At 54.6% G+C, this 56329-nt stretch carries 60 protein-coding genes and 2 tRNA genes (2 of these 62 only partly in view); 37 read left to right on the top strand and 25 right to left on the bottom strand.

Going from position 1 to position 56329, the window contains the following annotated elements; all coding sequences use genetic code 11:
• The 4 genes from msrA to VGK23_06915 form a co-directional block, all read left to right on the top strand.
• Positions 1–278, top strand: the 3' portion of a protein-coding gene (msrA, locus tag VGK23_06930) for a peptide-methionine (S)-S-oxide reductase MsrA (GenBank protein HEY3420270.1). Its footprint begins 199 nt before the window's first position; only the last 278 of its 477 coding nucleotides appear in the window; the start codon falls outside the window, past its left edge; it ends in the stop codon at positions 276–278.
• 150 nt (positions 279–428) lie between these two features.
• Positions 429–1715: an FAD-binding oxidoreductase gene (locus tag VGK23_06925; GenBank protein HEY3420269.1), complete on the top strand. Its 1287-nt coding sequence runs from the start codon at positions 429–431 to the stop codon at positions 1713–1715.
• Positions 1716–1819: 104 nt separating this feature from the next.
• On the top strand, positions 1820–3244 hold the full coding sequence (locus VGK23_06920) for a PQQ-dependent sugar dehydrogenase (protein HEY3420268.1): 1425 nt from the start codon (positions 1820–1822) through the stop codon (positions 3242–3244).
• 65 nt (positions 3245–3309) lie between these two features.
• Positions 3310–4236 carry a winged helix-turn-helix transcriptional regulator gene (locus tag VGK23_06915; GenBank protein ID HEY3420267.1) on the top strand — a complete coding sequence of 309 codons (927 nt, stop codon included), beginning with the start codon at positions 3310–3312 and terminating at the stop codon, positions 4234–4236.
• Here VGK23_06915 and VGK23_06910 read toward each other — a convergent pair.
• From VGK23_06910 to acsA, 3 genes are all read right to left on the bottom strand, one after another.
• Complete coding sequence (locus tag VGK23_06910) at positions 4223–4726, bottom strand: flavodoxin domain-containing protein (protein HEY3420266.1); 504 nt, start codon at positions 4724–4726, stop codon at positions 4223–4225. The genes VGK23_06915 and VGK23_06910 overlap by 14 nt on opposite strands.
• Positions 4723–5250, bottom strand: coding sequence for a hypothetical protein (locus tag VGK23_06905; protein ID HEY3420265.1), 528 nt, complete (start codon positions 5248–5250; stop codon positions 4723–4725). The genes VGK23_06910 and VGK23_06905 overlap by 4 nt, the downstream gene beginning before the upstream one ends.
• A 215-nt stretch (positions 5251–5465) precedes the next feature.
• The gene (gene acsA / locus VGK23_06900; GenBank protein ID HEY3420264.1) at positions 5466–7184 is read right to left on the bottom strand and encodes an acetate--CoA ligase; all 1719 of its coding nucleotides are present in this window, start codon (positions 7182–7184) and stop codon (positions 5466–5468) included.
• A 491-nt stretch (positions 7185–7675) separates the two neighbouring features.
• Between acsA and VGK23_06895 the strand changes: the two genes are divergently transcribed.
• The 7 genes from VGK23_06895 (at position 7676) to VGK23_06865 (ending at position 16138) form a co-directional block, all read left to right on the top strand.
• Entirely contained in the window at positions 7676–8365 is a 690-nt protein-coding gene (locus VGK23_06895; protein HEY3420263.1) for a hypothetical protein, read from the top strand.
• Positions 8366–8632: 267 nt separating this feature from the next.
• Entirely contained in the window at positions 8633–11566 is a 2934-nt protein-coding gene (locus tag VGK23_06890; GenBank protein HEY3420262.1) for an ATP-binding protein, read from the top strand.
• Complete coding sequence (locus VGK23_06885; protein ID HEY3420261.1) at positions 11563–12123, top strand: response regulator; 561 nt, start codon at positions 11563–11565, stop codon at positions 12121–12123. The genes VGK23_06890 and VGK23_06885 overlap by 4 nt, the downstream gene beginning before the upstream one ends.
• A 345-nt stretch (positions 12124–12468) precedes the next feature.
• Entirely contained in the window at positions 12469–12975 is a 507-nt protein-coding gene (locus VGK23_06880) for a DUF134 domain-containing protein (protein HEY3420260.1), read from the top strand.
• 150 nt (positions 12976–13125) lie between these two features.
• Positions 13126–13494, top strand: a complete 369-nt coding sequence (locus VGK23_06875; GenBank protein ID HEY3420259.1) for a NifB/NifX family molybdenum-iron cluster-binding protein — start codon at positions 13126–13128, stop codon at positions 13492–13494.
• A gap of 526 nt (positions 13495–14020) precedes the next feature.
• Positions 14021–15391, top strand: a complete 1371-nt coding sequence (locus VGK23_06870; GenBank protein HEY3420258.1) for an MFS transporter — start codon at positions 14021–14023, stop codon at positions 15389–15391.
• Positions 15392–15619: 228 nt separating this feature from the next.
• Positions 15620–16138, top strand: a complete 519-nt coding sequence (locus VGK23_06865) for an acyltransferase (GenBank protein ID HEY3420257.1) — start codon at positions 15620–15622, stop codon at positions 16136–16138.
• A 55-nt stretch (positions 16139–16193) separates the two neighbouring features.
• On the opposite strand, the gene VGK23_06860 is transcribed toward VGK23_06865, so the two are convergent.
• From VGK23_06860 to VGK23_06845, 4 genes are all read right to left on the bottom strand, one after another.
• The gene (locus tag VGK23_06860) at positions 16194–16823 is read right to left on the bottom strand and encodes a TetR/AcrR family transcriptional regulator (protein ID HEY3420256.1); all 630 of its coding nucleotides are present in this window, start codon (positions 16821–16823) and stop codon (positions 16194–16196) included.
• Between the two features lie 16 nt (positions 16824–16839).
• Positions 16840–17370 carry a flavodoxin family protein gene (locus VGK23_06855; protein HEY3420255.1) on the bottom strand — a complete coding sequence of 177 codons (531 nt, stop codon included), beginning with the start codon at positions 17368–17370 and terminating at the stop codon, positions 16840–16842.
• A gap of 16 nt (positions 17371–17386) precedes the next feature.
• On the bottom strand, positions 17387–17881 hold the full coding sequence (locus tag VGK23_06850; GenBank protein ID HEY3420254.1) for a flavodoxin family protein: 495 nt from the start codon (positions 17879–17881) through the stop codon (positions 17387–17389).
• A gap of 983 nt (positions 17882–18864) precedes the next feature.
• A tRNA-Ile gene (locus tag VGK23_06845) sits at positions 18865–18965 on the bottom strand.
• A 137-nt stretch (positions 18966–19102) separates the two neighbouring features.
• On the opposite strand from VGK23_06845, the gene VGK23_06840 reads away from it, so the two are divergent.
• A complete protein-coding gene (locus VGK23_06840) occupies positions 19103–19723 on the top strand; it encodes a DUF2284 domain-containing protein (protein ID HEY3420253.1) in 621 nt (206 codons plus the stop codon).
• Between the two features lie 301 nt (positions 19724–20024).
• Here VGK23_06840 and VGK23_06835 read toward each other — a convergent pair whose 3' ends face one another.
• Positions 20025–20543 carry a hypothetical protein gene (locus tag VGK23_06835; GenBank protein HEY3420252.1) on the bottom strand — a complete coding sequence of 173 codons (519 nt, stop codon included), beginning with the start codon at positions 20541–20543 and terminating at the stop codon, positions 20025–20027.
• A gap of 173 nt (positions 20544–20716) precedes the next feature.
• On the opposite strand from VGK23_06835, the gene VGK23_06830 reads away from it, so the two are divergent.
• Both VGK23_06830 and VGK23_06825 read left to right on the top strand, forming a co-directional pair.
• Positions 20717–21091 (top strand): TfoX/Sxy family protein, encoded by a 375-nt coding sequence (locus VGK23_06830; GenBank protein HEY3420251.1) that lies wholly within the window; start codon positions 20717–20719, stop codon positions 21089–21091.
• A gap of 43 nt (positions 21092–21134) precedes the next feature.
• On the top strand, positions 21135–21491 hold the full coding sequence (locus VGK23_06825; GenBank protein ID HEY3420250.1) for a cupin domain-containing protein: 357 nt from the start codon (positions 21135–21137) through the stop codon (positions 21489–21491).
• Between the two features lie 171 nt (positions 21492–21662).
• Here the strand turns inward: VGK23_06825 and VGK23_06820 are convergent, their stop codons facing one another.
• From VGK23_06820 to VGK23_06810, 3 genes are all read right to left on the bottom strand, one after another.
• On the bottom strand, positions 21663–21947 hold the full coding sequence (locus VGK23_06820; protein HEY3420249.1) for a demethoxyubiquinone hydroxylase family protein: 285 nt from the start codon (positions 21945–21947) through the stop codon (positions 21663–21665).
• Positions 21948–22295: 348 nt separating this feature from the next.
• Positions 22296–22371, bottom strand: a tRNA-Asn gene (locus tag VGK23_06815).
• Between the two features lie 25 nt (positions 22372–22396).
• Complete coding sequence (locus VGK23_06810) at positions 22397–22738, bottom strand: hypothetical protein (protein ID HEY3420248.1); 342 nt, start codon at positions 22736–22738, stop codon at positions 22397–22399.
• A gap of 407 nt (positions 22739–23145) precedes the next feature.
• Between VGK23_06810 and VGK23_06805 the strand changes: the two genes are divergently transcribed.
• The 3 genes from VGK23_06805 to VGK23_06795 all read left to right on the top strand — a co-directional run bounded on the left by VGK23_06805 (position 23146) and on the right by VGK23_06795 (position 25985).
• Complete coding sequence (locus tag VGK23_06805) at positions 23146–23874, top strand: ABC transporter ATP-binding protein (protein ID HEY3420247.1); 729 nt, start codon at positions 23146–23148, stop codon at positions 23872–23874.
• Positions 23858–25318, top strand: a complete 1461-nt coding sequence (locus tag VGK23_06800) for a hypothetical protein (GenBank protein ID HEY3420246.1) — start codon at positions 23858–23860, stop codon at positions 25316–25318. Before VGK23_06805 ends, VGK23_06800 begins: the two co-directional genes overlap by 17 nt.
• A gap of 94 nt (positions 25319–25412) precedes the next feature.
• On the top strand, positions 25413–25985 hold the full coding sequence (locus VGK23_06795) for a hypothetical protein (GenBank protein ID HEY3420245.1): 573 nt from the start codon (positions 25413–25415) through the stop codon (positions 25983–25985).
• A gap of 53 nt (positions 25986–26038) precedes the next feature.
• On the opposite strand, the gene VGK23_06790 is transcribed toward VGK23_06795, so the two are convergent.
• A complete protein-coding gene (locus VGK23_06790) occupies positions 26039–26185 on the bottom strand; it encodes a hypothetical protein (GenBank protein ID HEY3420244.1) in 147 nt (48 codons plus the stop codon).
• Positions 26186–26589: 404 nt separating this feature from the next.
• Between VGK23_06790 and VGK23_06785 the strand changes: the two genes are divergently transcribed.
• The 3 genes from VGK23_06785 to VGK23_06775 are packed head-to-tail and all read left to right on the top strand — an operon-like array spanning position 26590 to position 28193.
• Complete coding sequence (locus VGK23_06785; GenBank protein ID HEY3420243.1) at positions 26590–27090, top strand: ArsR family transcriptional regulator; 501 nt, start codon at positions 26590–26592, stop codon at positions 27088–27090.
• A 10-nt stretch (positions 27091–27100) separates the two neighbouring features.
• A complete protein-coding gene (locus VGK23_06780; protein ID HEY3420242.1) occupies positions 27101–27631 on the top strand; it encodes a tRNA (cytidine(56)-2'-O)-methyltransferase in 531 nt (176 codons plus the stop codon).
• The gene (locus VGK23_06775; protein ID HEY3420241.1) at positions 27612–28193 is read left to right on the top strand and encodes an HDIG domain-containing protein; all 582 of its coding nucleotides are present in this window, start codon (positions 27612–27614) and stop codon (positions 28191–28193) included. The genes VGK23_06780 and VGK23_06775 overlap by 20 nt, the downstream gene beginning before the upstream one ends.
• Here the strand turns inward: VGK23_06775 and VGK23_06770 are convergent.
• On the bottom strand, positions 28159–28659 hold the full coding sequence (locus VGK23_06770) for a gamma carbonic anhydrase family protein (GenBank protein HEY3420240.1): 501 nt from the start codon (positions 28657–28659) through the stop codon (positions 28159–28161). The two genes, VGK23_06775 and VGK23_06770, sit on opposite strands and share 35 nt — an antisense overlap.
• A 41-nt stretch (positions 28660–28700) precedes the next feature.
• The gene (locus tag VGK23_06765) at positions 28701–28988 is read right to left on the bottom strand and encodes a PRC-barrel domain-containing protein (GenBank protein ID HEY3420239.1); all 288 of its coding nucleotides are present in this window, start codon (positions 28986–28988) and stop codon (positions 28701–28703) included.
• Positions 28989–29324: 336 nt separating this feature from the next.
• Here VGK23_06765 and trxA point away from each other — a divergent pair, with 336 nt between their 5' ends.
• From trxA to VGK23_06745, 4 genes are all read left to right on the top strand, one after another.
• Positions 29325–29645, top strand: a complete 321-nt coding sequence (gene trxA / locus VGK23_06760) for a thioredoxin (GenBank protein ID HEY3420238.1) — start codon at positions 29325–29327, stop codon at positions 29643–29645.
• 98 nt (positions 29646–29743) lie between these two features.
• On the top strand, positions 29744–30064 hold the full coding sequence (locus VGK23_06755) for an Lrp/AsnC family transcriptional regulator (protein HEY3420237.1): 321 nt from the start codon (positions 29744–29746) through the stop codon (positions 30062–30064).
• Between the two features lie 80 nt (positions 30065–30144).
• Positions 30145–31035, top strand: coding sequence for an NAD(P)/FAD-dependent oxidoreductase (locus VGK23_06750; protein HEY3420236.1), 891 nt, complete (start codon positions 30145–30147; stop codon positions 31033–31035).
• Positions 31036–31557, top strand: coding sequence for a transcriptional regulator (locus VGK23_06745; protein ID HEY3420235.1), 522 nt, complete (start codon positions 31036–31038; stop codon positions 31555–31557). It abuts the gene before it with no gap.
• Between the two features lies 1 nt (position 31558).
• On the opposite strand, the gene VGK23_06740 is transcribed toward VGK23_06745, so the two are convergent.
• From VGK23_06740 to VGK23_06730, 3 genes are read right to left on the bottom strand one after another with little or no spacing between them, the layout of a single operon-like run.
• A complete protein-coding gene (locus VGK23_06740; protein HEY3420234.1) occupies positions 31559–32329 on the bottom strand; it encodes an ABC transporter ATP-binding protein in 771 nt (256 codons plus the stop codon).
• A complete protein-coding gene (locus tag VGK23_06735; GenBank protein HEY3420233.1) occupies positions 32326–33153 on the bottom strand; it encodes an ABC transporter permease in 828 nt (275 codons plus the stop codon). The genes VGK23_06740 and VGK23_06735 overlap by 4 nt, the downstream gene beginning before the upstream one ends.
• Positions 33154–33210: 57 nt before the next feature.
• Positions 33211–34314, bottom strand: a complete 1104-nt coding sequence (locus VGK23_06730) for an ABC transporter substrate-binding protein (GenBank protein HEY3420232.1) — start codon at positions 34312–34314, stop codon at positions 33211–33213.
• A gap of 248 nt (positions 34315–34562) precedes the next feature.
• Between VGK23_06730 and VGK23_06725 the strand changes: the two genes are divergently transcribed.
• The 5 genes from VGK23_06725 (at position 34563) to VGK23_06705 (ending at position 41016) form a co-directional block, all read left to right on the top strand.
• Complete coding sequence (locus tag VGK23_06725) at positions 34563–35012, top strand: helix-turn-helix domain-containing protein (GenBank protein HEY3420231.1); 450 nt, start codon at positions 34563–34565, stop codon at positions 35010–35012.
• Positions 35013–35017: 5 nt separating this feature from the next.
• Positions 35018–35302 carry a hypothetical protein gene (locus VGK23_06720; GenBank protein ID HEY3420230.1) on the top strand — a complete coding sequence of 95 codons (285 nt, stop codon included), beginning with the start codon at positions 35018–35020 and terminating at the stop codon, positions 35300–35302.
• Between the two features lie 17 nt (positions 35303–35319).
• Complete coding sequence (locus VGK23_06715) at positions 35320–36861, top strand: tRNA uridine(34) 5-carboxymethylaminomethyl modification radical SAM/GNAT enzyme Elp3 (GenBank protein HEY3420229.1); 1542 nt, start codon at positions 35320–35322, stop codon at positions 36859–36861.
• Positions 36862–37009: 148 nt separating this feature from the next.
• The gene (locus VGK23_06710) at positions 37010–37813 is read left to right on the top strand and encodes a tetratricopeptide repeat protein (GenBank protein HEY3420228.1); all 804 of its coding nucleotides are present in this window, start codon (positions 37010–37012) and stop codon (positions 37811–37813) included.
• A complete protein-coding gene (locus tag VGK23_06705; GenBank protein ID HEY3420227.1) occupies positions 37810–41016 on the top strand; it encodes a tetratricopeptide repeat protein in 3207 nt (1068 codons plus the stop codon). Before VGK23_06710 ends, VGK23_06705 begins: the two co-directional genes overlap by 4 nt.
• Before the next feature lie 96 nt (positions 41017–41112).
• On the opposite strand, the gene VGK23_06700 is transcribed toward VGK23_06705, so the two are convergent.
• The 3 genes from VGK23_06700 to VGK23_06690 all read right to left on the bottom strand — a co-directional run bounded on the left by VGK23_06700 (position 41113) and on the right by VGK23_06690 (position 44147).
• Complete coding sequence (locus VGK23_06700; GenBank protein HEY3420226.1) at positions 41113–41358, bottom strand: PRC-barrel domain-containing protein; 246 nt, start codon at positions 41356–41358, stop codon at positions 41113–41115.
• An 84-nt stretch (positions 41359–41442) separates the two neighbouring features.
• Positions 41443–41949: a hypothetical protein gene (locus VGK23_06695; GenBank protein ID HEY3420225.1), complete on the bottom strand. Its 507-nt coding sequence runs from the start codon at positions 41947–41949 to the stop codon at positions 41443–41445.
• A gap of 5 nt (positions 41950–41954) precedes the next feature.
• On the bottom strand, positions 41955–44147 hold the full coding sequence (locus VGK23_06690; GenBank protein ID HEY3420224.1) for a CDC48 family AAA ATPase: 2193 nt from the start codon (positions 44145–44147) through the stop codon (positions 41955–41957).
• A 281-nt stretch (positions 44148–44428) separates the two neighbouring features.
• Here VGK23_06690 and VGK23_06685 point away from each other — a divergent pair, with 281 nt between their 5' ends.
• The 3 genes from VGK23_06685 to VGK23_06675 are packed head-to-tail and all read left to right on the top strand — an operon-like array spanning position 44429 to position 47371.
• Positions 44429–45301, top strand: a complete 873-nt coding sequence (locus tag VGK23_06685; protein ID HEY3420223.1) for an ARMT1-like domain-containing protein — start codon at positions 44429–44431, stop codon at positions 45299–45301.
• Between the two features lie 24 nt (positions 45302–45325).
• On the top strand, positions 45326–46423 hold the full coding sequence (locus VGK23_06680; protein ID HEY3420222.1) for an NDP-sugar synthase: 1098 nt from the start codon (positions 45326–45328) through the stop codon (positions 46421–46423).
• Between the two features lie 42 nt (positions 46424–46465).
• A complete protein-coding gene (locus VGK23_06675) occupies positions 46466–47371 on the top strand; it encodes a DMT family transporter (protein ID HEY3420221.1) in 906 nt (301 codons plus the stop codon).
• Here the strand turns inward: VGK23_06675 and VGK23_06670 are convergent.
• Positions 47362–47751, bottom strand: coding sequence for a hypothetical protein (locus tag VGK23_06670; protein ID HEY3420220.1), 390 nt, complete (start codon positions 47749–47751; stop codon positions 47362–47364). The two genes, VGK23_06675 and VGK23_06670, sit on opposite strands and share 10 nt — an antisense overlap.
• A gap of 61 nt (positions 47752–47812) precedes the next feature.
• Between VGK23_06670 and VGK23_06665 the strand changes: the two genes are divergently transcribed.
• Positions 47813–48757 (top strand): glycosyltransferase family 2 protein, encoded by a 945-nt coding sequence (locus VGK23_06665; GenBank protein ID HEY3420219.1) that lies wholly within the window; start codon positions 47813–47815, stop codon positions 48755–48757.
• Positions 48758–48760: 3 nt separating this feature from the next.
• On the opposite strand, the gene VGK23_06660 is transcribed toward VGK23_06665, so the two are convergent.
• Positions 48761–49867, bottom strand: a complete 1107-nt coding sequence (locus VGK23_06660; GenBank protein HEY3420218.1) for a glycosyltransferase — start codon at positions 49865–49867, stop codon at positions 48761–48763.
• A 193-nt stretch (positions 49868–50060) separates the two neighbouring features.
• Between VGK23_06660 and VGK23_06655 the strand changes: the two genes are divergently transcribed.
• Positions 50061–50942 (top strand): glycosyltransferase, encoded by an 882-nt coding sequence (locus VGK23_06655; GenBank protein ID HEY3420217.1) that lies wholly within the window; start codon positions 50061–50063, stop codon positions 50940–50942.
• A gap of 3 nt (positions 50943–50945) precedes the next feature.
• On the opposite strand, the gene VGK23_06650 is transcribed toward VGK23_06655, so the two are convergent.
• Positions 50946–51983: an HAD-IIIA family hydrolase gene (locus VGK23_06650; GenBank protein ID HEY3420216.1), complete on the bottom strand. Its 1038-nt coding sequence runs from the start codon at positions 51981–51983 to the stop codon at positions 50946–50948.
• Entirely contained in the window at positions 51980–53005 is a 1026-nt protein-coding gene (locus VGK23_06645) for a kinase (GenBank protein ID HEY3420215.1), read from the bottom strand. The genes VGK23_06650 and VGK23_06645 overlap by 4 nt, the downstream gene beginning before the upstream one ends.
• Before the next feature lie 106 nt (positions 53006–53111).
• On the opposite strand from VGK23_06645, the gene VGK23_06640 reads away from it, so the two are divergent.
• Genes VGK23_06640 through VGK23_06630 form a run of 3 tightly spaced genes read left to right on the top strand, consistent with a single transcriptional unit; the run spans position 53112 to position 55697 of the window.
• On the top strand, positions 53112–54101 hold the full coding sequence (locus VGK23_06640; GenBank protein HEY3420214.1) for an ABC transporter substrate-binding protein: 990 nt from the start codon (positions 53112–53114) through the stop codon (positions 54099–54101).
• Between the two features lie 45 nt (positions 54102–54146).
• Positions 54147–54902, top strand: a complete 756-nt coding sequence (locus VGK23_06635; GenBank protein HEY3420213.1) for an amino acid ABC transporter permease — start codon at positions 54147–54149, stop codon at positions 54900–54902.
• The gene (locus tag VGK23_06630) at positions 54903–55697 is read left to right on the top strand and encodes an amino acid ABC transporter ATP-binding protein (protein HEY3420212.1); all 795 of its coding nucleotides are present in this window, start codon (positions 54903–54905) and stop codon (positions 55695–55697) included.
• 159 nt (positions 55698–55856) lie between these two features.
• Here VGK23_06630 and VGK23_06625 read toward each other — a convergent pair whose 3' ends face one another.
• Positions 55857–56329: the 3' portion of a hypothetical protein gene (locus VGK23_06625; protein ID HEY3420211.1), read on the bottom strand. It continues 298 nt past the right edge of the window; the window shows 473 of its 771 coding nt (coding positions 299–771); its start codon lies off the right edge, out of view; the stop codon is at positions 55857–55859.

The following is a 56329-nucleotide window of genomic DNA, read 5'->3' as shown; positions in this document are numbered from 1 at the left end:
GGTTGACCTACCAGGTACTCCTAGAGATCTTCTGGAGCTCTCACAATCCTGTCGCGGAAAGGGATGGGAACGGTGATTCTGGTAGCCAATACCGATCGATGATCTTTTTCCATACAGACGAGCAAAAGGCACTGGCGGAGGACTCCAGAAGACGGATCCTGAGCTCTGGAAGATTTCGAGGACGCATATCGACTCTTATCCTGCCTGCCTCCAGGTTCTGGCTGGCCGAAGAGCATCATCAATGTTATATTCGAAAGTTGGAAAGTACAGAGCGCTGATGATCTTTGTTGAACATGGGCATTTCAAACTGCATTAGCGGTTCCGTCGGTGGATCCTTTCCACGATCAGGTCCTTGAACGAGCTTCAAATATCCGAGGCTCAAATCAGAAAGCATGCGCGAACATAGGTCCCCCTGGTTGGAGGGTCTGATGTCAGATCGCATTGTCGATCCGTTGAAAGGCCACGAGCGCGTGGACGTCGTCGTCATCGGGGGAGGGATCGCCGGTGTGTCCACCGCCTTCGATCTTCTGGAGCAGAGCAACATGACGGTCATGTTGATCGAGGCGGACCGCATAGCGCACGGCGCGTCGGGCAATGGTTCAGGGCAGGTCAGCCCATCGTTCGAGGGCGGTTTCCCCGCCCTAGCTGAGCGATTCGGACCGGAACTGGCCAACGCTGCGTTCCGTCAGGTCGCCTTCTCAAAACGTCGCTTCGGAGAGTTGATCAGGGATGCCGGGACTCCAGACCAGGTGCATAGGGTCAGGATCCATATCGGATTTTCCTCGATCGAAATGGCCGAAGCATTGGCCAAGACATCGTCGGGAAATTTGTCGGACGTTCTGCCATCAATGAAACTGTATGCGGCCGCCGGTTCAGGATGGAACTGCGAACTGAGGGACAGGGGCGTAACGCCCAACCGTGTTCCACCGGAGGCCATATTCGAGATGCTGGGAACGACGGATGAAAGTTATCGGGCCGCTGCCATTGCCAGGACCCGCATTGCCAATGTTGCCGCCATATCCGAAGGATTGGTACGGAGCATGCTCATCAGGTTCCCAAAGAGGTTCTGCCTTCATGAGGGATCAAAGGTCCTTAGCGTGCATGCCCTCCATCCGCTGTTGATAAAATGCGAGAAGGGGCAGGTGGAATGCAAACGGGTGGTGGTATGTACGAACGGATACGCTCTTCCCGATCTGTCCAACATTCCCAATTCGATACCGGACAACTATCTCAGGTGCGTGACCGGATACATGAACGGATACAGACCGCCCCGTGAGGGTGAGGGTGTCGGGTTGTTCTTCCACGAAGTGCAGCCCTCAACCGACGAACCTTACATTTTTACCACCACATGGGGAAAGGATCCGGAAACAGCTGTCCTCATGGTCGGCGGACCGCAGTTCACATGTGAGGCCGGCAAACATCGGGATGATATGGACGAGACCGCACATTCCCGCATCGACCATTTGGCTGAAGGGATCCTCGGGGTCAAGACAAAGGCAACGACCTGTTGGGATGGGTCCATGGGATACACCAGTTCCGGCGTCAGACTGGCAGGTCCCGATCCAAAGAACCAGGACCTGTTCTACAACCTGGGATGCAACGGGATCGGCATCCTGCATAGCATCTACGGAGCCCGCAGGATAGCGAAAGCGATGATGGGGGAGAGGCAAAACGACTCGCTGTTCGATCCCAAGCACCAGTTCAACCAGCGTTGAAGCTGTCCTTCATTGAGGGTGAAGAGTAATAACATCACCCTCGCCCGTTAATGAGCAGCCTCCGATTATGGTTAAATATGACGTGTTCCAGTCTTTTATGGAGCATGGACCAAAAACAGAGGCGAAGGACCACGGTCGCCGTCCTCATCGTTGCGGCAGTAGTGATCGCCTCAACGATGATCTACGTCCTTGTCATCCTTAACCCGGGACACGATTCCGCTTTGCCTAATCAGACCAGTGCGAACCGCAACACGACCCTGCGCCTGGTCGCCGATGGGTTTACCCATCCGGTCAGGGCGGTCTCGCCGCCTGACGGCTCGGAAAGGTTGTTCGTCGTCGACCAGATAGGAAAGGTCTGGATCGTTCTTCCGAACGGCACGACCAACGACCGACCGTTCATCGACATATCCAGCAAGCTAGTGCCCCTGTCCGCGTCCTATGACGAGAGAGGGCTCCTTGGACTGGCATTCCATCCGAATTACGCAATCAACGGTAAGTTCTATCTCTGGTACAGTGCGCCCCTCGATGCCCGCGCTCCTTCCCAGTGGGACCACACCAACATACTCAGCGAGTTCAAGACCTCGGCCGACCCTAATGTGGCCGACGTTTCCACAGAGCGTTTCATCCTGAGATCGAACCATCCTTCCCCGAACCACAACGGGGGCGACATCAATTTCGGTCCTGACGGGTTCCTCTACATACCAATAGGGGATGGGGGCGGCGGGAACGACGTGGGGATAGGCCATTCTGTCATCGGCAATGGCCAGGACCTCAGCACCGTTCTGGGGAAGATACTGCGCATCGACATCGACCGGAACATTTCCGTAAGCGTTGCTGACACGATCGATTCTCCGAACGGGGGCGAGGCCTACGGCATCCCCCCCGATAATCCGTTCGTATCCAGCCCCGGCCGCGCCGAGATATTCGCCTACGGTTTCCGGAACCCTGCCTTCGCCTCATTCGATCCCGGCGGTAACCACAGCTATTTCGTGGGCAACGCCGGCCAGGAGCTCTATGAGGGTGTGTTCCTGGTGGAAAAAGGCAAGAACTATGGATGGCCGATAAAGGAGAACGGGCATTGCTTCGACCGGTCCAACTCTGCCAATCAAGGTGTGGTATGCGTTCGTGAGACCGGCTACTTCGGCGAACCGCTGGTCGATCCGATCATCTCCCTGCCGCATAGTTCGTTTGCCTCCACCGGCCTCTCCGTTGTCGGCGGTTACGTCTACCGTGGCTCGTCGATGGCCGGTCTTCAGGGAGGGTACACGTTCGGCCTCTGGAGAGCGAATTCGGTGATTTGGGTAACCTCTCCTGACAGTTCGAACTGGTCGTTTTCCATGATCGCCTATTCCTCGTTCGAGGACAAGCTCGGGAATCAGATCCCCGGGGCTGCGGTCAATTCGACCGTTCTGCCTGGGTTTCTCTTAGGATTTGGCCTGGGAGCGGACAGGGAACTGTACGCCCTTACCACCGATAGCCAGGGGCCGAGCGGTTCCACCGGAAAGGTCTGGAAGATAATGCCAGGATAATCATGATCGGGTTCACGGGGTCCATTCCGATGTTTCAAAAGCCCGGTATGCGATTACCATAGCGAATGGACGAGTTCGACCTACATCTCTATCATCTGCTGCTGCGAGACCCCCGGATGCCGCTGAGGGAGCTCGCGGAACGTCTCGGAATATCGCTTCAGGCAGTTCACAAGCGTATGCGGTCACTCCAGGAGGCCGGAATATTCGTCGGTACCGGGGCCGTCATCCCGGGCAATTACGTCAACGCGACCAACGTGTTCATCTTCGGAAGGATGGAAGGAAGCAGACAGCTGAACGATATCGTTGCCGATCTGGGCAGGAATGATTCAGTCGGATACGTGATGCTGTGCTCTGGGAATGTCATGTACGTTTCCGGCACTCTCCGCAGAACGGTGGACATGGGGCCTTTCCAGGAGTTCGTCCATCGGACCTGCACCATGAAGAGTTCGACCATGGCGATCGAATCCCTCGGCAGGGTCGGTGAGGTGAGGCCCGCAGAACCGCTCGCACCGGAGATCAAACTATCTCCGCTGGACCTGAGGATCATCGCATCGCTGAAGGACGATGCCCGCAAGCCATATGCCCTGGTCGGTGAAGAGGCCGGCGCCACCGCAAGGACTGTACGTCAGCGCCTTGACAGGATGATAGACGAAGGGAGTGCGGAGCTCCTCCTGAAGGTGGACCCAACACATGCCCGTACCATATCCTCCGTCATCCATGTCTACACGAAGGAAGGCGTCGACCGTAACATGCTCGGCATCAAGCTCATGCAGAAGTATCCGGCGACCGTCCTGTTCTTCCGCACCTACTGCAACATTCCCGACATGATATCAGTGGCCACCAACCATCCTATGATGTCATCCCTCTTCGAGGCGATGGGGTCTCTATACGCCGATCAGAGGGTAAGGGCGGCGGTGCCCAACGTGGTTATCACCGCCTGGGGGTTCGACACCTGGAAGGAGAAGATGCTCCCTCAGCTCAAGAAACAGTGAAGGTGTTTTGGGGGTCAAGGGAAGCGAGCCTTTCCCTCACCTTTTCCTCCCATCCAGGGACCAGCGGGTCCTTCAGGCCCGAGACCTCGAAATGCCATACTCCGGAGCACACGATCCCTTTCTTATCCAGCTTCCTGCTCATCTTCGGGGCTGCTCCTTCATATGCCCACTTGCGTGCCTTTGCCATCTGTTTCTCGGTCTTGTTCGGGTCGTCCAGCACCTGCAGGACGGTATCGAATACCACGACCTTCTTTCCCTTCCATTCATCCCCGTCCAGGTGCCTGATGAAGCGTTTGGCCATCGAGCTGATGCGCTTCATCCGGTTCGGCGAGCCTATGAGAAGGAAATCACCCTTGACCTCGCCCGCCTCTTCCGTTGCCAGGTTGATCAGCCGCACGGTGTGGCCGTTAGCCCTCATCTCGATCGCCATCTGCTCCGCCACCTTCCTGGTGTTTCCCAGGATGCTGTCATAGGCGACGATCCCGTTCATGCCTGCGCCCCCAACCTCTTGGCCAGCATCTTGGGGAGCACCTTGCCGAATGCTTTCGATATACGTACATAGTGCATCGCTCCGAGGATCATTACCAGGCTTGTGATCATCCCGTAGACGTGAGCGTCGGCGTTCGGGACCAGGCCAGGCAGCATCACCGCGAATCCAGTCAACGATGCCACGTTGCCGACGATCACCAGCGGCACGACGCTGTCCTTCAGTAACGGGATCCTCAGCAGTCCCAATGCCCCCAGACAGTTGCCCGCGATCGTGATGGCCACCAGGACCGGCACGAGCACCGCCGCGGCGTCGTCCGGGATCCATGACGAACCGCTGAATCCGAGCTCGATGCCTGGACCGGTCCACGTCACATACATCAGGTGGATCAGGCCATGCATTGCCACTGCAAGCGCGAGCGGCAAAGCGAATATCCAACCGAGGCGTTTCCTTTCTGTTCCTATCTTCTTAGACTCAAAGAGCTTCATGTTCTGGTTCTCCTGTTCTGGGCTTCTTTCTGCGCCCATGTCACCGGTCACCCCGCTCGGGTGATTTATCCCCGCGTCCATGTCTAGATTGAATCGAAGGCGTCCGTCGGTCTGGAAAAGGATGATAATTCAATCTGCGGGTTCAAAAAGATGCGTTCACAGGAATGGCCAGATGTCAACCGCATTGGCGATATGAACCATCTATTCCATTGCCTCGGTAAAAAATGTCTTCGGCTTGACGGGATCGTCTCCATTCACTCTTCGAGGGTAGAGAGGTCTCCAACAGGATGACCATGCTCCTTTGCTTTCAGAACACGGCGCATGATCTTGCCCGACCTGGTCTTGGGAAGTGAGGGAACGAACTCGATCTCTCTCGGATAGGCGTAATATGCCAGTCTGGTCCTGACGAACTGGGTGATCTCCTCTTTCAGTTCGTCGGTCGGTTTCCTTCCTGGCCTCAGCACTATGAATGCCTTGACGATCTCTCCCCGAAGTTCATCAGGCTTCCCGACCACGGCCGACTCTGCCACCGCTGGATGCTCGATCAAGGCCGATTCCACTTCAAATGGTCCGAGCCTTTCGCCCGACGTCTTGATGACATCGTCCGCCCTGCCCAGGAACCAGATGTAGCCATCCTCGTCCTGGTAGGCCTGATCTCCGCTGATATACCACCCTGGTATGCGGAAGTACTGCTGGTATCGCTCATCGTTGCCCCAGATGCCGACCATCATCGCCGGCCATCCCGGCTTCAACGCAAGGAAACCTTCGGTCCTGGCGGCGACGGGCTCTCCCTTCTCATCGACCACCGCGGCCACGATCCCCGGGATGGGCCTGCCCATGGACCCTGGCTTTATAGGCATGCTCTTGAAATTGGCGATGCACGGTGCTCCGGTCTCGGTCTGCCACCAGTTGTCGTGGATGCGTTTACCGGTGGTACGCATCGCCCATCTGATGACCTCAGGATTTAGCGGTTCTCCGGCTGAGCAGATGTGGCGCAGCCTTTGCAGGTCGAACGCCTTCACCAGCCCATCGCCGGCCCTGGCCAGCATCCTCAGCGCTGTGGGGGCTGTGAACCAGACCGTTACCTTCAGCTTCTCGATGATGGAGTACCAGGTCTGAGCATCGAACCTTCCCTCATAGGATATGATAGTCGTTCCGAGGTACCATGGTCCCAGTATTCCGATGGACGTCCCTGTGACCCATCCTGGGTCGGCCGTGCACCAATAGATGTCATCATCCCTAAGGTCGACCACGTAGCGGCATCCCACCAGCTGATGCACCATGGCCTTGTGGCCCAACAGGATGCCCTTTGGTTTGCCGGTGGAGCCTGACGTGTAATGTATGATGTATGGGTCATCGGGATCCATGTTTACAGCCTTGAACTCCGGATCGCCAGACGACAGCACGTCATCGAAATTGACCGTTCCTGGACCCAGGACGCTGTTGTCCCCGACTATGATGTAGGTCTCGATCTCGGTCAGCTTCTCCATGATCGGGCGGATACGATCGAACAGGTATGGAGACGTCACTATGATCTTCGCCCCGCTGTCCCTGACCCGGTCCATGGTCGCCTCCGGCCCAAGGGCGGAGAATAGCGGGCCCGCGATGCCACCCATCTTGATGATCCCGAGCAGTGCGACGAAGAGCTGCGGTGTTCTGTCCAGATAGACGAATATCCGGTCCCCTTTGACCGCTCCGAGCTTGGTCAGCCCGTCCGCGAACCTGCTGGACAGCTCGGACATCTCCCGGAAGGTGTGCGACCGGAGATCATAGTTGGCATTCACCGAATACAATGCCACCTTGTCCCTTCTCTCCCCATGGCCATGACGGTCGACGGCCTCCGCCACCAGATTGTACGGCCCTCCTCTGGACCAGTCGAACTCGCTCTCAAAGGATGCCCAGTCAAACGCCTGGTAGGTCGATCGATAGTCCTTGAGGTTACCGGAATTCTCGGCGGGAAGGGTTTCATCCATATCGGTCTCACCAGAAATAGTGGGGACGCAACGGCTGTGATATATATAAAAATCTACAGAGGAACCGACATAGCCACCGTCGCCTCTGTCCCGTTCTTGGAGATGGCCCCATCCAGGAAGGGGCATTGAGCCTTAATAGAGCATTTTGCTGTTGAAGTAAGGACCGAACTCCTTGTCAGTCCCCGGGATATGGTCTTGAGCCAATCGGCCAAGAAATGCATGACGTCGTTCGACAGGCCGATCTTGCCGGCATCACATGGCTTGTAACCTTCGACCCTCTGGACGAAGCGCTGATGTTCGAGACGGTGCTTCTGCAGGCTGGATAGGAGTACTTCTCCAGGTATCCCTCTTCTGTCTTGATCTGATAAGCGGTGTATTCTTCGAGAACCGCCCGATCGTGCCCACCGGCATCATGTGGTTGGAGACAAGATCAGGTCCGATCGAGCGATGAGAAACGCTTATTGGGGGAAATTCTGTTTAGAGGGACGGACATGCACTTCATAATCAGGCGACCGACCGATTATCTCTATCCCCATGAACGGCTAGTGGAGATACTCTATGGTCTGGTCATCGCACTGACCATCACAAGCGCTATCCGGGTCATTACCGGCGGGATCGCTCTGGACATCGAGCTGATGGTGACGACATCGCTGGGGGCGGGATTGTCATGGGGCATAATCGATGCCATGCTGTACATACTGGTCGTGGTGTTCCAGAAGCACCGATATACTCGCATAGCAGGCAAGATCAGCTCAGCAAAGGATGAAACCGAGGCTCTAGCCGCCATCCAGGAGGACCTGGAGGATTCGTTGGTAGGTACATTGGACGCTGAGGACCAGAAATCCGTGTACCGTCTCGTGCTGCATGCCCAGCGTCGTTCCAGCAAGGCCAATTACACCAACCAGCCGAAATTCATTGTCATTGCCAGGGAGGATGTGTTCGGCGCCATACAGGTGTTCCTGGCAATGCTGCTCGCCACACTGGTGGTCATTACCCCGTTGTGGTTCATAGAGCCACCTCACATGGCGGTACTGGTATCGAACATCGTAGCGTTCATCGCCCTGTTCGTGGTGGGGTATATTTGGGCCAAGCACACCAACATTCGAAAGACGTTGTTCGGCATCATTCTGGTGACCCTGGGCGTGGCGATAGTGGGCATAAGCCTGATCCTAGGTGGTTAGGAAGAAGCCGACAAGGCTCGATCTTCCCATGGTTCTGATGGATGGCCAAACGCCTACAGTATTCCGGTCCAAGGATCTGAATGACGGATCGGTCCGGCAACGTGACCCCTCCGGAGGCATTCCCTCCTTCCGATGACCAGTCCAGAGCATCAAAAAGGATAAGAACCGACCTTCCGATTATAGGAGGCCGATGGAGAACGGTCATGGAGCATCATCCCAGGATGATATCAGTTCTGTTCGGATTCGGTTCACAAGGGGAGTGGGGGCATGTTGGAGAGCAAAAATGAGGATTCAGAAGTCCAGAGGATAATAGGTAGTCTGCCTGGCGCGGTGATCTTCCTTTCCTCTGACGAGTTCTCGGTCAAGTACATCAACGATGCCTATCGTCATTTTCTTCCCGAGAGGTTTTCCGACCGGGATGTATCCGGAACCAGATTCGCGGAATTTGTGTCAGGAAGTGAGAAAAATCTTCTCCTGGATACTCTCCGCAAGGTCTCAAGGAACGGAGAGAAGGTGGAGAATAGGGAATCACACATAATAAATGAGGATGGGGTGGAATTCTGGGTGGAATGGTCAGCCCTCCCCTTCGATAACGGGACCGAGAACCAGGACGTACTGATGACGGTGCATGACATCACCGAACGTAGACAGGCAGTTCTGGAACAGGAGACGACCGCCGAGTTCCTCCGCCTGGTGAACGAAAGCACCGGGACCTGCGATCTTATCCAGAAAGCGACCACTTACTTTCAAAATAGTTCCGGAGTGGAAGCCGTTGGAATTCGGATCCGTGAGGGAAATGATTACCCTTACTACGAAGCAAGGGGATTTCCCCACCGTTTCCTTCAATTGGAGAATTCGCTCTGCGCTCGGGACGAAAACGGATGTCCGTTGTTGGACGAGCTGGGCGAACCGGTGATGGAATGCACCTGCGGAACCCTTATCAGGGGGATCTTCAACCCCTCGAAGCCTTACTACACAAAGTCAGGAAGCTTCTGGACCAATAGCACGACAGAGCTCGGTCAGACGATGACGGAAGAGGATCTACCTCCCCGGCACAGGAATCGGTGCGTGGGTGAGGGTTATGAATCAATTGCCTTGATCCCGTTGTTCTTGGGGAAGGCGAGACTGGGGCTTCTCCAGTTGAATGACCACCGGAAAGGGCTCTTCACTGTAAGCCAGATAGCTCGTTGGGAGCGTCTTGCGGGCTACTTGTCTGTTGCGGTATCCAAGTTTCGCGCAGAAGAGGAGATCAGGGATAGCGAAGCGAAATACCGCGGTCTCTTCGAGAACCTACAGGAGGGGGTGGTCATCAGGCGGTTGGTCTTCGATGACCATGATGAACTGCTGGATTGGGTCGTTGTGGACGCAAACCCAGCCGCCCTGGAGGCATTGAAGATCGAAACCATCGAACAGCTGAAAGGCAAGCAGCGCAGCGGAACACCTAGCCACAACATGGCGGGAATAAGTCTCGACAACGTCCGGAAGATGCGAGAGGCTGGGAATGCCATCACCCAAGAAACGCATTTCGATGCCAACAACCGAGACTATCTCATGAGCATCATGCCGCTGGGAAAGGATTATGTCATTACGACGAGCGTCGATATAACAGAGACCAAGCGGGCACAAAGGGCTCTGGCCGAGAACTATGAGTCAGCCCGTCAGCGCGCAGAGGAAGTAGAAAGGCTGATGGACATCATCCCGTCCGCCATCTGGGTGGCACACGATCCGGAATGCCGCATCATCACCGGGAACCGGGCCGCCGATCGGTTCTATGAGTCCAGTCCAGGAGAGAACGTCTCCGCCGGTACGATATCAGGCGGGGAACAGGACACAAAGCGTCGGTTCTATCGCGACGGTCTCGAGCTTATGCCCGAGGAGCTGCCCATGCAAGAGGCTGCAGGCAAAGGCATTGCGGTCATCAACTCGGAACTTGAGGTGGTGACCCCGAGCGGCAGAAGGCTCACCATCCTCGGAAGTGCCACTCCGCTATTGAATCCCGAGGGGAAGGTCCGCGGCGCGATCTCCGCTTTCGTCGACATCACCTTACGGAAGAAACAGGAACGGGAGCTAGAGGAGACCAAGGGGCGGTTGGAGGCGATCATAGGCCAGATGCCTGTCGGCATAATCGTCACCGAGGCCAAGACCGGAAAGGTCCTGTTCGCCAACGAAGAGGTCCAAAATATCTACAAACTGGGATTCAGTATGACCGATATCCAGGGCTTCAACGAATACAGAAGGATGGCCCGGTATCACCTGGATGGCAGACCATACGAAACGAGCGAATATCCCTTCGTCCGGTCGCTCATGGGGGATGTCATAAAGAACGATCTGGCAGAACTGAAGATGAAGAACGGGTCCGAAGTATTCATCAGCAGTTCCAGTGCACCGGTGTACGATTCAAAGGGGGCGATCGTGGCGTCTGTGGCGTTGTCGATCGACGTGACGCAACAGGTCGGGGTCCAAAGGGAAAGGGATAGGCTGCTGACAGAATTGCAGAGGCATTCGGAAAAATTGCGCAGGTCGAACACCGAGTTGCAGCAGTTCGCCTATGTAGCGTCACATGATCTTCAGGAGCCATTGCGCATGGTCACCGCCTATCTGAGCCTTCTTCAAAAGAAATTCGGGGATCGGCTCGAAGGGCAGGCCAAGGAATACATGGCCTATGCCATGGAAGGTGGAATGCGGGCCAGAGACCTGGTCCGTGACCTGCTGGAGATATCCCGTGTGGAATCCCAAGGTAAGCAGATGTCGTTCACTGACATGAACGAGGTTCTTGCCAAAGTATGCGACAGTCTTGCGATCCAGATCAAGGAAGAAAAGGCAACGATCTCCAATAGCGACCTGCCCACGGTCATGGCCGATGACGCCCAGATGACGATACTATTTCAGAATCTGATCAGTAACGCCATCAAATTCCATGGAAAGGAAGTGCCTAACGTTCAGGTGACGTACGAGAGCGACGATGATGAATGGAAATTCTCCGTCAAGGACAATGGGATCGGGATCGATCCCCTGTTCAAGGACAAAATATTTGTGATATTCCAGCGTCTACACTCCCGCGTCGAGTACGAAGGAACCGGCATAGGATTGGCCATTGCGAAGAAGATCGTGGAGAGGCATGGCGGCCGCATCTGGTTCGAATCCCAGGTTGGCCAAGGAACCACCTTCTATTTCACCATACCAAAGGAGTCAAGGGCATGAGCGACAACAGACTGGAAGTATTGATCGTCGAGGACAACCCGGGTGACGCTTACATCATCAAGGAGTTGCTCAAAGACCTGAAACTGAACCTGAACATCACCTTGGCGGAGGATGGCCAGGAGGCCGTCAACTTCCTGAAGGCAAAACGAAACGGAACGCCGGGACTGGTCATCCTGGACCTCAACCTGCCCAAGATCAATGGCTTCGAAGTGCTTTCGTTCATGAAGTCCTCGCAGCAGCTGGCGACGATCCCGGTGGTGGTCATGACCGGTTCGCTGAGAAGGGAGGACGAGCAAAAATCCCGTGAACTGGGCGCCGCTGATTACTGCATCAAGCCGGCCACGGTCGAGGAGATGGAGCGGTCGGAGATGTGCCTAAGGGCCCACCTGGAACCGCTATCACGGCAGAGGGAGAACAAAAGCGGTAACGGGCCTTCGGTCAGGGTCAGCCATCATGATTATTGCTCGCCTGGAAGGGATTGTAGGGCACCGACTCCGAAATGCGACAGGTTCGTCGTCGATGCATATGAGAATGGACCTTGGACCCCGTGGAGATAGTCCCGTCAAGGCAATGAAGTGGTGTCATCAAATTCCAAGGAACATTAGCCGCTCTAACGACTTACACTCTTTCGTCACCTTCCCGGTCTCCTAGAGGTGTTCATCAGTCGTTTTCTCATTCGGTCCCTCAGGAGCTCATTCAACCATCAGATTCCTTTTGCAGATGATCATTGTGAGTCATATGGTAAGCGACCAAGCACCAGAAATTCTTGAAACGAGGTCCTCTTCCCTTCTGAACACATCTTAGACAAATATCTGGAATTTCGACCTCAACCTCCTCAGAGTCAAAGTGAAGCACCGATTTCCCTCGATCAATAATAGAAATATTCAAATATTTTCTCCCATATGAGCGAATCAGTGAGACCCGGACGACCAAGATGCCCAAGACGGATTGAAAACGAGCCGGTGGTGTCTTACTTCAAGCCTCAGGGGGTTCCGCTTAAGGACCTGGATTTTGTCCTTCTGTCACTAGAGGAACTGGAGGTAGTTCGATTGATCGACCTTGAAAATCTGAATCAAGAGGAGGCTGCCCAAAGGATGGGCATCTCTAGACGTGCCCTATGGGTGGACCTTCAGAGCGCCCGTAAGAAGATCGTCGAAGCTCTTGTGAGCGGAAAGGCGATTGAGATCAAAGGGGGCGACTTCGTTCTGAAGAAGTCCAGGACATGTTCGTGTGGAGATTGCCTGACCGAATGGGAAATCCTTGACGCAGCTGATGAAGCACCCTGTTGCCCCAATTGCGGTAGCATCGATATTCATTACGACAGGAAGAGCCAGGAAGTTGATGGAAGAAGGAGATGCTGCAAAGGCCATTGCCGCCAGTCCAACGAGACTGACGGGAGAGATGCTTGAACGCATCGGAGGATGGCGATGCTCATGATGAGGATTCATCATGCAACCGGCGAAGGGGTGAGAGGCTGCGGGCCACTTGCCAAAGCGCTCTGCTCTGGTAAGATGACGATGGTTTCAGTAGATATGAACGTTGATAAGGGGAGGTAAGAAATGAAAATAGGAATACCAAGTAACATGCCAGGGGGACTAGAGGCGGGAGTGTCCGCTCATTTCGGACATTGCGATCTTTTCACTGCGGTGGAGATCGAGGGGAGTCAGATCAAGAACGTATGGACGATCGACAACGATGGGGAACATAATTGCATGGTCCCGGTCAGAAAGATGGCCGATTCCGGAATAGGCGCCGTTTTGATCGGTGGTATTGGCCGCCGCCCGCTGATGGAGTTCCAGAACAATGGCATCAAGGTTTTCGTGGGGGCTGAAGGATCGGTGAAGGAGGCTCTGACCAGTTACATGAACCAGGGCCTGTTGGAAGCGACCATCCAGGATGTATGTATGGGTTCAGGACATTGCCATTAAGAGGGTCCCATTTCCTTTATCGCTGTACTCCCGATGAACCTCGGCTTCGGTGATTTTGGCTTCCCACCAACCATCAATGAAAGGTCCATTCGGGGTATCGGCGCGATCATGCGATTCCTGACTAGAACGGACGAATATCATTATGTTCTGAATATCTCTTACCAACACACGAGGATCGATTCGCTTGACAATAGAAAACGAGAAGAAATCTGATGTGGTAAAGGCAGATGAAGGCAAGAAGACTTTCCAGTTCAACCCTTTTAAGAAAAAATACTGCCCTCAATGCGGAGCTCAGATCAGTAACACCTACCTGCAGTGCCCTCAATGTCGTACCAAGCTGAAAGGATAAGGCAAGGATAACCCAAAAGATCCAATCTAGTCATAGCGGCAGTTATTAATAGGGTCTTACGATTTTCACGTTGACCATCACGGAGATTGCTGGATGGTTAGTTTTCAGAATGTCAATAGTAATAATATTCTCGATCCAAAGCTTGAAGAAAGGCATGACCTGTTCTTGACCATACTAATGGCCGTCCTTGTCCTTTTGACGATATTCGTCGAGACTATGCTTGTGCCAGCACTGCCAAGCATCGCCGTAAGCATGGCCGTGCAATCATCTGACCTGGCCTGGGTCCTCACGGCATATACCCTTGCTGGAGCGGTCGCCATACCTATCGCCGGAAAGCTGGGAGAGATGTGGGGGCGAAAGCGCGTCCTCCTTATCATAATGGTCGTATACATGGCTGGCCTGGTCGGAGCTGCGTTATCGTGGGACCTTCTCTCCCTCGTTATCTTCCGCGCGGTTCAGGGCATTGGAATGGGTGCAATAACGCTCCTCATGGGGATGGCAAAGGACATCCTACCGGTGCGCATGGTCCCGGTAGGTATCGGTCTGATCAGTGCTATGATCGGTGTCGGCGCGGCACTGGGGATGGTCGTGGGGAGCCTAATGATCTCGTTCATGGGATGGAAGGAAGCATTCTGGTTCGTTCTTCCGGTCGTCATATTGGTGGTCTGCATCGTGTATCGTTCAGTCCCAGATAAGCAGGTCAGGCATCCCACAAGAATGGATGTGAAAGGTTCGGTATTGCTCGGGCTGGGCCTCTTAGCATTCTTACTTCCATTATCTCAGGGGGAGATATGGGGCTGGGGGTCAGGTCAGACGATCGGTCTTTTCGCCTGCGCGATCGTAATTTTCATAGCGTTCGTGATCCAAGAAAGACGGTTCGATGAACCCATCATCCGGCTTGGATTGCTGAAGAATCGGAACATATCGGTGGCTTACATAACCATGTTCTTCATCGGGATAATAATGTTCATGCTATTCCAGACCCTGCCATATTTCTTGGCCATACCAAAAGGGAATGGCGGATTTGGCGTAACAAGCAGCGTCATCATCGGGCTCTTCATGCTGCCGAATGCGATTGCGCAACTCATTTCTTCGCCGATCGGCGGTAGACTCGGTCTGAAGATCGGTCATGGGAAGATATTGATCATGGGGCTGGTCATAGCATTTGTAGGGCTGCTTTCCCTTGCGCTGACCCGCTCATCCGAGGCTCTTGTGCTCATCGCAATGGCCGCATTCGGATTCGGGATCGGACTGGCCCAGACCGGCAACACCAATCTGATATCGGTTGCCTGTTCCAAAGAGAACTTTGGATCGACGACAGCGGTCAACTCGATGATCCTGACGATAGGCATGTCGGTCGGGCCGGTCCTTGCCGGCCTCGTCGTCGTCGGCTTCGCGGATGCCAGCGCCGGATACGCCTATTGTTGGGTCATTGCTTCCTTGCTTGCTCTGTTGGCTGGAATATTCGTATTGCTGAACAGGGCGAAGCTAAGCGCCGAATCGATCAGCCTTTCCCAACACGATGAGCGATCTCCAGGGAGTGATTGATGGATCAACTGGGGGAACGTTTACTGACTCCGGTCGATCGTAAAGGCGGGTTCACCGTTTTCTCGTGGCCTGAAACCGTTTCCGGTTTTCCCATATCAATTCGAACTCATAATATCGAATTCGATACAATTTTCTAGTAGGTATTCTACTATTTTGTGATATTGTTCCACGATTTGTCAAATTGACTACTGAACAATAATCTCTTCAAGGTTTCAACCAGGTGTCAAAATGGTAAGTGTGATGACCGCTTGGGGTTATGCCCTTGAGAAGCTGGCATTGATCGATTATAGATTCCGCTATCATCGATACCGCGTTTATCACGATATTGATGAAAGCTTTCAGTTTCGAGGACCTGGGATAAGCGTCTCGGTCTACAATGGAGATCTGCGGTCCATAAGACTCGGTGCCGGTTCATATATTGGTAGGTTCTCGGTCATTGAGGCAAACAATGGGGCCAAGGTAATCATCGGAAAGGGTTGTGCAATAGGGCCATTTGTGAGCATGTATACATCTGGATATGTGGCCGATCAAGACTTTTCCAGATTCCCCCGAAAGGAAGAGAGCGGAGACATCGAGGTGAGAGACAATTGTTGGATTGGGGCGGGATCTTTCATAAAGGGAGGGGTGGTGATCGGTGAGAATTCCGTGATCGGAATGAATTCCGTAGTGACAAAGAGCATTCCACCATTCTCAATAGCCGCCGGATGTCCTGCAAGGGTGATCAAGGAGAAAAGTAAGCTGACTTAGCGAAATGACGAAGATGAAGGGAATATCGCTCCCCCACTGAATGAATGCTTCCGCTTCACTTGGAGACCGCTCGGAGCAGGAGCTTGAACTCAACGGCGAGGACCTTCTCTCGGTCCAGGCCCGTGGCGGAAATCGAGGGCCCCATCCTCTCCATCCGTTCCAGTACGCCGGTCACCGACGACGATATGCAGAACACCGCCATCTCTGGGGAGATGTCGCCCCGTATCGTCCCGTCCCTTATGCCGGTCCGTATCGCTTCGACCATGATCGCATTACCCTCGGCGCCGATGGCCGCGAACTCGGCACCATGGGGTCCGGAGGCGGTCGGCGCTGTCCTGATCATCGTGCTATTGAACAGCCTCATGTACTCGGGATACTCGTTCCAGAATTTCACATAGGCGTGTCCGATGGCTTCGAACTCCTTTATTCCGGTCCTGTTATTACCGGAGGCTTCTCGGAACATTTCCACCACGATCTTGAGGCCTTCCTTTGCGACCGCGAAGTAGATCTCCTCTTTATTGGCGAAGTACAGGTAGATGGTCCCCTTGGACACTTCCAATCGGTCGGCGATATCGTCGATCTTGGTCGCTTCGTATCCGCGCTCGAGGAACAGCTGTTTGGCTGTCTCGACTATGTCGTCTTCCTTCCTGGCCTTCTCCCTCTTCCTTCTCTCGACGGTTCCCATTTCCGGCCTCTCCATATTAACCGGAAGGATTTGACACTTGCTCCCGGCCGGACCACTTTGAATGGGCATCCCTGCCGAATGCTGCGGCCTTCGATAAGTCTACCTCGTCAGGATGACCGACGCCGTGCTCTTCGTCCCCCATCCTGGCCCATTTGCGCACATAGCCGTATGGATGGAGCCGGAGCAGGAAAGGCAGACCATGGGCCAGCTCGCCCTGGCACTCATAGATCCCCATCAGCTTGGTTCCGGCGGCAGACCTGACGCAGTCCTCGTACATGGGTTTGAACCATTCCAAATCGCGCGGCATCGCATGGGTTATGAACAGCACCACGCTCTTCCCCTCCGCCCGCTTCAGGAACCGTTTTACCTTGCGAGGACTGCCGGCCTTCTGGACTGGATGGCCTACAAAGATGAGGTCATAGTCCGATAGGCTCCCGACCTCGCTCATCGGCAAGAGTTCCTTGTCACCATCGATCCCTCTGTATATCGCATCCGCCACTCTCTTCGTGTTCCCCGTGCTCGAAATGTAAGTAACTAGAGTCTTCATGAACGGCTCCCTCCTCTCAAACGCATTCCATTGTCCGTTTGGCGAATGACCTGGCGGCTTCGATCTCGCCCATGTCTGGATGACCGGTTGTCACATCCCTCATTCGGCCGAACTCTTGGAGGTTCTTGTTGGGCGAGGCTAAGAGGTGATCGGCAACGTCCTTGGCAAGCTCACCTTGGCAATCGAATGTACCTACCAGAATCGTCCCTGCGGCGGCCGCTTGGCAGCGGGACAGGATGCCCTTCAGCTGGTCCATCCCGGGTGGCATCGCATGGGTTATGAACAGCGCGATCCTCTTCCCGTTCACTTTTGTCCTCAAGAATTCCTTCATGAGGTCGGGGGTGCCGAACTGCTGCACCGGAAACCCGACGAAGACCAGATCGTACTCTTCAAGCCCGGTCACATTGTCCACGGATTGAATTTCTTTCTCTCCCCTGATCTCTTCAAATATCGCCTCTGCGACCGCTTTCGTGTTTCCAGAGACTGACATGTATGCTACCAGTGTCTTCATACTATACTCTCCTTCAATTAATGACTATAAGTCAGTAAATGACTATAGGTATTAATATTTATTGAATTGAGGTAAAAGGAATGGCCTTGAGCAGGCTTTACATTTTAAGTGAGAATGAACTAGGACATTGGGTGCAGAATGGCTATATTAGGTGCAACAGATAATTGGAATCACATCGGATCATTTATGTAATCTCTAAAGCCTCCATTGACAGAGAAAGGTGATGGAAAAATGTCATGGTTCATGGAGCCTCTAAAGAAAGGAGAGTTGGAGATCACAGATGACAAGTTTTGTCCTCATGTCCACAACAAACCAAAGCGTAACGCATGCAAATTGCACAAATGGGCATACAGGAAATGGCTGGAACAGTGGAAAGATGCAATGTCCAAGTAATGTTGCATCAAAGCGCCTAACTTAAGATGCTTCCGCGCTTAAGGCACCGTTGCCCAGAGTTTGACGGAGGTGGAAAAAATCCGGCTCTATCCCGTTCTCATACATCTCGTGGATTTGACCGTGATATTATAGGCGATAATTTTCGCGAAAAGCTCGTTGATCTGCGCTGCTGATTCTTTGACTTCAGAGTCTCGCCGAACTTCCGCTTTACTGCCGCATTGGTCGCTTCGATGTTTGAGCGCTTATGATAGTGCTCCATGAACTCTTCGCTGTTCAGTTGGAGGATGTGATACATCCTCCTCCATGCCGAACCGTTTCCTTTCTCTTTCGCCTTGCTCTTGAGGGGATGAATGGGGTGCCGCCCATGCTCTTGACGGTCTCGATGTTTGTCCGGGACGAATATGCCAAATCTGCCGAGACCTCGCGGATGTACCAAATCGTTCTGCAATAAGACAGGATCATGTTGTAATTGTTCTGCAAAGGAACAATATTGGTGTTAGTTAGCTCAGGGTTGAACTATGTAAGTTTAGGTAACATGAACGCTGAGAAATCTAGAGTAGAACTAAGCATGTTGGAAAATGATTGAAGAATGGTGGGCCCGGTCGGATTCGAACCGACGACCATCGGGTTTCTTAGATGGCTAAGTGGCATCCTATGAGCCTGACGCTCCACCGGACTAAGCTACGGACCCGTTAAGGACAGGTTAAGGATAGCCCGCATATAAAACTAATGTCCATGAACCGGGACCTGCTGGGTGAGGCATTTTGCCTTGGCTCGGCAATTAATATATCCTCTACTCTCTAATCATCTTGACGAAGGGATATGAACATGCCAACAGCGATCGAAGAGCATCTAGCAGAACTCTGCAGCAAGGCCGCGGACTATGGGGCTTCGAAGGCCGTCCCGCTACCGATCAGTTATGTGGTCATGGACCCGCGCGTCAGCCTGAAATGTCAGATCCCCCGTTGTGCGCACTACGGAAGAAACCTCATGTGTCCTCCCAATTGCGTCAAGCCGGAGGAGTTCGTCAAATCCCTGGAAAGATACAAGTTCGCCATCCTGGTGCAGGCCAAGATAGTTACGGACCTGGCATCGGTGGAGCGCAGGTTGGGGGCGACCAGCCTGGTCGAGGTGATCAATGATGAGGATTACCGCCGGCAGCTGCGCGCCAGCACCCGTTCTTTCGAAGGCATACTGAACAAACTGGAGCGTGACGCCATGATGATGGGTCACCGTTTCGCGCTGGCCCTCTCAGGCGGGGCGTGCTCGCTGTGCGATGAGTGCGTTGGGATTTCTTCTGGCGAACCCTGCAGGCATCCTTTTGAGGCAAGACCATCGATGGAAGCGGTAGGCATCGACGTGATCCTTACTGCAGAGAACGCAGGGGCCGGGGTGGAGTTCCCGGTGAAGGAGGACCCGGTGTGGACCGGGATACTGCTGGTCGAGTGATCATCCTCTGTGATTATCCCTGACATCGGAATCAATTAAGCCAGGAACATCCGTCTTCACGGGGTGGGGAACCTGCAGGCCCACTCTCTCTGGACCATCATGGAGATCTCGCTCGCCCATTTCATCGCCGACATGGAAGTTCGCTCGTCAGCATGTCATTGCCGGCGATGTTTCCGGAATTCGGCATCCCCACATCGAGGCCTTGTCCATAGCTCTTCACGATAGCCGAAAAGTGCCCGCGGGGTGATCCGACGCCCTATTTTCAGCTGGACAATGAATTGTTCTTAAGAAAATAGAAAAATCAATTTATGAACTCGGTCTCTTCCACATCATCATCCGTTTCTGAACTCGCCAGAGCATCTGGCTTTTTCTTGCTCTGGATCTCCTTGCCGTGTTCGGATATCTTCTGGTCAATGACCCTGTTCTCGAACATCTTTCCGTACAGGGCTTCCAGCTGTTCCTCTTCCGTGAGCTCCACCTTCTCTTCTTGAGGCGCCGGTACGACCTCGTTCAGCTGATAACCCTTGATGTAGTCAAGTATCGGCATGCCGCCGATCGTAAAGCCGTCCAGGCCGGTCTTCTTCCCGTCGGATACCCACTTCATGTTCAATTCGGTGGTGAACAGGTTCAATATGTCATTGGCGCCTATCTCGACGATTGCCCTGTCTCCATATTTTTGAGCAAAATAATCAAGGAATTGTCTGTCCGACAACCGCTTGGTATGACTGGTGGTGGTGAACTTCTTCACCTGTTGGTCGTCTGCGATCATTTCCTTCAGGCAGACCATGATCATGTTCTTCATTTCGTCGACGGTCTTCATTCCGATACTCTCATTTTTCCCATGGTTTATAGAATTTCCGAGTCCATTATGGAGCTATACAAGTTTCGGCTCGAACTTCGTCTCCATCGACATCATAACGAGACTTATCTAATGGAGCTACAGGAGATGTTCTTCCAAATAGCATTATACGATCCCGGCACAGATCAATGAACATGGATCGGAAACCGTGGCCCAAGGCATCGAGGGAACTGGGAGAACGGCTGGTACCCCTTTTGGAGAAGTATCAGGGCGAACGCAGGAAGATGTTCGGGGCGGATGTATGGTTCATCAATGGCAACATGTTCTTGGGGGTCTTCGGAGAAGGCGCATTCCTCAGGCTATCCGACGAGGATGGGCAGGCCATCAAGAAGGAGATCCCTGGGGCGGGAGTGTTCGCGCCAACGGAAAGCACTGTCATGCGAGAGTACGTTTCAGTGCCCGCCTCAGCATTGGAGGACCTGGAAATGCTAAGGCCATGGATCGAGCGCTCATACGCCTTCGTGGTCTCGCTGCCTGTCAAGCCACCCAAAAAGAAGAAGCCTCGATGACGGAACGATTATTAGAACTAGGTTCCAATCCATAACCGATCACATGGCCAAAAAGATTGGATCCGGACCTGCAGAGATGCTGGGAAAACATCTTAAGATGAACGACCTGGTATCCTATCAGGAGGGTTCGATCGTCAGCAGGACGCTGATCGACAAGCCGGTAGGAACGGTCACCGTGTTCGCCTTTGACGAGGGCCAGGGGCTCAGCGAACATGCGGCTCCGTATGACGCCATGGTGCATGTGCTGGAAGGCGAGGTCGACCTCACTCTGTCAGGCATCGTCCATTCCATGAAGGCTGGCGACGTGATCATAATGCCGGCCAATGAGGAACACTCCCTCAAGGCTGTCAAACAGTTCAAGATGCTGCTCACCATGATAAGGCAGCCGGAAACCGTGTGATGAGGAGTGGGGCCATATCTGAACAGTCCTTCGCAATCATTATGCCTCGACCGCTCTGATAGGTCCTTTTGTTCGACCGACATCAGGCCCCGAATCTCGAAGCATCAGCGTGGTACAACACGGGATGAAAGAATAAAAGGAGCGGATCAAGGACGATCCGCTCAGGGGAGATCATTTCTCCATCATCTCATCCACTTCTTGCTTCCCCGCCTTGAGCTCCTTGACCTGTTCCGGGTCTAGGCGAAGGAGCATCGCCTGGAACTCGCCCACATGGGTCTTCTCTTCCTTGGCCACGTCCAACAGGACCTTGCGTAGGTCCTCGTTCTGCGTGAGGCCGGCCATCTGTTCGTAGAGGTTGATGGCGTCGAGTTCGCCGATGATCGCCGCCCGCAGTATCTCCATGTCAATCGACTTCGGATCGATCTTCTCTAGAATGATCGGGATCTTTGAGAGCATGTCTATCGAATGCAGAATATAGCCTTCCTTTGATAAACCCAGCGGTCGCGCTCGGTATCGGAGTTGATATCCGGATGGGCACGGTTATAAGGATAATTGGCCGGTGTTAGCCCTAAGGATCTATGACCGGACGCCGCGGTGGAAGGCTTCGATATGGGCCTGGGTTTTCGTGGCGACGGCAATACCCCCAAAATGGGACGGGCCACCCCCCGGCTCCGTCCCAAACAGTCAAAATTCCGAAATAGCCGATCCCAATTTTTTATGAACGGACCATACGATCGTGCCCGGTCTTTCATCGAACGGATGAGCAATGGCTAGTTCATGCAATTCCTAAGAAATGGAGGATCTTGGCGCCGTCGATCGGGATCGAACCGATGACCTTGGGATTAACAGTCCCACGCTCTACCGACTGAGCTACGACGGCCTGTGAACTGGCGAGACATAACTGGTCATTTATTAATCTTTTTTGCCTCGTATACCTGACCCTCTAGTGAGGTCCGAAGCGCGTTGACCGTCTCATCCATGTGCTGCAGTATATCCTTCAGGTCCTCAAAGAACGTCTGCAGTTTCTCTGTGGTGACGGCCCCCTCAGGCGAAGGGTTGATCAGCCCTTCCTGTTCCAAAATGCGGAGCGAGTACCTTACCTTGTGCTGGGGGATATCCAACAGTTCCGAGAGACGAATAATCCCGATAGGCTCGTGCGCCATGATCGCGTTCAGCATCTTGACGTGCCTTTCCAGGAGCTCAATCTCACTCTCGATCTTGTTCGTAAGGATGCTCTTGCCCTTCATTTGCCCACCTCAAGAATGGCGTGATATGTGATATCACTGAGTTGGGCATGTGATATCATTTGGTAATATATCAAACTCTCTGGAATCCTCTCAAGGATGATCAGGATCGACCAATTCAGACAAGCTACCGAACATATCGAGCGGTCTTCTTGATAACGTGCCGGCGAACAGTTGTCAGTTTTGCCATTGGGCAGGTCGTCATGGGTTTCACGTAAGACCTTGTGGCCTGTCTCCCAAGACCGAGCTGCCGTCCCCGGTCCGTAACAGTTCCAGGAACGACATCCTTATTGCCCGGTGTTCGCCTGCAGATCGACTGTCCCGCTCATTCGATTCTTGATTCCAGTAACAAAATGAGGAGTGATATTCTTGTCACTGTCGTTATATAGCATCATTCCTAATCGAGCACTATGCCCGTTGTTCAGGTGGATTCGATAACGAAGAAGTACGGGAGCTTCACTGCCCTGGACAATATCAGTTTCAAGGTCGAGCAGGGAGACTTCTTCGGATGTTTCGGACCAAACGGTGCGGGGAAATCCACCCTCCTCAAGATCATGACCGGCCAGATACAGGCCACTGGCGGCAGCTGTTCGGTGCTGGGAATGAACCCGTCTGTCAGTTCCATCGAGGTCAAGAAGGCCATCGGGATCGTGCCCGAAGTGGAATCGCCGCCAAGCTATCTTACTGCCACCGAGTTCCTTCAGTTCGTCTGCAGCATAAGGAAGGTCGAGGACGCGGACAAGCGCATCGACCGCTGGATGGATTTCTTCGACCTTACCGAGGCGAAGGGTACCTTGTGCCGGGACCTGTCCAAGGGCATGAGGCAGAAGGTGATGCTGTCAGCGGCATTCATCCATGAGCCAAAACTGCTATTCCTCGACGAACCGTTCATCAACCTGGACCCGATCTATCAGCGCAGGCTGAAGGACTATCTTTTAGCGCTTAGGGACGAAGGCAGGACGGTGTTCCTCTGTTCTCATATCCTGGAAACGGCGCAGAAGCTCTGTCACAACATAATCATACTGGACCATGGACACATGGCGCTCAACTCCTCGATCGAGGCGATCACCTCGAACGGAGAGGACCTGGAAACGGCATTCCTGAGATTGGTGGGGAGCCACTATGCCAAGCCTGCTTAGACTGATGCTGCTGGAAGAATACCGTCTCCATGTCTCCCAGACATCGCGGCGCATGTTCATGGCCATGCCCATCTACGTGTTCGTCCTCACCTTCTTCTTCGCCGGGAGCTTCCCGAACCTCCAGACCGGACTGCCGCTGGGCGATATGCTCACCCTTGCGCTGGGCGGGATATTCATCTATGGAATAAGTGTTGGCGCCTTCGGGTTCTTGGGGCACACATACATCGAGAGGCGCTACGGCAAGGTCAACTTCATCATAGCGATGCCATTCCTGCTGCCCCTGTCCTTCCGCTCTACCTTTTTCGGCATGTACGTAAGGGACATCATCTTCTACACCGTCCTAATCCTGGGCCCCGCGTTCTGCGGCCTGCTGCTGGCATCGTTCTTCGCGCATTATGCACTGATCTCATGCCTGATGCTGTTCGTGGCGATGTTCCTGTCCTTCCTGTTCGGCATTTCCCTGTCGTTCGCGATATCCGTGCTGTACACGCGCAGTACCCTTGCATTCGGTATCGCCGTCACTGCCCTGGGCGTGCTCATGGCCGGTTTCGGCATATTTCACCTCTATCCTCTGGGTTATGTGCTTCCCCCGATCGGATTGGAGCTATCATCGACTCCGTTCATGCACGATCCCGGGGTGGTCCTGCTCTATTTCGCCGTCAGCGTGATCGCAGTCGTGTCCTTCACCCTGTTCGCAGTTCTTCTGGTCAAGCAGGAGTATGAAAGCGCGAAGTCACAGTTCGTGGAGGTATTCTCCAGATACCGGACCATGACGAAGTTCGCCGGCAGGTTCGAGGCCCTTCTGGCAAAGGAGTTCGTGGACATCGTTCGCAGCGGATTGCTCAAGAAGATCGGCTTTGCCTACGTCGCGCCGCTCCTGTTCCTCTCTTTCACCACCTGGTACATCAATAACGGTCTCAAGATCCCGGTCGGTTTCAACAGCGTCTTCTACGCCGGTATGGTCGGGTTCTTCGGGGTCATGCTCTATAGCTGGCTTACCAACATCGATCTGGCCGACTATTTCGAGACACTTCCAGTGAGCGTGCCCAGCGTCATCAAGGGCAAGCTGTTGGCTTTCTTCATCCTGACCAGCGTCATCTCCACCATCTTCGTGGTCGGCATATCGCTGCTCAACAACGAGATGAGATTGTTATGGTTGGCGCTGCCGGTGCTGTACATCACCGGGGCATACATGGTCCTGGCGACGGCATATCTCACCGGTCTTAGCACCAACTCCTTCCTGTTCGACCCGAACATCATGCTAAAGTTCACCGCATTGGCGTTGATCCCCGATTTCGGCATCACGATACTGTCGCTCTCGATCGATACGACGCCTCTGGTCTCGGCGGGAGGGATCGGGATCGTGCTGGTATTCGTGGCGCTGTTCTCCTGGTACTTCTACAGAGGTATCGAGAGAAAGTGGGCCAAGCAGGCTTTCACATAAGAAAACGACTGTGGACCAGATATTCCAGTCCATTGTCCTCCCTGATCCGATCGTTGCAAAAGCATTTTTAGTCAAGTCATCTTAGGTGAGGCCAATGGACATGGGACAGGTCCTAAGACGCCTGGTGCACATCAGCGCCCCGGTGTTCTTGGTCTACTATTATCTGCCCGACCCGGTCTTACCCGGGTTATTCGGCAAACAGCCTGGGCTATTCCTGTTCCTGGCCTTGATCCTGGTCATTGAAGCCCTACGCCTGTATTTCTCACCGCACATCATTGGAATGCGGGACTATGAGAACTACCGCATCTCCGCCGCCGCTTGGACCGCCATGGCATTGACCGTCTCTTTGGCCTTCTTTCCGATGGAGATAACGCTGCCGGTGATATTCGGCATGGGCTGGATAGACCCTCTCATGGGGATAATGAGGGCCCGGAAGAGCAAGTACTATCCTGCCGTTCCCGTCATCCTGTACTTCCTCATCATGATAGTGCCGCTTACATACTTCTTCGGACTGAATCCGACCATAGTGGTCGCTTCGATCGTGGCCACATTCCTGGGGATAATGTCCGAGATGAAGAAGAACTGGTATATCGACGATGATTTCCTTATGATAGTCGTCCCTCTTTTAGGTCTGTTCGCCATCTTGGCGGCTGCCGGATTGGTCTGAAAATAGTATTGACCTAACGTGAAGGGGCAGGATAGGAAAAAGCATTGGCTCGATCAGTTGCCGATCAGGCCTCTTCTCTTGCTGAACCGAGTGATGCCCGTCTCGAACGCTTGTATAGGGCCCTCATGGCACTTCATTGCTGCCTCCTCGGTCTTGTGCTTCTTGCCACAGGCGAGGCATTGGTAGATGATCTTGCTCATTATGTCTCGAAATAAGGAACGGGAATATAATACTAATGAGCGAGGGAAGGGCCGAGCGGTAATTCTGCCGCAGCAATACCAGCAACAGCCGGCCTCTGTTTCCGGTGAGTGTCCAAGTATGGAACCCCGGTGAGCCCGGACTTCGCGATGTGCCCTGTGGCAACAAATTGAGGTAAACCCTAGAACGAGGGGTTATTCCCCTCAAACATCCATTATTTTGTAGTGATATTGTTCATTATTACACTAATGATATTAAATAATAGACAAATGACTATGAATTATGGTTAAACGATGAAATTCGAGGTTCAACTATTGCTCTCGAACGGGCCATATCCAGTGTCGTGAACCAATGATGGGCGTTCCTACCGAGTTTATATATGTTCGTTTGACAATTAAGGGAGATTATGAATAAGATTAAGGTCATCAATGAACCCTCGGAACTGGTTCCGATGTTGAGGGCCGTTGATACCCCAATTAAGAGAGACGTCCTCAAGGAGGTCACCATGGAATGGCGGACCGCCAAAGAAATAGAGGACAAGTATGGCGCCGATGGCAAAGAGGCGCTGAAGTTTTTCGAAAAGATGAAGCTCGTGGAAACGCGTTGGCAGCCCTCCGGTGGAAACCGCCCGGAAAAGGCTTATCATACCTACTACAACCAATTCCATATCAACGCCTCCTGGCCAGTCTATGAGATATCGGATGTCCTTTCGGTGGCCATGATGCCAGAGGAGGAGTTCGAGACGATCGAGGCCAAGATCCTCGCCCAGGTAGGCAAGGAAGGCAAGTTCGCAGGCGATGTGGCAGAAGCGTTGGGGATCACGTCCACAATGCTCAAGAGCCTGGTGAAGAGGTCGGTCCGTCTCGATTATCGCGGTCACCGGCTGGAACTGGTCAAGGACGCGTGAGCTGGATCACATGGGAGAGATATGGGTCCTGCGTTTGGGCCACCGTCCGGAAAGGGACAAGCGCATCACGACACACGTGGCATTGACCGCCCGCGCGTTCGGAGCCCAGGGGATAAAGGTCGGGACCAAGGACGTCTCGCTCGAGGAGAGCGTCAACGACGTGGTCAAGCGTTTCGGCGGTGATTTCTCCATCGAGAGCGGAGTCAATTGGCGCAAGTTCCTGTCATCTTTCAAATCAAGGGGCAAGATCGCCCACCTGACCATGTACGGGCTTCAGGTGGATGAGGTCGTGCCCCGGATGTTGCCTTTGGACTATGATCTGTTGGTCGTTGTCGGGGCGGAAAAGGTGCCCCCGGAGGTCTACCAGGCCGCCGACTTCAATATATCGGTCGGAAACCAGCCACATTCGGAGGTGGCCGCGCTGGCGATCCTGCTCGACCGTCTGGCACAGGGCAAGGAGTTCTCGAAGGAGTTCGAAGGGGGCAACATCAAGGTGCTTCCCTGCGAAAGGGGGAAACGGGTTGTCAACCCTTCCGAGTGAGCGGCAGTGCTTCGAGATCCTGAAGGAAGAAGGATGTTCACCCAAGGTGATCCGGCACGTTTGCACGGTCAATATCGTAGCCATGATCATCGCCTCCAGGATCAGGGCGGACAGGGATCTGGTCAACGCCGGATCCCTCCTTCATGATGTGGGGCGTTCCCGAACGCATGGGGCGAAGCACGTCTCCGAAGGGGTCGCCATCGCCCGGTCCCGGGATCTCCCCGAACCATTGGTCCGGGTGATCTCCAGACACATTGCCGCCGGCCTCACCAAGCAGGAGGCGAAGGCCTTGGGATTGCCTGACGGCGAGTACATGCCTGAGACGATAGAGGAAAAGATCGTGTGCCACGCCGACAACCTGGTCAGCGATGACAAGGTGACCACGCTCCAGGAAGCGCTGGACGATCTGAACTCCAAAGGCTACAGCAACACCGCCATGCGCATGAAGGCGATGCACGAGGAGCTCTCCGCGTTGTGCGGAGAGGACATCGACATCATGCTCGCCGACGCGAAGATCGCAGAAAAGGTCACCAAGAAGTGTGCCGTTTATAGCGTCCTATGATGTGCTCGTCCCTCAGCCTCTGGTAGTTCTCTGAGCTCTTCTGAGCCTTCTCCTTGAGCGTGAGGTCGTTGTGCCTGGTCACCTTCCCGGGCACACCCATGACCACCGACCTCGGAGGAATGAGCGTCCTGCCGGTCACGACCGCTCCGGCCCCAACGATGCACTCGTCACCGATGACCGCGCCGTCCAGGATGGTGCTGTTCATCCCGATGATGCACAGGTCTCCCACCGTTGCCCCGTTGATCACTGCGCAATGTCCGACGGTGACGTCCTTGCCAATGATGGTCGGATACGCTTCGGCGCAATGGATGACCGCATTGTCCTGAATGTTGCTGTCGGTCCCGATATCAATATGGTTGGCATCTCCCCTCAGAACAGCGTTCGGCCAAATGCTGACCCCGTCTGCCAAAGTCACATTCCCTAGAACAACGGCGGTAGAATCGACATAGATGCGTCTATCTGTCATATCCATAGACAAAGAAGATATGGGTCTAGAAAAGGTTTTGGTCACTCTTCTTGAGCTGCCGCGGCGGCTGGCTTTGCAGCCGGCTTGCGGGCCGTCACACGCTTCGGGAAGTACTTCAGAATGACAACATCCCCTACCGACTGGATCCAGCGGTACGGTACGTTGACAGCCTTCGAATCCTCGACCAACAGCGGGTTGGTCTCATTGATGAAGAGCCCGTCGACCTTCTTGTTTTCAAGGTCGATTACCAGGTTGTTGACGTTCCCCAAGAAAATGCCATTTGGTGTATACACCTGCAATCCGATGAGCTCTGTAGCTTCCTCAAGCATCGCCGATCCCAACATGCATAACGACAATCACCCTTTTAAGGCTTATTGGACCCAGTCATCGTTTATGTCCATTATTGCCAGAGGAATTTTCACCCCCGAGATTTATTAAATAGTAAACCCTACGATAGCTCTCTCAAGTGCCAGCATCAAATTGGCGTGTCGGAACCTATCAAGAAAAGGTATTTATCCCATTGACTGAGATACGGTTATGTAAAGTTCATGCACAACCGGACGGGGTCTGACGATTTGAATGAATTGGAAGAGCTTGAGGCCATCCGAAGGAAAAAGCTTGAATTGCTGAAGCACGAGTCATCTAACAAGAAAGGAGTTGAGAAGATGTCATCCGCAACTGAGGTCAAGGACAGCACGTTCGACGATTTCGTAAAGGCCAACAAGATTGTGATAATTGATTGCTGGGCTCCATGGTGCGGGCCGTGCCGCAGCCTGAGCCCGATCATCGATGAGCTTGCGAAGGAGTTCGAAGGCAAGATCGTCTTCGGAAAGCTGAACACCGATGAGAACGAGAACATACCGATGAGGTTCAACATCTCCGCCATCCCTACTCTCCTTGTCTTCAAGAACGGTGAAATGGTCGACAGGATCGTTGGGGCCGGCAATAAGGACTTCATGAGGGCCAAGTTCGCCAAACACCTATAATCCATATTTCCACGGCCGGCAATGGTTGGCCAGCCGGCCGCGCGGAGATCCTTCCTCGGGCCAATATTTCTATTAGGGCATGACGCCGTTCTAGCTTTGTGGACGAGACCGACCTAAGGATATGCGGCATGCTCATCCAGAATGCCCGGATGTCCTATCGGGACATGGCCGACGCGCTCGGGGTCAGTCTTCAGGCTGTCCATAAGCGAATGCAGGTGCTGCAGCAGGGCGGCGTGGTCGCCGGGTTCCATACTTTCCTTTCAATAAGCTATCTGGACGCGGTCGTTGTCCATATCACGGGCGCGTCTGCTTATGACTCGATGGACGATGTCGTGGAGAAGCTCCGTGAGAACGACAGCACGTTCATCGTTGTGGTCTCAGACCGCAATTTCCTGATGCTGAGCTATCGCGATGCATGAAATATATTCCTTAACGCGATAAGCGGCACCCTGGCGGAAAATGGTTATAGGGTCAAATCCATCAATTTCCCGGTCAGAAAATGGATTATGACGTTGCCATTATCGGATGCGGTCCCTCTGGACTTCAAGCAGCCATTCACGCCGCCAGGAAGAAGGTCAAGGTAGTGGTCCTGGGTAAAGGGGAGAACAGCGCCTTGAGCAAGGCCAAGGTGGAGAATTGCTTCGGTATCGCCACCGCTGAGGGCAAGGAGCTCCTTTCCATAGGGATCGACCAGGCCAGGCACTTCGGGGCGGAGGTCATGACGGAGGACGTGATGGACCTGAACCGCGAGGGTGAATGGTTCGTCATGGACACCGACAAGATGAACAAGGTGCGTTCCAAGATTATAATCCTGGCTCCCGGCATTTCACGGGTCAAGCTCAACGTTGAGGGGGAGAAGGAATACCACGGTCTGGGAGTGAGCTACTGCGCTGCCTGCGACTGTCATTTCTTCAAGAAGAAGGCCGTCGCGGTCATCGGGGACGGAAGCATGGCAGCGGCTGGGGCATTGTTGCTAAGAGAGTATGCCTCTAAGGTCTACTGGGTGGCCATGGAGAATAAGGCCTCCGACGAGCTGAACGCCAAGATAAAGGCCAGTGACATCGAGGTCCTCATCCCCTCATGGCCGGCCAAGATTCTGGGAACCGAAGTGGTCAATGCTCTGGAGCTCAAGGACGGCCGGAAACTGGACGTCAACGGCGTCTTCATCGAGCTGGGCGCGAGAGGTCCAGCTGACCTGGCGATGGATGTGGGCATCGTACCGGATGAAAAGGGCTTCATCAAGGTCGATGCGGACTGCAGGACCGAGCAAGCGAACGTCCTGGCCTGTGGCGACGTGACCGGTCTTCCCTGGCAAATGGCCAAGGCGGTCGGACAAGGATGCGTGGCTGGAACGACGGCTGCGAACATCATCAGAAAGGAGACCGAGTAAATGTCGATGGTGGACGAGCTGGTCGGCGGTATCCTCAGAAGCGAGGAGGGTTTCAGGGAAGCCCTGAGGAAGATCCTGGAACAAGATCTCAAGGTCAGCGTGCCGGAGTTCTGCGAGAAGACCGGTCTATCGCCGTCAACCGTGTACAAGATCCTGCAGGAGCAGCGCGAACCTAATTTGCGTACGGTACGAGCGGTGATCAAAGGGGTCCGGAAGATGGACACCTACCCTGGAGGAGAGTTCATCGCTGTCATCGCCACCAAGACCGTCCTGGTGAAGATCGAAGAACGCATAATCCAGGTCGGAGAAAGGAACGTCAAGGTGAAGGAGTACCCGGCCCTGACGATGGAAGATGCTATCATCGCAGCCGTCAAAGCGGAACGGGACGGGGCATTGGCCATTGTCTGCGCCCCGATCATCGCCCCGACCATCGAACAGATATTGACAATACCGGTCAGTGTGGTCATTCCGAGGGACAGCGTTAGGCGGGCGATAGAGGTCGCCGCGTCGAAGGTGCTCTAGACTAGGCCAGGATCTTCGGAGCGCAGACCACTTCCTGTTCCAATTCGGCCAGGATGCGCTTTCTGAGGCTGGCGAAGTCGATGTCGGCCCGGTCCCTCGGCTTTTCGGTCTTTATCTCGAATATCTCCTTGATCTTACTGGGACGGGTTGTTAGGACGACGATTCTGTCCGCAAGATAGACCGCTTCGTCGACCGAGTGGGTGATGAAGACGACTGTCTTCTTGGTCTCTTTCCAGATACGGAGCAGTTCCTTCTGCATGAGGTTCCTTGTCTGTGCGTCCAGCGCCCCGAACGGCTCGTCCATGAGAAGGATGGTAGGCTCGTTCGCCAGCGCCCTGGCAATTCCCACCCTCTGCTTCATACCACCCGAAAGCTGGTATGGGTGATATTTTTCGAAACCGTTCAGGCCGACCAGGTCGATGAACCGCTGGGAGATCTTCTCCCTCTCGAGCGGACTGACCTTCTTGATCTCCAGTCCAAACTCGATGTTCTTTCGGACGTTCCTCCAGGGATATAAGGCGAATTCCTGGAAGACCATACCGCGGTCTGAACCGGGTTTGGTTATCGGCTTGCCGTTCAGTAGGAGGTCCCCAGATGTCGGGGTTTCCAATCCAGCGATCATACGAAGCAGGGTGGTCTTGCCGCAACCTGAGGGTCCAAGGATGCAGATGAACTCGCCTTCTTCGACATCTAGGTTGAAGTCATCGATGGCAACCATCTCCCCTTCCTCTTTGGGGAAGACCTTATGGAGGTTCTTGATGCTTAGTATCATTTGGTCCCCATCCTTTGCGCGAGACGCTTTTCCACGTAACCGCTTAGTCCGGTGGTGGCCAAGCCAAGCAGAGCGATGACGACTATCCCGCCGTAAAGTGCCGGATAGTTGCCGACCAGCTGCTGGACCGTGAGATAGTATCCGACGCCCCCGCCCACGGCCCCAATCATCTCCGCTGCTACGATGCACATCCATCCGATTCCAAGCCCGATTCGTATGCCTGTCATGATGTGAGGCACGGTTGACGGAAGGACCACCTTGGAGAATATCGCCGCGGGACCGGCACCCTGTGTTCTGGCGGCATCGAGAAGAACTGGATCAACGCTCTTCACCCCAAAATAGACGGATGAAGTAAGGGGGAAGAAGACGCCGATAAAGATGATGAAGACAGGCCCCCAGAAAAATCCCAATGCGATTAGGAATATGGGCACCCAGGCGATCGGTGGGATGGGGCGGAACAGCTCGATGATAGGTTTCAACAAGGAGTCCAATATCCTCGACGAGCCCATGAGAAGACCCAGCGGGACTGCAAGTAGGAAAGCCAACAGGAATCCGGTTGCGAACCTTTGGAGCGAGGCAGAGATGTTCTGCCACATGTTGATCCCGAGGAACGGGTCGTCGTGGGTGAAACTGTTTATGAACGCATTGTAGACCTTGTCCGGGGTGGGGAAGTAATCAATGTGGTAGAGTGAAGCAGCAATCCACCAGATCAATACGAAACCCACCAGCGATACGGTCACGAAGAAAAGCGATTTGAGGTTCTTCTTGCCAAAGCTTTTCCCGAATTCCTTTTTGATCTTGTCAAAAGCCTTGGTCATGGGCATTCACCCTTGCAGTGGTTTAGGAAATAAAAAGGTTTGTTAAGAGGTTTAAGGTGGTCTTCAGGTACCCGCAAGCTTCACTACATATCCCTGTTGCTGAGCATAGTATATGAAGAGCAGGTGCTGGATCGAACCAGGTCCCGGAGTCCCTACTATCTTGCCCTGCAGCTGGGAGAAATTGGTGATGCTGTTGCTACCGACGATCGCCGACCCCTCGGAGTTGACCAGCCCAACGATCTTCACGTTCACGCCAGAGTTGATGACCTTCAGGAGCACCGGGGGAGCACCCAGGTATCCCACGTTGATCGATCCGGCAGCGAACGCGTCCATCTCGGCTGGTCCGGCACCATAGCCGGCCAGGTTGGGGCTCGTCACGTGTACGCCATACTTCTCGAACAGGCTCACTCCGCCGCCCACCGTGGCATTGGAAGCCACCAATCGGGCGAACTGGTGAAGGTCTCCGGTCAGATATCCCATGCTAACGTTGGCCACGATGTGGTCGACCGGCTGGACCAGAAGGGCCTGGGCATAGTACGACTGGTCGACCAGTTGGTTGACGTAGTCGGCAGGGCCCGTATATCCCTTCGAAGTGATGTTCACCGAGTACTGGTTCAGGGACTGGAAGTCCTTGGTGAAGTTAACGAACCAGCTCATGTCAGCATTGGTCACCTGAGTGTCATATTTGGTGTGCAGCAGCGAACCATTGACAACGTCCGTCGACCTTCCGCTGAACTGAGCTCCGAGTTTGACCAATAAAGTATAGTTGACCGTACCTGGATGAGCCGCGGCATCAAGAAGCCAGGCATTGGCATCCATGTCAGCTCGGAGGACTCTCGCAACCGCATCCGGGTTGTTCTGGGCGAAGGATGATGAGACTGCCAATACGCAACATGGATGGCTATCCCAGATCTGATTGGACCATATCAGCACATGTCCTGTTCCGGCGATCACCGAATCGTCTATGAACGGCTCCCAGCTCACTCCAGCAGAAATGGAACCATTGGCGATTGCGGCCTTTTGGTTCACTGGTGGCACAGGCGTCCAATAGATCACCTTGGCATTAGTAGAGTTCGAATTGCTGCTCAGGACCGCCACCGCGACCACTGCCGTTACTGCCAGTATCGCTACGATCACTGTTAATATTGCAGTTGTTTTTTTGACCATGAATATACCTTACCCCTCCAAAAACCGGCGTGGATATAAATTACTTCCTCCTATATAGGGAAAACGTATCCTTATTGTACAATTTTCACCGCTATTATCACAAGTAGGTATTATATGGATTCACTAGTCCCGAGTTATCCGGTCGTCATCAGTGATAATCATTACAAATGGAATTAGATAGTAAAAAAAATAGGCAGGGTCTTTACAATAAAATTCATAAGCTTAATAGCAATCATTGCCTGATTGACATGTTCGAGCTCAGCATCGTCAGCAACACCCCGCTGACGCCCATCAGGAACCTGGACGAGGTAGCACTGCAGTTCCTGCAGCAGATCGGCTACATACCGAAAGGTTACGATCCCAAGACGGAGGCCTCCAATGTACAGGACAGCGTTCCTTACAAGATGTTCACGGATTGCTTCTTGAGAAACATGAAAAGGGTCTGGCTGGTGGAGGAGATGGCCGTTGAGCTGAGGACCACCAAACCGACGATCTACCGTCATCTCAACAAGCTCAAGTCCATGGACATACTGGAGGAGGTGGACGCGGAAAGGGATGGGGGCAAGAAGAAAGGATATCGCGTCCGTTACGGCGATCTTTCTAAGGCCTGGTCGTTCACCGAGGCTAACGTCGAGATGGCGATGAAGAACTACCGCCAGACGGTCGATCACATGCAGGATTTGGCCAATAAGGAGTGAGCAGCATGGAAGAGGAGAAGTATCCAACCAAACTGACCAAGGGTAGCAAATACCGCATCATCAGCAGGGGCGGGAAGGAAGAACAGTTCACCTCCGTTGGTGAGTTCATGGGATATGTCCAGTTCGGACAGGACTCCGGGGTGTGCATCAAGCTATACTCCGAAGACAAGGATCTTGACGGAATCCTCCGCATCATCCCGTCCATGACGGTGCTGATAATCGACGTCCTCGACTACAAGCACGAGGACGACCGTCTGAAGAAAGAGCCCGATTCGATCTTCTATAATTGAGAAGTGGGAATCTCCTTATGGGCGAGACCACCGAATACCATCAGAAGCTCCTACGAATGATCCTTGACGGGGAGATAACCGACAAGGACGGGTTGCAGAGGGCCAAGATCGAGCTTTGCCGCCGGTATGCACTTCCGGGAGTTCCCCGGAACTCGGACACCCTTGCATTGGCGTCCGAGGAGGAGTTCCCCCTGGTCCTGAACGTCCTGAGGCGAAAGCCAGTGCGTACCCTGAGCGGGGTGGCGGTGGTCGCGGTGATGACCTCACCGGCGCCCTGTCCGCACGGCAAGTGCATCTTCTGCCCTGGAGGGGTGGACAACAACTCCCCCCAGTCCTACACCGGCAAGGAACCGGCGGCGTTGCGCGGTGCGAACTTCGAGTTCGATCCTGAGCAGCAGGTCCGGGGAAGGATGCAGCAGCTGGAGACCATAGGGCATGGGACGGAGAAGGTCGACCTGATCATCATGGGCGGGACCTTCACGTCGCGTGAAAGAGCGTACCAGGATGAGTTCGTTAAACGCTGCTTCGATGGTCTGAACGGCATCGTCTCAACAACACTGACGGAGGCACAGGAGATGAATGAGACCTCCGAGCACAGGTGCATCGGTATGACAATCGAGACCCGGCCGGACCAGTTCACGCCGGAGATTTGCGAGAACGTCCTCCGATTGGGGACCACCCGGGTCGAGTTCGGTGTGCAGATCCTCGACGACACCATCCTGTCCTCGGTCAATAGGGGTCATTCGGTATCGTCAGTGACCGATGCCACCAAGGTGGCAAAGGACGCCGGGATCAAGGTCTGCTACCACGTCATGCCCGGACTTCCAGGTTCAAGCATGGAGAAGGACGTCGGATCGTTCAGGACGATGTTCGAGGACGAGCGGTTCCGTCCCGACATGGTCAAGATATACCCTACCCTGGTGGTGAAAGGCACCAAACTCTACGACCTGTGGCTGAACGGAGAATATCAGCCGCTCGACACTGAAGCGGCCACCGAGACCATTTCGGAGATGCTCCGTCTGGTCCCGCGATGGGCCAGGATACAGCGGATACAGAGGGACATACCGGTCCCGCTGATCGAGGCCGGGGTGGACAAGGGTCACCTGAGGGAACTGGCCGAAGCAAGGCTGAGGCAGAAGGGGGAAACCTGCCATTGTATCCGCTGCCGGGAGGTCGGGCTCAAAGGCATCACCGCCTTTGAGAGGAAGGACGTCGAGCTCAGGATCGAATCGTACCGGGCTTCGGGCGGTATTGAGGATTTCATCTCTCTAGAGCTGCCTGAGCAGGACGGTCTGGTCGGCTTCGTCCGTCTGAGGAGGGGCGAAGGCACAGAAGCCATGGTGCGGGAGCTGAAGGTGTTCGGGCTGATGGCCAAGATAGGGCAGGACGGCAACGTTCAGCATCGCGGCTTTGGCAAGGAGCTGCTTTCACTGGCAGAGCAGAGGGCGAAGGACCATGGTTATGACGCCCTCCGCGTGACCAGCGGGGTAGGTGTGCGCAGGTACTACGTCTCGCTGGGATATGCACGAAAAGGTCCCTATATGGCCAAGGGACTCTGAGAGCCTCAGATCAAGTACCTTAGGCCTGTGTGCAGCGGCCCCTTTCCGATTTTCAGAACCCCCAGTCTCCTACGTCATTTCACTTCCAGTGCGCTGTTCGAGGGATAATCCTAAATGCCTACCCGCCCATTCCCTCATCGGTGGTTTCATGGGATGCGTAGTGTGCGGTTCTCCGACCAAGTCTGGGTCGTTGTTGTGCGGTAAGTGTTTTGGGAGATTGGGGGAACCCGTTTCGCTCGTCCCGAGGCTGATGGACCCCAATGCGGACCAGCGTCTAGTCTCTTCCCGCAGCGCCGCCATGATGATCGGACCACTGGTATCGCCGGAAGTGAAATTCTCCAAGGGCACCGAGCCGGCCCTTACCTTCCGGACCATGCTGACCGATCAGGACACATCACGTGTGCCTTCGTACGTTGATATGTATCTGGACGGGATCGGCATACCCTTGCACCTTACCGGTTTTGAAAGGATCCCCAAGAGAGAGCTCATATCCTCCATCATCTGGAACTGCGAGACCCTGGAGTACGATACCGAGTTCTGGGCAAAGGCCTGCCTCCGGATCGGGAACTTGTACGCCCTGTCGGCGTCGAGGGCCAGATACTTGGCGGTCGATCAGAAGGACCTCCTAGAACTGTTGCATAAGCATACCGGACTGGCTCAGAAATTCTATTCCCGTTCCTCAGGATTCCCCAAGCTGGAGCGGATCGCGCAGGCGAACTCTGCACTCCTGGGACATTGGATGGGTGAGTCGGAGAAGGCGGTCGATATCCTCGAAGAGCTGATCGCGAACCAGATCACTCCAGACAGCGTTCCGTTCGTGGTCCAGGGGGCCATAGTCCTGCTCGAGACCGGTCAGATGGAGAGGGCGAAGGAGGCACTGTCGATGGTACCTGACAAGTTGCGGAGCCCGCTGGCCAACCGTATGCTGAGCTCCATGGGGGTGTCGCAATGACCGATCTCAGCGAACTGCTGGACAGCAAGATGGATGACCGCATAATGCACGCCATCAACGACCTGGACTTTGACGGGTTCAAGTCCCTGGTCTCAGAGCTGCTCGGAAGCATCGGGGTCAAGGTCACAAGGATGGATGTTTCTGAGGATGCAGTGTTCTTCGAGGGCATCAGCGAAGAGGGCAAGTATTTCGTCGTTGCCTCACGCCTTTTCGACAATGCTTCCATCGAGTCGATGAAGATCCTCAGGGAGATGGCCGCCAAGAGGGACGCCACCCCCGTACTGATCGTCACCTGCGACCTGGATACCGATGAGAGGACGTTCGCCGAAACTCAGGGCATATCCTATGCGGACAAGCCAAAACTGCTCATGCTCCTCCGCAAGTACGACCTGGCCGGTAAGATGATGGCCGAGCTCGACCGGCGCATACTGGAGCAGGACCGGTACCGGTATCTTCCTTCTGGAGCACAATTCGACGCATTCTATAGCGCTGCCGAGGAGCATTTCAAACAGAGGAGATACCGGGACGCCATATACAACTACGACCGGGCCCTGGACATCAAGCCCAATAACGACATCGTGTGGCTGCGCAAAGCCAACGTGTTCCTGGCCATGGGCCGGTTCGAGGACGCCCTGGTGGCCTGCAAGCGCGCAAGCGAGCTCAGGCCCGGAGATTCCACCACCTGGTACCTGATGGGTCTGGCATACAATCAGCTGGGTGATTTCGAGAAGGAGCTCAAGGCCTATGACACGGCCCTGAAGATCACGCCGCGGATGGAAGCGGCCCTGCTTAACAAGGGAGCGACGCTGTTCCAGCTGCATCGCTATGATTGGGCGCTCAAGGTCTATGACGAAATGTGCAATTTCTTCCCCAAGGACGCCATGGCCTTCAACAACCGGGGCATCGTACTCAAGGCCATGGGCCGCCACAAGGAAGCGCTGGAATCGTTCGACAAGGCATCCTTCCTGAACCGTGACTACATCGATCCGCCGGTCAACCGGGCTCTGACCTTGATCGAGATGGGCCGCGGCGGGGACGCCATCGAGGCATGGAAGGAAGCTCTTCAGATCGACCGGGACCGGGCAGACATCTGGTATTCGCTCGGTATGTCCCAGAAGACGATGGGACAGCCCGAGGATGCGGTCCGGTCCTTCGAGAACGCCGTTATGCTGGATAAAGGGATGACCGAAGCCGCCGCCGAAAGGGATGAGCTTCTGGCCGCCGTCCGGATGGCTGAGTCAGCCCAGGAGCCGGAATCGGTCGAGGTCCCCGAGGTCGCTTCGGAAGATCTACTGGAGGATATGAGGGAGGAGGCACCGTTGGCCCCAGAGCCCTCAACGATGCAGGAACCGATCCCGGTCGAAAGGGAGCAGGCTCCGGTGGCTGAACCCCTAGAAGAAGTCCAGGAAGCGAAGCAAGACGTGACACAAGAGACTGGGGTAACATCGCCGGAAGAGGTTCCGCTCCGGTCAGAATCTCGATCCGTGCATGAACCGACCCCGGTCGAAAGCGAACAGCCCATAATCGTATCTGAACCGCCAGAGGAGGTCCGGATCGCTGAGCCCACGCTCGGCGCGGTAGAGGCGGAAGAGGCTGGGGTCCAAGAGGCCGTCCCCGAACCCGAGGTAAGGACCGAAGAGCAGATCCCAGAGTCGGAACCTGTCAAGACCGAGGTTCCAGAGGTCGAGACCCAAGAGGTCTCTCCTGAACCCGAGGTCAAGGTAGAGGGGTCGGTCCTTGAGCCTGAGGTCCCATCGGTCCCTGAGATCGTCGAGAAGGTCCAGATGGGAGCGGTCGAGGAGAACCCGGCCCCGTCCGCCGTGCCTGAGGTCACCGTTCTTGCCCAGAAGGAACCTTGCGCCCTTGTGCAGGTCGATTCAGAGGTTGACCTGGTCGTAAGGGAGCCGGCGTCCAGCGAGATAAAGAAGGTCGAGGAGAACACCGCCATGGTCCCGGTCGAACCGGCACATGTTCCGGCTCTGAAGGACGACGAATGCCATTTGGCCATTCCGGAGGAGCGGGCCTTGCCTGCCCTGAAGGATAAGGAGATAGCCATCGCGGTCCAGACCCCGGTAGAGCTGCCCCCACCGAAAGCGGAGATCGACGGTCTGACCGTACAATCCGCCGAAGTGATCGCGGCCGATTCCGCCCCGGTGGTGATGCAGGCACTGCCAATGCCAGAGGCCGTATTGATCGTTCCAGAACCGATCATCGAAGCCCCAGAGGAACCTGAGATCCCCATCAGCGACCGGGAACTAAAGGCTGCCATGCTCCTCAACATCCTGGGTGAGAACGCACGCGCCTTGGAGGAGATAAACCTCTACATCAGGGACAAGTCCGAATCACACGATGCCAGACATATCAAGGCGATCATCCTGGATGACCTGGGAAGACTTCCAGAGTGTTTGGAGGAGCTCAAAGAGGCCATCCGCCTGGACCCCAAGGACGAGATCGCCCTGTTGGACATCGAGGCGATATCCAGGAGGCTGGGAAGGAAGGAGGAGTCCATGGCCATACTGTCCTCGATCACCCCAAGCAAGGAGGTAAGGGCGCGGGAGGCGGTCAACATGCTGGAGGCCAAACGCTACGACGATATCCTCTCCAGGTTCTCAAGCCTCGGTCCCATGGACTCGCCGGTGACCAGGATGGCCGTGGCAACATCGCTGATGTCCAAGGCCCGGTACAGGGACGCCTTCCGGGTCCTGAAGGACATCCTGATGGTGCACCCGACCTATCCGGAGGCCCTCAACAACCTGGGTGTCTGCATGCGCTTCATGGGCGAGTATGCCTATGACGAGCCGATGCACTTCATGCGCCTGGCGACCGAGGCGGACCCGAACTACGGGGACGCCTGGAACAACATCGGCGCCACTCTGTTCGTGCTTGGGGAATATGAAGCGGCGATGGAGGCCATACGCAAGGCCATAACGGTGGACCGGAGGTCAGACTATCTGATCAACCTGAGCAAATGTCAGATCATGATCGGGGACATCGCAGGCGCGAAGCTGTCCCTCACCTCAGCGCTGAAGTACGAGGAGACCGCGGAGATCGATTTCGCCCTGGCCCTCATCGCAGAGAAGGAAGGGGACATGAAATGGGCCCTGAAGCTCTATGACAGCGCCATCGAGCTCGTTCCGAACTTCAAGGACGCGATATTCAACCGGCAGAGGGTCAAGCTCTTCCTGAAGTACACTCAGAAGTAAGGGCCCAGCCCCTTTTTCAAATAAAAGGCCAGCGGGAATGCAGTGATCCAGAAATGAAGAATGAGAGGGCGCGTGGGCGCCCCGACAAGAAGAAGATTACGCCCTTGATACGTTCATGACCACGACGTCGCGGACATCGCGCATCTCGGAGAACGGTAAGATGATCCTGCCCTGGGCATCGCTGCGGAACAGCCTGGCATCGATCTCTTCGGCCGGTACGACGAGCACATGGTTGATGTTCCCGGTGGTGTTCTCCAGCACGAAGTTGTCTATCATTCCCAGGATCTGGCCGTCATTGGTCATTACCGTCTTGCCCTTGAGTTCAGTGATGAATTTTCTCATGATGTGCATCCCCCAGCGATTGGAAATCCAAGCCGTAAAATGGGTTGTTCAATATATTAGGCTTTTGACCATTCAGACACGCGCTCATCCGAATTCTGCCAGAAATCTGCACCGGCAGAGACCGGTCCCTTTCCTGACATCATGCTTGCAGGCGCGATGCGGCAGGACGCCGCCTTTCAAGGCATCCTCGATGGCAACCACTTTGCCGGATAACTTCTTGCACTCCGGGCAGGCGTCCTTGGACGCTTCCACCCTGACCATGCGGAAGCCGATCTCCTTGAAGGTGGAGAGTTCGGTCTTATGCATCGCGCTCAACGGTGGGGATGGGTCCTTTCCGGTGAGGTGGAATATCTCGGCCATACCGAAGAACAGGGACACCTTCTCCTGCACGGAGTCGGCAGAGGACAGTATTTCTTCGAGCAGCGACAGGGAGGCCTCGACCTCGTTCACCGGACGCTTCATGCTGCGCTCCATGCGGTCCCTCCTAAGCCGTAGGTCAGGCTCGCCAAAACCGAACTTCATCATAACGGCGACAAGCTCCTTGTGCTCCTTCTTCTCTGCCGGGGTTTGAGTCTTAATTGTAATTGCCATGATGTTCACCGGTAGATACCTTCGTCCCAACCGGCCCGTTTCTTGTCCAGGGCCTTGCCCATGTTGTCATAGAACTTCATGACGTCCTTGTCCACGGAAGCCTTGATGACCTTCAGGGCCTTCTCGAAATGTCTCTGTTCGACGGAGACTGCCTCCGGATCCTCCCTAAGGGAGGTCATCGCCGCCTCACGGCACAGGTTCTCCAGGTCAGCACCGACGTAACCCTCGGTGGAATTCACCAGGCGATCGATGTCCACGTTCTTCAACGGCATTGATCTGGTATGGATCGTGAGGATGCTCTTGCGGGCCTCGTCGTCCGGCAGCGGCACCAGGATCAGCCGGTCGAACCTTCCCGGGCGCAGCAGGGCCGAATCGATGATGTCCGGGCGGTTCGAGGCAGCCATGACCGTGACGCCCTCCATTGATTCCATGCCGTCTATGGATGTGAGCAGCTGGTTGACCACCCTTTCCGTGGCGCCGTTCTCCGACGAGCCACGTCTCGGGGCGATCGCGTCGATCTCATCCAGGAAGACGATCGATGGCGCGACCTGCTTGGCCTTCTTGAAGGCCTGTCGTATCGCCTTCTCCGACTCGCCCACCCACTTGCTCATGATCTCCGGGCCCTTGATGGAAATGAAATTGGCCCTGGATTCGTTGGCCACCGCCTTCGCCAGCAGCGTCTTTCCGGTGCCTGGCGGTCCATAGAGCAGGATGCCCTTTGCGGGCCTGATGCCCATGCGCTTGAAGGAGTCGCCCCTTTCCATCGGCATCTCCACCATCTCCTTCAGCTGGGTCTTGACGTCCTCGAGGCCGCCAACATCGTTCCAGGTGACATGCGGAACCTCGATCAGGACCTCCCTCATGGCACTCGGCTCGACCTCCTTGAGGGCGTCATCGAAGTCCTGTTCGGTCACCCGGACCTTCTCAAGAATCTCCACCGGTATGGCCTTGTCCAGCTCCAGGTCTGGGACCAGACGTCCCAGGCATTTCATGGCCGCTTCCCTGGCTAGCGCTGCCAGGTCCGCTCCCACGAACCCATGGGTGGCGAAGGCGTATTTCTCGATATTGAACCCTTCCGAAAGCGGCATGCCCCGGGTGTGGATCTCCAGGATCTCCCTGCGTCCTTCCTTCGATGGAACCCCGATCTCTATCTCCCGGTCGAAACGGCCCGGTCTTCTCAGCGCCGGATCGATGGCATCCTCCCGGTTGGTGGCTCCGATCACAATGACCTGGCCCCTTCCGGCCATTCCGTCCATAAGCGTCAACAGCTGGGCCACCACCCTCCGTTCGACCTCACCGGAGACATCCTCCCTTTTCGGAGCTATCGAATCCAGTTCATCAATGAAAACGATCGAGGGAGCGTTCTTCTCGGCCTCCTCGAACTTCTCCCTGAGCTTCTCCTCGCTCTGCCCGTAATACTTGGATATGATCTCCGGGCCCTGGATGGAATAGAAACTGGCTCCCGCTTCGTTGGCCACCGCCTTCGCCAGCAGCGTCTTTCCGGTACCTGGCGGTCCATAGAGAAGGACTCCCTTCGGAGCGTCGATTCCCAGCCGGTCGAACAGTTCCGGGTGCTTCAACGGAAGCTCGATCATCTCCCGGATGCGTTGCATCTCCCCCTCCAGGCCACCGACGTCATCGTAGGTGACCGACGGGGCTACCGTTTCCTTGGTCTCGCTGGTCTCGGTCTTGACCACCAGTTCGGTGTGGTCTCCTACCACCACTATACCTTGCGGCACCGTGCTGACCACCGTGAACGGCAGGAACCCGCCCATCAGGGCTATGTTCGGGATTATGATCTCGTCACCCTTGGCGAGGGGCCTGGACGCCAGACCCTTTCGGAACAGGTCCTCCACTCCGGTACCGAAACGGACGTGCTTCCCGGACGGTATCTTAGGCGCCACGGTGACCCTTGTGGCCGGCAGCGATTCCGCCTTCTTTACCGTGACCTTCTCCCCGATCGATACCACGGCGTTCGAGCGGATCATGCCGTCGATACGGATGATGCCCTTGGACTCGTCCTCCTGGGCCGCGCGGAACACCTTTGCGGCGGTGCTGCGTTTGCCGACGATCTCGATTATGTCGCCGACCTCTACCGCCAGGTCCTTCCTGGTCTTGGCATCGATGCGGGCGCGTCCCAAGCCTACTTCTGATTGGTGATGTGCCCTTGCGACACGAAGGATGATGCTCTCGGCCATTGGCCAGGATAGCGGTTCTGGCCTAATTAAAGAATTGCGTGTCCATCTGGACATATCACATACGAAGGTTAGGAGCGTAAGCTTAAAAAGGGGAGAAGAGGTGACATGTCCAAACCATAAAGAGGTGATTCTTAATGGCAGAGAAGGAAGTAAAGAAGGACAAGAAGTGCGGCTGCGGATGCGGAAAGAAATAAACGCCCAAGGCCAAACCGTTTATCTTTTCTATTTTGGTAACAATCTTTTCGAAGGGTTAATCAGGGTCCATCAATTACTGTGGCAGTATGCAGATTGCAGCCGACTGCGTCCCGTGCCTTCTTAACCGGGTCCTGTTCGAGACGGAACTGGTCGATCCATCGCTCAAGGACCAGGCCATGGCGGTCGCGGTCAAGATCCTGGCTGAGGGATTCCGTCCAGGAGTGAATTCGGCGGCGGTGGCGACCAAGGTCCATCGGGCGGTCTATGATGCCATCGGGAGCAAGGACCCCTATCATGAGCTGAAGGAGAGAGCTAACCAGATCGCCGCTTCCCTCTATCCGCGCGCCGAGGCCTATGTCAACGATTCATCCGACCGGTTGCAGGCGGCCTGCCTGATGTCCATCATCGGGAACGTGCTGGACTTCGGGCTCGGTATAGGCTATGACGAACCGGAGGACCTGGGCCGCAAGTTTGATGCGTTGGTCGGTCAGGGACTCGGGGTCAATGACGTGGCCCAGATGAAACGCCTCCTGGTCAAGGATGCCAGCGTGGTCTATCTGATGGACAATTGCGGGGAGATCGTTTTCGACCGCCTGCTGGTGAATGAACTGAAGGCAATGGGTGTCAGGGTGGTCGGAGTGGTCAAGGGCGAACCGATCCTCACCGATGTCACCGAGTCGGACCTCAAGGTCACGGGCATGGACAAGGTCTTCGACGCCTGGATGAGCACCGATTCGTTCGCCATCGGCATCGATACCGGTCGGATAGGGCGGCCGCTGCTCCAGGAACTGGAGAAGGCCGACCTGATAATCTCAAAGGGCATGGCGAACTTCGAGTCGCTCTCTGACCAGAGGTATCCCCCCGTCGCCTATCTGATGCGGACCAAGTGCCGACCGGTGGCGGAGGCGATCGGGGCCGGGCCGGACCAGAACGTGGTCAAACTGTGTGTTTCAAGATAAGTCATGGAAAAAGTGGGGTCTAAGATGTCAGATCGTAAGGTCGGAGTGAGACAGGCCGTGATCATGGCCGGCGGGGAAGGAACCAGGCTCAAGCCTTTGACGAACACCCGGCCCAAGCCCCTCCTCCCGGTGCTGGGGCGGCCGTGCATAGAATATGTCATCAACTCTCTGGCGTCGGCCGGCGTGGAGGAGATATTCATTGCCTGCGGCTACCGCTCACAGGACATCGTAAAGAGCCTGGGCGAGACGACCCGTTCTGGAGCGAAGATAGTTTACGCATATGAGGAGACGCCCATGGGAACCGCCGGAGCGGTGAAACTGCTGCAGGACAGGATCCATGGCACGTTCATAGTGGGAAGCGGTGACACCATCACCGATGCCGATCTGGGGCGCCTCATCGACCTGCATATGGAGAAAAAGGCCCTTGTCACTATGGCCCTGACCGAGGTCGAAAGGCCGGAACAGTTCGGGATCGTTGGCGTCAACGCCGACGGGAGGATAGAACGCTTCAAGGAGAAGCCCAAACCGGAAGAGGTGTTCTCGAACGTGATCAATGCTGGCACCTACGTCCTCGAGCCCGAGGTCCTGGACCATGTCCCAACTGCCACAAAGTACGATTTCTCCAAGAACCTTTTCCCCGACCTGCTGCAGCAGGGGAAGGTCCTCTGCGCATCGCGTCTGAACGGGTACTGGAAGGACATCGGCCGCCCCAAGGACCTGTTCCGGGCAAACATCGATCTGGCCGAGAGGCACGGTCAGAATATAACGATAAGGGGAGCTCTATGCAAGGGAAAGATATTCGGATCGGGATTCAACGCAGAGGGCGCCAGGATATACGGGCCGGTCTACGTGGGGGAAAGGACCAGGTTGGGCAGGGGGACCTCCGTTACCAGGAGCGCGATCGGGAAGGAGTCGACGCTGGGTGAGAAGGTAAGCGTGGAGGACTCCCTTCTGCTCGACCGATGCCAGATAGGGGCCGGTGCCATCCTCAGGGGAAGCATACTGGGTGAGGGATGTATCATCGGACCGGGGGTGTCCTTGGTCGATTCCGTGCTCGGGGACGGCGTAAAACTGGAAGGGCCGGCTTCCCTCGAGGGAAGATCCCTGCCTGATATCCAGTAGCACGCCCAGACCATAAATAGTCAGAAGGGTTACGCCCGATGCGTGAATCTAGCCTCCCGACGCTATGAGCTGATCCTTGTCGTGGCAGGCATCATATGGGGAACATCATTCGCCGCAGGCAAGATCGGCGTCGAGCACATGGACCCGGTGCTGTTCTCCGCCCTTCGTTATGTGTTCGGGGCGATAGCCATATTCATTGCCCTAGTGGCCATGAAGCAGCTCGATCTCTCTGTCTTCAGGATCAAGGGGCTGTGGGTCATCGCCCTGTTCAATGCCGTCGCCATGCTCTTCCAGAATGTTGGCATGACCATGACCAGCGCCACCAACACCGTCCTGCTGGTCGACATCAATGTGGTATTCATAGCGATCCTGGCCGTTTTCGTCCTCAAAGAGAGGTTGAACCGGTGGATGGTCATGGGTCTGGTCATAGGTCTGGTGGGCGTAGTGATAATCTCCACCAATGGCGACCTGTCGGCCATCATCAGCGGATCGTTCGAAGGTAACATGCTGGTATTCGGGGCCGGCATACTCTGGGCATTCTACGTCGTCCTGCTGACCCGGGAGCTCAACGGGACCGAACTGCTGGCTTCTGCCACCGGTGCGGTGATAATCGAGACCGCGGTGTTCCTGATCCCCGTAATGCTGGTCCTCACCAAGGACTACAGTATTGAATCCACCGGAACTATGGCGGCGTTGTTCATCGGCATCTTCTGTACCGCTTTGGCCTTCATCCTCTACTCGGTGGGTTTGAAACATCTGGGCGCAACGATGGCCTCGGTCATCCTATTGGTCGAGATAGTGTTCGGCATTCTGTTCGCAATTCTTCTATTGGGCGAGATGCCCACCGTGGCCACAGCCATCGGCGGGGCGATGATCCTCCTGTCGGTCATCGTGATCTCGATGAACCAGTCGGAGGATGTTAAATCCAAGAGATTGGCTCAGGAGTAGTCCAGTAGCTTCTGGGCTTCTCCAGGCTTGTCCACGCCTATGGCGATCTCCGTCTGGGGTGAGGTGCTCACCAGGATGAACATTGAATCGATGTTGACGCCGCCGCGCTCCAGCTTCTTGGCGATCTTTGCCAGTTCTCCGGCCTTGTTCTGAAGGCCGACCACCAGGATATCCCTCTCCTTGAACTGGAAACCGGCGTTGCTCAGGGCCTTCCGGGTGCTCACATCATCGTCCGTTATGATGTGCATCATGGGATTGGTCGGACCACGTTCCGTCGCGATGCCCCTTATATTGACCGCTCCTTTGGCAAGTGCCTCAGCGATGTGTGCGACCTCTCCTGGCTTGTTCTGAACATTCACATCGAACTGCTTTAGCGTCATCGGGACGACTATTCTAGCTCGACCTTTTTATATCTGCTCCTCTTCAGTCAATCAAATTATAATGTCCACTGACCATCACTCCCGCATGGCCCAAGGGGTCAAAATGTTCGCCGTAACCGTCAATTGGAACCGACCGGACGATACCATTGAGTGTGCCCGGTCGATCCTGTCCGGCGGGTACGACGATGTCGGTCTGGTGGTAGTGGACAATGGTTCAGCTGATGGCTCAGCGGAGAAGATGCGCCAGGCGCTGCCGACCGCCACGCTCATCGCTAACCCGACCAACGAGGGTTATGTCAAAGGTGTGAACAAGGGCATCCGCCTCGCATTGGATGCCGGTGCAACGCACATCCTTGTCATCAACAACGACGCCATCGGCAAGGGGGATTTCATAGTTCAACTGAAGGAGGCATTGGACAGGCATCCCGAGGCAGGGCTGGTCTCCCCCAAGATCCTCTACCACAACTCGAACCGGATATGGTTCTCCGGCGGGACGTTCAACAAATGGCTTGGCTACTCGAAGCACACCGACATGGACCTGATCAACCAAGGCCAGGGAGAGGAGAGCGAACAGGATTACATCACTGGCTGCTCCATCCTGGTCAGGGCCGACCTGTTCCGGACCATCGGTCTTTTCGACGAGCAGTATAACATCTACGGGGAGGACATCGATTTCTGCATCAGGGCCAAGGACAGGGGTTTCGGTTCTTGGTACGCGCCGAACACCATCGTCTATCACAAGGTGTCCCTTTCCTCCGGGGTCGGCGGCTCGAACATCATGACACCGTTCCGTTCCTACTATTATGGCAGGAACATGCTGTTGCTGGTCAAAAAGAGGAAACGGGGCATCACAAAGATCTCCTGCGCCATGGGCCAGACGTTCATCCTGTTGCCATATTATTTCCTGATCATATCGGCCCAGAGGTCCAAGGGAGCGTTCCGTTCCTATATCAGGGGATATCTCGACGCCCTCAAACTAGTGGTCAAGAACGAGGCCAACAGTTGATCTTCACGCCCTGATGCTGGCTCCGACCGCGTCGAACGCGTAGCCTATGCCGAAACCGAAGAATATCGAGACCATCTGGATCTCGGTGACGGTGGAGAAGGCGATGTAGAATATGTACAGGCTGATCAGGTAACCGCTGAAACCGGTTGCGACAAGCTTCGACCCGAGCAATAGCCCTTTCCTGCTCCCATGAGTGAACATGACCTTGTTGGCGAACACGATGTAGGCGACCGCAAAGATCAACGAGGCTATGGTCGACACGATCAAGGTCGAGTTCCAGGTGGCCCCGACCCCGATCCAGTCCAAGAACCAGAAGGTGAACAGCAGCCCCAGTCCGGAGGCCGCTATGAAGCGGCCGATCATGTTCGTGAGGAAGAACATCGAAGTGTAGGCGAGGAGCTTGCCTCCGATGCCGCACTGGCGCATTATGGACAGAATGATACGGGAGCTCAGCTTGGATTCTCCCGCCCTCCGGGAGTTGAACTTGAACTCGACCTCCGCTATCTTGATGTCGCGGGGCATGAACTTGAGCAGGTCGAAAAGCCCCTTGAAACCGGCCCTCTCGAACTTGTTGCCCTTGGCCTCGATCACCTTTTGGCATAGATCGGAATGGCCAGCAAAGAATCCGGACATGGTGTCCCTGGAGGTCGGCTGCCTCTTGGCATGCAGATAGGAGTTGGCCATGGCATGAGCCCCTATGGAAGCCCATTTCCGGGAGAATGAGAGCTCCATCTTGTCCTGCCTCACCCCTATGGCCAGGTCATTGCCGTTGATCAGTTCCTTGATCAACCCGGCTATCGATTCCGGAGGATGTTGGAAATCCGAGTCAAGAACGACGAAGTACTTGGTGCGGGCATGCATTATTCCGTCCATTATGGAGGCGGTGAGTCCTCGGTCGGACGGGTCCCTTTGCACCACTTGTACGTTGCCCCTTTTCTTCCCGTACTCGAGCGCTATGTCGGCCGTTCCATCCCTGGAGTGGTCATCGACGACGATGATTCCGGCTGCCGGATAGAGTGTGTTCAATGTCTCCATCATCGGGAGGATGTTCTCACTCTCATTGAGAGTAGGTAAGATGATGGAAAATGAATCCTCCGACCAAGCGTTCATGAACTATCCCCTATGAGAAAATGTGATGTATATTTAATAATTATCGTTCATTGAATTGTTGGAAAAGAGCCTTGGGACCGGGGCGCTATCCTTATGTGAAATTTGGCATCCAGACATGATCAGGCATCGGATCCTGGGATTCAAACAAGCTCCCCCAAACGATTCAAATATTGACTTGGACTATCTGAGGAAGATGCTGTCAGTGTCGATAGGAGTATGTGCCTACAACGAGGAGAAAAACATACGCCGCACCCTCGATTCGATACTGGCCCAGACAGTCCATGGCATCATCCAAGAAATAATTGTGGTCTCGAGCGGTAGCACCGACGGCACCGATGGCATCGTCATGGAATATGCGACTAAAGAAGGACGAATCGGTCTCCTGAGACAGGAGAAGAGAGAAGGAAAGAACTCTGCGGTCAACGCCTTCATGGCCACCGCCAAGGGAGATATTCTCGTCCTGGTCAATGCCGATAACAACCTGGGTGATGGTGCGCTCGATTATCTGGTCTCCCATTTCGACGATCCCAAGGTGGGAGTGGTCGGTGGTAGGCCCATGCCGGTCAATCGCCGGGACACCATTCCCGGTTTTGCGGTCTACATGCTGTGGGATATGCACCACCGTCTTTCATTGATCTATCCCAAGGTCGGGGAGGCCATCGCATTCCGTAACCTGCGTATCCAGATCCCCACCGGCATGCAATCGGATGAGGACCTGGTACGGATGGACCTTGAAAAGCGCGGATATCGCACCGAATATGAACCGAGGGCGATAGTGGTCAATAAGGGTCCAGACACGGTTCGGGACTATTGGAAGCAGCGCACCAGGGTTAACATAGGTGAGCGTTATATGAAACGGCTGTTCGACTTCGACATCCCGACCTGGGATAGCCGGTTCCTGTTCCAAGCATACCTGGGATTCCTTAAGGACAATTCCAGGCATTTCATCAGGATGGCAACGGCCATGGGGATGGAGATGCTGGCCAGGGTCTATGCCAGCATCTACGTGAAGCTGGACAAGGGCGACAAGGTCATGTGGAGCATGGTGGAGTCGACCAAGACCATGAACTCCTGAGCTTCAATCGATGCCGTTAAGTATCTTTACCACGGCCAGGTTGAAATCCTGTTCACCTCTGACCCTGAACGTCCGGCATCCTGCCTTCCGTCCCATCTCCACATCGTGCTCGCTGTCGCCGATGACGAACGAACCGGCCAGGTCGATGTCGAAGTCCCGCATGGCCTGCTCGATCAGCCCCAGTTGAGGTTTGCGGCACTGGCAGCGATCGTCCGGATGATGCGGGCAGAAATAGACCGCGTCGATGCTGCCGCCATCTGCAGCCACGTCCTCCTTCAGCTTGGCGTGGATCCGGTCCAGCGTCTCCAGCGAGAAATACCCGCGGGCCACCCCGGACTGGTTGGTGACCAGTATCACCAGGTAGCCGGCGTCGTTCAGTTCCTTTATCGACCTGCCGACCCCGGGGAACAGCTTGAGATCCTCTGGCCTGCTGCAATATGGAACGTCCTTCGCAACCGTGTCGTCCCGGTCGATGAACACCGCTTTCCGGCCGAAGACGCCCTTCTCGACCAGCCCGCAGATGATGTGCCCCGAGGCGAAATATCCCTCCTGTATGCGCGGGGTCTTCTCGGAGGGGACGGTCAGCGCCAGGTCGACCTCGTCCTTCAGCCTTCCCCTGGTCCCGGTGAAGCCGATGGTGACCGCGCCCAGCTGCTTCGCCTTGGCGATCGCCAGCAGCACGTTCTTGGAGTTGCCGCTGGTGCTGATGCCGATGACCGCGTCCTTGTCAGTGGCATAGGCCTCCACCTGTCTAGAGAAGATCAGGTCGTAGCTGTAGTCGTTGCCGATCGCGGTGATGCTGGAAAGGTTGGTCAGGGCGATCGCATTCATCGGGGCGCGCTCCATCAGGTAGCGCCCGGAGAACTCCGCTGCCAGGTGCTGCGCGTCCGCCGCGCTGCCGCCGTTGCCGAAGACGATCAGCTTGCCGCCGGCACGGAACACCTTCACCAGCGCGTTGGCGATGTCCCAGATTTGTTTTGGGTCTATCGACGCCAGCGTTCTGGAGCTTTCTTCCAGCTCCTTCCCCACCAGGCCGCTCATGTGCGGTACCTCCAGGTCTGCAGCCCGTACTTGTCGAAGTTGAACGGGACGCTCTCCACTCCCAGCTTCTGCAGCTCATTCGCCACCAGATGTTTCTTATCGTACTCGCAAATGAAGAACATGAAACCTCCGCCCCCCGCCCCAGAGATCTTGCCGCCGATGGCCCCGTTGGACCGGGCGGTGCTGTATATCTTGTCTATGTATTCGTTGGATATCGATTCGGTGAAACGCTTCTTGAACTGCCAGGACTCGTCCAGCAGTTCGCCGATGCGATGGATCTCGCCCTTCATCAGTGCGTCCTTGGTCTCGGTGGCCAGACGTTTCGCGTTGTCCAGCGCGGAGATGACCTGCTCCTTGCCCTGGGAGTAGCCCCTCTTCTGCTCCTGGATGATGTTGCCAGAATCGCGAGTCCTGCCGGTGTAGCAGAGGAGGAGGTTGTAGTGCAGCTCGTTCAGTATGTCGTTCTTGATGCGCAGCGGCGTCACGATCACATCGCTGCCTTTGAACTCCATGTAGTTGAAGCCGCCGAACACCGCCGCATACTGGTCCTGCTTCCCGCCCTGGAACTTGAGCTCCTCCCGTTCGAGCACGTATGCCAGCCGGGCGATCTCGTATTGAGATAATGGTATTCCCAACCATTCGGCGGTGGCGCCGATGATGGAGACGATGACCGTGGACGATCCGCCCAGTCCGGACCCTGGCGGCGCCTCACAGTGCAGGAACATGTCGAATCCCTGCTTCACATCGAAGTGCTTCAGCACCGCCTTGATGATGTCCAGGTTGCCATCATAGCGCATCAGGTTGCCGTTGGCCTGCCAGGTTTCGGTCTTGCCGAAGTCGAGCGATTTGATGGTGATCTCGCTGTCGCAGCGAGGCGATATGGTGCAATAGGCGTACTTGTCGATGGTCGTGCTGAGGACGATGCCCCCCCTCTCCTCGCTGTACGGTGAGACATCGGTCCCGCCTCCGGCGAAGCTCATCCTCAACGGCGCCTTGCTCCTTATGAGCACCTTCTCGTTCATAACCTCCTCGGTATTCCGTTTGGTGTATTTCCACTTGCCCTTCGATGATCGTAATCCTCGATTCCTAATTGATTTCGGAATTAGTAAAGCCTGGGTTGAAAGCACGATGATCATCAGTATCAAAAGTGAGAATAAGCCAGAAAAATGTCCAATATTTGACATTAACCAGTGGTTCGTGTCGGACGTACTTTTAAATTTGATAATAACAATCGGCAGAATCATGACAGAATCTGCGGAGAAAACTCCGTCACCAGCGCAAGCCCCAATCAAGAAGGGCAAAAAGACCTGGATGGTCGCTTTGGCGGCCGTCGTCGTTGTGGTCCTTCTTGTCTTGGTAGTGGTCATGGGTGGGTTCCTCAATTCAAATGAGAGCACCCTCGACAAGATCAAGAAGCAAGGAAAGATCGTAATGGCAACCGAGGCTTCTTTCGACCCATTCGAATCCTATAATGGAACAAACATTGTTGGATTCGATATCGATTTGGCACAGAAGATTACTGAGAATGTTTCTAAGTCCCTCAATATGAGCATTCAGCTTGAGGTAAAGGACTACGTTTTTAAGAATATCCCAGCCGCATTACAGACTAAGTCAATCGACATGAGCCTTTCTGGAATGACGATAACTGACCTTAGGAATAAATCAGTCCTGTTCAGCACCCCGTATTACATGATGCAAGGTGGATTGGGCCTTCTGGTAAGGTCATCTTTTGACAGTGTGCACAATATCTCTGACCTGGCAGGTAAGAAGATAGTCGTGAACACTGGAACAACTTCGGAGGACTGGGTTCAGAAGAATTTGACCTCAAAAGGATTAATTTCGACTCCGACCTCCTTAGACACAATAGACGGCTGCGTCCAAGACGTCATCTCGGGACACTCCGATATCTTCATCATCGACAACTCCACCTGCGCTGCATATGTGGATAAGACTGCTGGAGCAGTAAAAGTTGCGGCGGTTATCCCTGGAGTTGAGCCTTACGGTGTGGCCATGAACTTGGGCTCCACCGATTTGAAGGCCATCGTAGATAAAACCATCAACGGGATGATTACCAGCGGAGAAATGCAGGCTCTGATGGTGAAGTGGAAACTGGTCTAAACTTTATCAAACCCCTTTTAACATTTTTCCGAGGAGGCTGAACCCGTGAACCTAAGGCAGAACATGTTGACCCAAAAAAGAACGCTGACCACGATCGCGGTCATAATAGTGATCATAATTGCCTATGTTCTCGCGTCCGGCTCCTCGATTATTACTTCAAACTCAGACCGGTTCATCAATGCCATATTGGTGACATTGGAGATATCCATTTTTTCAATCGTGATAGGTTATGCAATAGGAATAATTGTAGGTTTGGGGAGGATCTCTAACAATTTCTTTATAAAAGGAATTTCAACGGTGTATGTGGAAATCCTTCGCGGGACTCCTCTTCTCATTCAGATATTCTTCATCTATTATGGATTGCCAGCTCTTCACATCAACATCGATGCGTTACCAACGATAATATTCGCTCTAGGAATGAACAGCGGAGCATACCAGGCTGAAATCATCCGAGGCGGGATTCAATCGATTCCAAAAGGGCAGATGGAAGCGGCAAGATCGTCCGGTATGTCTTATTTCCAGGCAATGAGGCATGTTATTCTTCCCCAGAGCTTTAGGCTCATTATCCCGCCAATTACTAACGAGTATGTGACAGTGATCAAGGATTCATCTCTAGCTTACGTCATCAGCTTGGTTGAGCTTACCAAATTAGGCAATATTCTTGAAGCCCAAACTTTCCAGCCTTTCATAATATTCCCATTCCTGGCTTTGGTCTATTTTACTTTGACTTATGCGACCTCAAATATCATGGGCCTGGTCGAACGAAAATATCGTATTCCCGGATACATGGAGAGTGGGTAAATGGTAACGCCTCTTATCGAAATGAAGGACATTCACAAGAGGTTTGGGGATAATGAGGTACTGAAAGGCATTTCGGTCAAAATAATGCCGAACGAGGTCGTTGTCATTATTGGAGTCTCAGGCAGCGGTAAAAGCACTTTATTGAGGTGCATGAACCGTCTGACAGACCCTGATTCTGGCGATGTGATCTTCGAAGGTTATAGTATAATGCAGAAAGGGATTGACATCGACCTGATCCGTTCTCATATGACGATGGTCTTCCAGAGCTTCAATCTCTTCATGCACCTGACTGCCAAGGACAACGTTTCCTTGGCGCTCAGAAAGGTCAAGAAACTGAGTCATGAGGAAACAGAGAAGATAACCCTTGATGCGTTGCATAGGGTCGGTCTGGATGATAAGGCTGACGCCTTCCCGGGACAGCTGTCTGGCGGGCAGCAGCAAAGAGTCGCTATCGCCAGAGCGTTCGCCATGAACCCGAAAGTGATCCTGTTCGATGAACCTACTTCAGCCTTGGATCCTGAGCTGATCGGGGAGGTCCTGGAGGTCATGAAAAACCTCGCAAACACATCGGGTATGGCTATGGTCGTCGTGACCCATGAGATGGGCTTCGCCAGAGAGGTGGCCGACAGGGTCATATTCATGGATCAAGGAGTGATCGCTGAGGAAGGCACTCCTGAGGAGATGTTCACGAATCCTAAGAATGAAAGGACCCGCTCGTTCCTTAAGAGGATACTGAAGGAAGGCGAGTATAGGGAACCAGTGCCATTGTGTGAAACCAAGGACGAGAGTAATTAGAACGAAATCTCTCGGCATACAACATTCTGCTGAATGGGCAGCATCATAACGATCAAGATTGTTTCTTCTACTGAAAACCTGGCCTAATTATAAAGGATGAATTGTTCATTAATCTGTGATATAAAAAAATCGAGGTCATAGACCTCGGTTCGAAATTGTTTACGGGGTTACACAGAGATAGATATGGGGTGTTGAAAGAGTCGAAGGAGTATTTGGACTGCCTCCGACGAAATTCCAGTATTTTGCCTCTGCCCAAATTTCAAACACATAACCAACATGCGACCCCATCCCTAGTAAGGCATGATTGAATCCAATCGCTTCATTGCTTCTATCCTCAGGCATCAATTGGAAACTATTCCATCTGCACCAAGCCAAAGCATTGTTTGTGAACGATGATTGGACAAAATGTCCCCCATTGGGGATTCCTGGATTACCATTATCACGCCATTTTTCAAGGGATCCGGTGTCATCTTGACCTCCATTGACGATGAAGCTTTCAGAGAATGGGGGTCCATTAGGATAACACACCTTCACTGTACCATCAAGGGCTTGAAACGCATCATTCCCAGGATGAACACCTGCGTAGTATCCGGGTTCGAAATTCCCTAGCTCACCAAAATACGAATTTGGTG

This window comes from Methanomassiliicoccales archaeon (assembly GCA_036504055.1).
GTDB lineage: Archaea > Thermoplasmatota > Thermoplasmata > Methanomassiliicoccales > UBA472 > DASXVU01.
This window is presented reverse-complemented; position numbering and strand designations above follow the sequence as displayed.

Bases quoted from the DNA above. Each gene is read 5' to 3' on its own strand.
- VGK23_06735 (HEY3420233.1), bottom strand. From the start codon at position 33,153: ATGCCCATGACCAAGGCTTTTGACAAGATCAAAAAGGAATTCGGGAAA.
- VGK23_06690 (HEY3420224.1), bottom strand. From the start codon at position 44,147: ATGGCCGAGAGCATCATCCTTCGTGTCGCAAGGGCACATCACCAATCA.
- VGK23_06825 (HEY3420250.1), top strand. From the start codon at position 21,135: ATGGCCAAAAAGATTGGATCCGGACCTGCAGAGATGCTGGGAAAACAT.
- VGK23_06905 (HEY3420265.1), bottom strand. From the start codon at position 5,250: ATGGGCGCAGAAAGAAGCCCAGAACAGGAGAACCAGAACATGAAGCTC.
- VGK23_06780 (HEY3420242.1), top strand. From the start codon at position 27,101: ATGGGAGAGATATGGGTCCTGCGTTTGGGCCACCGTCCGGAAAGGGAC.
- VGK23_06695 (HEY3420225.1), bottom strand. From the start codon at position 41,949: ATGGCAATTACAATTAAGACTCAAACCCCGGCAGAGAAGAAGGAGCAC.
- VGK23_06765 (HEY3420239.1), bottom strand. From the start codon at position 28,988: ATGCTTGAGGAAGCTACAGAGCTCATCGGATTGCAGGTGTATACACCA.
- VGK23_06725 (HEY3420231.1), top strand. From the start codon at position 34,563: ATGTTCGAGCTCAGCATCGTCAGCAACACCCCGCTGACGCCCATCAGG.
- VGK23_06810 (HEY3420248.1), bottom strand. From the start codon at position 22,738: ATGAAGGGCAAGAGCATCCTTACGAACAAGATCGAGAGTGAGATTGAG.
- VGK23_06715 (HEY3420229.1), top strand. From the start codon at position 35,320: ATGGGCGAGACCACCGAATACCATCAGAAGCTCCTACGAATGATCCTT.
- VGK23_06920 (HEY3420268.1), top strand. From the start codon at position 1,820: ATGGACCAAAAACAGAGGCGAAGGACCACGGTCGCCGTCCTCATCGTT.
- VGK23_06745 (HEY3420235.1), top strand. From the start codon at position 31,036: ATGTCGATGGTGGACGAGCTGGTCGGCGGTATCCTCAGAAGCGAGGAG.
- VGK23_06820 (HEY3420249.1), bottom strand. From the start codon at position 21,947: ATGCTCTCAAAGATCCCGATCATTCTAGAGAAGATCGATCCGAAGTCG.
- VGK23_06860 (HEY3420256.1), bottom strand. From the start codon at position 16,823: ATGGGAACCGTCGAGAGAAGGAAGAGGGAGAAGGCCAGGAAGGAAGAC.
- VGK23_06855 (HEY3420255.1), bottom strand. From the start codon at position 17,370: ATGAAGACTCTAGTTACTTACATTTCGAGCACGGGGAACACGAAGAGA.
- VGK23_06885 (HEY3420261.1), top strand. From the start codon at position 11,563: ATGAGCGACAACAGACTGGAAGTATTGATCGTCGAGGACAACCCGGGT.
- VGK23_06800 (HEY3420246.1), top strand. From the start codon at position 23,858: ATGCCAAGCCTGCTTAGACTGATGCTGCTGGAAGAATACCGTCTCCAT.
- VGK23_06895 (HEY3420263.1), top strand. From the start codon at position 7,676: ATGCACTTCATAATCAGGCGACCGACCGATTATCTCTATCCCCATGAA.
- VGK23_06785 (HEY3420243.1), top strand. From the start codon at position 26,590: ATGAATAAGATTAAGGTCATCAATGAACCCTCGGAACTGGTTCCGATG.
- VGK23_06915 (HEY3420267.1), top strand. From the start codon at position 3,310: ATGGACGAGTTCGACCTACATCTCTATCATCTGCTGCTGCGAGACCCC.
- VGK23_06680 (HEY3420222.1), top strand. From the start codon at position 45,326: ATGTCAGATCGTAAGGTCGGAGTGAGACAGGCCGTGATCATGGCCGGC.
- VGK23_06720 (HEY3420230.1), top strand. From the start codon at position 35,018: ATGGAAGAGGAGAAGTATCCAACCAAACTGACCAAGGGTAGCAAATAC.
- VGK23_06790 (HEY3420244.1), bottom strand. From the start codon at position 26,185: ATGAGCAAGATCATCTACCAATGCCTCGCCTGTGGCAAGAAGCACAAG.
- VGK23_06665 (HEY3420219.1), top strand. From the start codon at position 47,813: ATGTCCACTGACCATCACTCCCGCATGGCCCAAGGGGTCAAAATGTTC.
- VGK23_06645 (HEY3420215.1), bottom strand. From the start codon at position 53,005: ATGAACGAGAAGGTGCTCATAAGGAGCAAGGCGCCGTTGAGGATGAGC.
- acsA (HEY3420264.1), bottom strand. From the start codon at position 7,184: ATGGATGAAACCCTTCCCGCCGAGAATTCCGGTAACCTCAAGGACTAT.
- VGK23_06705 (HEY3420227.1), top strand. From the start codon at position 37,810: ATGACCGATCTCAGCGAACTGCTGGACAGCAAGATGGATGACCGCATA.
- VGK23_06840 (HEY3420253.1), top strand. From the start codon at position 19,103: ATGCCAACAGCGATCGAAGAGCATCTAGCAGAACTCTGCAGCAAGGCC.
- VGK23_06730 (HEY3420232.1), bottom strand. From the start codon at position 34,314: ATGGTCAAAAAAACAACTGCAATATTAACAGTGATCGTAGCGATACTG.
- VGK23_06630 (HEY3420212.1), top strand. From the start codon at position 54,903: ATGGTAACGCCTCTTATCGAAATGAAGGACATTCACAAGAGGTTTGGG.
- VGK23_06770 (HEY3420240.1), bottom strand. From the start codon at position 28,659: ATGACAGATAGACGCATCTATGTCGATTCTACCGCCGTTGTTCTAGGG.
- VGK23_06850 (HEY3420254.1), bottom strand. From the start codon at position 17,881: ATGAAGACACTGGTAGCATACATGTCAGTCTCTGGAAACACGAAAGCG.
- VGK23_06830 (HEY3420251.1), top strand. From the start codon at position 20,717: ATGGATCGGAAACCGTGGCCCAAGGCATCGAGGGAACTGGGAGAACGG.
- VGK23_06700 (HEY3420226.1), bottom strand. From the start codon at position 41,358: ATGAGAAAATTCATCACTGAACTCAAGGGCAAGACGGTAATGACCAAT.
- VGK23_06910 (HEY3420266.1), bottom strand. From the start codon at position 4,726: ATGAACGGGATCGTCGCCTATGACAGCATCCTGGGAAACACCAGGAAG.
- VGK23_06875 (HEY3420259.1), top strand. From the start codon at position 13,126: ATGAAAATAGGAATACCAAGTAACATGCCAGGGGGACTAGAGGCGGGA.
- VGK23_06670 (HEY3420220.1), bottom strand. From the start codon at position 47,751: ATGACGCTAAAGCAGTTCGATGTGAATGTTCAGAACAAGCCAGGAGAG.
- VGK23_06750 (HEY3420236.1), top strand. From the start codon at position 30,145: ATGGATTATGACGTTGCCATTATCGGATGCGGTCCCTCTGGACTTCAA.
- VGK23_06710 (HEY3420228.1), top strand. From the start codon at position 37,010: ATGGGATGCGTAGTGTGCGGTTCTCCGACCAAGTCTGGGTCGTTGTTG.
- VGK23_06740 (HEY3420234.1), bottom strand. From the start codon at position 32,329: ATGATACTAAGCATCAAGAACCTCCATAAGGTCTTCCCCAAAGAGGAA.
- VGK23_06805 (HEY3420247.1), top strand. From the start codon at position 23,146: ATGCCCGTTGTTCAGGTGGATTCGATAACGAAGAAGTACGGGAGCTTC.
- VGK23_06880 (HEY3420260.1), top strand. From the start codon at position 12,469: ATGAGCGAATCAGTGAGACCCGGACGACCAAGATGCCCAAGACGGATT.
- VGK23_06660 (HEY3420218.1), bottom strand. From the start codon at position 49,867: ATGAACGCTTGGTCGGAGGATTCATTTTCCATCATCTTACCTACTCTC.
- VGK23_06870 (HEY3420258.1), top strand. From the start codon at position 14,021: ATGGCCGTCCTTGTCCTTTTGACGATATTCGTCGAGACTATGCTTGTG.
- VGK23_06655 (HEY3420217.1), top strand. From the start codon at position 50,061: ATGCTGTCAGTGTCGATAGGAGTATGTGCCTACAACGAGGAGAAAAAC.
- trxA (HEY3420238.1), top strand. From the start codon at position 29,325: ATGTCATCCGCAACTGAGGTCAAGGACAGCACGTTCGACGATTTCGTA.
- VGK23_06640 (HEY3420214.1), top strand. From the start codon at position 53,112: ATGATCATCAGTATCAAAAGTGAGAATAAGCCAGAAAAATGTCCAATA.
- VGK23_06925 (HEY3420269.1), top strand. From the start codon at position 429: ATGTCAGATCGCATTGTCGATCCGTTGAAAGGCCACGAGCGCGTGGAC.
- VGK23_06865 (HEY3420257.1), top strand. From the start codon at position 15,620: ATGGTAAGTGTGATGACCGCTTGGGGTTATGCCCTTGAGAAGCTGGCA.
- VGK23_06650 (HEY3420216.1), bottom strand. From the start codon at position 51,983: ATGAGCGGCCTGGTGGGGAAGGAGCTGGAAGAAAGCTCCAGAACGCTG.
- VGK23_06890 (HEY3420262.1), top strand. From the start codon at position 8,633: ATGTTGGAGAGCAAAAATGAGGATTCAGAAGTCCAGAGGATAATAGGT.
- VGK23_06685 (HEY3420223.1), top strand. From the start codon at position 44,429: ATGCAGATTGCAGCCGACTGCGTCCCGTGCCTTCTTAACCGGGTCCTG.
- VGK23_06835 (HEY3420252.1), bottom strand. From the start codon at position 20,543: ATGAAGACCGTCGACGAAATGAAGAACATGATCATGGTCTGCCTGAAG.
- VGK23_06795 (HEY3420245.1), top strand. From the start codon at position 25,413: ATGGACATGGGACAGGTCCTAAGACGCCTGGTGCACATCAGCGCCCCG.